Below are 47,885 nucleotides of genomic sequence, written 5' to 3' on the forward strand. Positions count from 1 at the left end.
CGGGCCCCCCCCCCCGCCAGCCGGCCCCGGTGCCGGCCGGCAGGCGGGCCAGCCGGGAGAGCGGGGCGGTGGCCATCGCCCGGGCGGCCAGCAGCTCGAGGTCCGGGACCCCGCCCAGCAGCCGGTCGGTCGCCCGGGCCTCGCGCAGCCAGCCCAGCCGCCAGGGCAGCCAGCGCAGCAGCAGCCAGCCCACCGGCAGCAGCACCAGCACGACGGCGAGCACGGTGGCCAGGGTGTGCACGGCGTCCGAGGCGTCCTGCCCGGCGCCGGTCACCGAGCCCCCGGCCTCGCTGAGCGCGCCGAAGGGGGCCGCGAGCTCGTCGCCGACCAGGGGCATCCCGTCGGTGACGCCGGCCGCCGTCCCCATCGAGTCCGAGATCGACCGGCCGAGGTCTGCCACCGCCAGGCCGGGCTCGGCCAGCACCAGCACCGCACCGTGCACCGCCCGGGCGACCAGCACCCACAGCACCGCCCAGGCCACCAGCCCCAGGTCGGCGGCCAGCTGCCGGGTGCGGTGATCAGGACGGTCGGCGTACAGGCGCATCGGGCAGCTCCGGGGTGTTCGCGGCGCGGTGGGTCCCCGGGATGGTGCGTCACCGCGGCCGGGACGGCGATCCGAGCAAGAACGGTCGGGCGCGATCGCCGCGACGGCGGACAGACTCCTCCCATGACGTCGGACCAGGTGCCCACCGGGCGCGACCGGCTCCGCGAGCTGCTGGACGCCGTGCTGGACGAGGACAACCGCACGCTCACCGAGATGGCCGGGGACGCGTTCGCCTCGCCCTGGCACTTCAGCCGGCAGGTGGCCCGGGGAGCGGGGGAGTCGCCGGTCGCGCTGCGCCGACGGGTGGAGCTGGAGCGCGCGGCCTGGCAGCTGGCCGGCGGGGCGAGCGTGACGGAGGTGGCGTTCGCGGCCGGGTACGAGTCCGGGGAGGGGTTCAGCCGGGCGTTCCGCCGGGCCTACGGCCGTTCCCCGGGACAGTCGGGCACCACGCGCGCCCGTGATGGTCACTGGCTCCCGGCGCCCAACGGCGTCCACTTCCACCCGCCCACCTCGCTGTGGGTGACCGGCGAGCAGGGGCCCCGCGGCGGCGACGAGGTCACCGCGCTGCTGGTGCACCACGCCCTGGAGGACACCCGCGCGCTGCTCGGCCTCGCGAAGGGCGTGCCGGAGGACGAGTACCGGCGGTCCCGCGCGCCCGGGCTCGAGGTGCTGCGCTGGGACGGTCCGGAGGAGTCGCTGGCCGCCGTGCTGGACCACCTGGTCTGGGCCACGGAGGTGTGGCTCGCCGCGGTCGAGGGCGCCGACTCCCCGGTGCGCGGAGCCGACGACCCTGCGACGCTGCTGGCCCGGCACGACCGCGCCGCTCCCCGGTGGCTGGCGTTCGTGCGGGAGGTGTCCCGGCGTGGTGCCTGGGGCGACCGGCTGGTCGACGCGCTCTGCGAGCCGCCGGAGACCTTCGTGGTGGGCAGCGTGGTCGCCCACGTGCTCACCTTCGGCGCGCACCGCCGGCAGCTGGCCCGGCACTGGTTCCGCGCGGCCGGCGTCGAGGTGGACGCCGGCGACCCGATCGACTGGCTGAGCAGGAGGAACGCATGACCCGCACCGTCTACTACACCGCCACCTCCCTCGACGGGTTCATCGCCACCGTCGACCACTCGCTGGACTGGTTGCTCAGCCGGGAGAACGACGTCGACGGGCCGATGGGGTACGACGGCTTCATCACCGGGATCGGCGCCGTGGCCATGGGGGCGACCACCTACCTCTGGGTCCGGGAGCACGACCCCGACTGGCTGCCGGAGCAGCCCACCTGGGTCTTCACCCACCGCGAGCTCACCCCACCGCCCGGAGCCGACCTCCGGTTCACCGCCGACGACCCGGCCCGGGTGCACGCGGCGATGGCCGAGGCCGCGGGCGGCAGGGACGTCTGGGTCGTCGGCGGTGGGGACCTGGCCGGCCAGTTCGCCGACCGTGGCCTGCTGGACGAGGTGGTGGTCGCCATCGCCCCGGTGACCCTGGGCGGCGGCGCGCCGTTGCTGCCGCGGCGGGTCGAGCTGGAGGTGCGGGAGTGCGCCCGCAACGGCGAGTTCGTCTGCGTCCGGTACGGGGTGCGGCGGAGTCCGGCCGGCGGCTGACCGGCTCCTCCGGTCAGCGGCCGATCGCGTCCAGCTCGGCCAGGTCCTCGGCGGAGAGCTGGAGCCCCGCGCCGGCGACGTTCTCCCGCAGGTGCGCCGTCGACGAGGTGCCGGGGATCAGCAGGACGTTCGGCGACCGCTGCAGCAGCCAGGCGAGCGCCACCGACATCGGCGTCGCGTCCAGCCGGGTGGCGACGGCCGAGAGCGCCGAGGACTGGAGCGGGGTGAAGCCGCCCAGCGGGAAGAACGGCACGTAGGCGATGCCGTCGGTGGCCAGGGCGTCGATCAGCTCGTCGTCGGTGCGGGCGGCGAGGTTGTACATGTTCTGCACGCACACGATGGGCGCGATCGACCGGGCCTCGGCCACCTGCTCCGCCGTCGCGTTGCTCACGCCCAGGTGCCGGATCAGCCCCTGTTGCTGCAACTCGACGAGCGTCTCGAACGCCGCCGCGAGCGAGCCGGGCCGGGTGCCCGCGGCGTCGCCGAGCCGCAGGTCCACCAGGTCGAGCACCTCCAGCCCGAGGGTCTCCAGGTCCCCGTGCACCTGGCGGCGGACGTCCGCGGGCTCCCGGGCCGTCGGCCAGCCGCCCTGGGCGTCGCGGGTCGCGCCGACCTTGGTCGCGACGTGCAGCTGCTCGGGGTAGGGGTGCAGGGCCTCGCGGATCAGCTGGTTGGTGACCTGCGGCCCGTAGGCGCCACTGGTGTCGATGTGGGTGATGCCGAGGTCGACCGCCTCGCGGAGGACGGCGAGGGCGCCGTCGTGGTCGGCGGGCGGGCCCATGACCCCGGGGCCGGCGAGCTGCATGGCGCCGTAGCCGAACCGGGTGACGGTCAGGTCGCCCAGGGCCCAGCTGCCGCCGGGGAGCGTGGTGGAGAGCGTGCTCATGTCCTGCCTTCTCGGGTGAGGGGGGTGGTGCCGGACGGCTCCACCGAGCAGGCTGGCCCTCGCGCTCTCTGTCGGGTGCGGTACTCCGAGCTCTCCCGCCAGCTGGCCGGCGTCAGCCAGAAGATGCTCACCCAGACGCTCCGCTCCCTGGAGCGGGACGGCCTGCTCACCCGCACCGTGACGCCGACCGTGCCGGTCACCGTCTCCTACGAGCTGACCGATCTGGGGCTCTCGCTGTACGAGACGATCCGCGGGCTCAAGGTGTGGGCCCAGCTGCACATGGACGAGGTGCTCGCCCAGCGCGCTGCGTACGACGACCGGGTCGGGTGACCCGGCGACCGGCCGGACGTGGCCGCTGACACACCTCGGGCGCCGTCCGTGCCTACACTCCGCCCGAGGTGGGCCCCGACCGGGCCGCCCAGACGCGGTGGCACCACCGACACCCCGGTGGCCGGCTACCGAGACCGGGAGTCAGTGCAGATGCGGGTCGGAGTCGTCCGAGAGGTCAAGAACCACGAGTACCGGGTCGCGCTCACCCCGTCCGGGGTGACCGAGCTGGTCGCCGCCGGGCACGAGGTGCTCGTCGAGGCCGACGCCGGGGTCGGCTCCTCCATCCCCGACGCCGACTTCACCGCCGCCGGCGCGAAGATGCTGTCCACCGCCGACGACGTCTGGGCCGCAGCCGACCTGCTGCTGAAGGTCAAGGAGCCGATCGCCGAGGAGTTCGGCCGGATGCGCGCCGACCAGACCCTCTTCACCTACCTCCACCTGGCCGCCTCCCGGGAGTGCACCGACGCGCTGCTGGCCGCGGGCACCACGGCGATCGCCTACGAGACGGTGCAGACCGAGGGCGGTGCGCTGCCGCTGCTGGCCCCGATGTCCGAGGTCGCCGGCCGGATGGCCCCGCAGGTGGGCGCGCACACGCTGGAGCGGGCCTCCGGTGGCCGCGGCGTACTGCTCGGCGGCGTCTCCGGCGTGCACGCGGCGAAGGTCGTCGTCCTCGGCGCCGGGGTGTCCGGGATGAACGCGGCCACGATCGCCCTCGGCATGCAGGCCCAGGTCACCGTCCTCGACCGGGACCTGGAGAAGCTGCGTGCCGCCGACCGGCTGTACCGCGGGCACCTGCAGACCGTCGCCTCCAACGCCCTGGAGGTCGAGCGGGCGGTGCTGGAGGCAGACCTGGTGATCGGCGCCGTCCTGGTGCCCGGCGCCAAGGCGCCCACCCTGGTCAGCAACGAGCTGGTCTCCCGGATGAAGCCCGGCTCGGTGCTGGTCGACATCGCCGTCGACCAGGGCGGCTGCTTCGCCGACTCCCGGCCGACCACGCACGACGACCCGACCTTCGCCGTTCACGACTCGGTCTTCTACTGCGTGGCCAACATGCCCGGCGCGGTGCCGAACACCTCCACCTACGCGCTGACCAACGTCACGCTGCCGTACGTGCTGGCGCTGGCGAACTCCGGGACGGCGGCCGCGCTGGCCGCCGACCCGGCGCTGGCCGGCGGGGCGAACGTCGCCGGCGGGCAGCTGGTGCACGTTGGGGTGGCCGAGGCGCACGGCCTGCCCAGCGTCCCGTGGCAGGAGGTGCTGTCCTGACGGTCGCCACGAGTGCGGGCCCCGCCGTCGAGCGCACGGTCACCGGCTACCTCGACCACCTGACCGTCGAGCGTGGGCTGGCCCCCAACACCATCGCCTCCTACCGGCGCGACCTGCGCCGGTACGCGGAGTTCCTCGCTGCCGGCGGGGTGCGCGGGCTGGGCGAGGTGGGGGAGTCCGACGTCACGGCGTTCCTGGTCGCCCTCCGCACCGGCGACGACGACCACCCGCCGCTGTCGGCGACCTCGGCGGCCCGCGCGGTGGTCGCCGTCCGCGGGCTGCACCGGTTCGCCCTGCTCGACGGGCTGGTCAGCGACGACGTCGCCGCGGAGGTGCGCCCACCCGCCCCGGCCCGGCGGCTGCCCAAGGCGATCCCGGTGCAGGACGTCGAGGCGCTGCTGAGCGCCGCGGCGTCGGTCGAGGGGCCGCGGGGGTTGCGCGACCGGGCGCTGCTGGAGCTGCTCTACGGCACCGGCGCCCGGATCTCCGAAGCGGTCGGGCTGGCCGTCGACGACCTCGACCTGTCGTCCGCGGCGGTGCGGCTGGCCGGCAAGGGCGGCAAGGAGCGCGTCGTCCCGGTCGGCAGCTACGCGGTCACGGCGGTGCAGGACTACCTGGTGCGGGCGCGCCCGGCGCTGGCGGAGAAGGGCCGGTCCGGCGTCCGCGGGGGAGCGCTGTTCCTCAACGCCCGCGGCGGGCCGCTGTCCCGGCAGAGCGCCTGGTCGATCCTGCGGGACGCCGCCGAGCGCGCCGGGATCTCCGCCGAGCTCTCCCCGCACACGCTGCGGCACTCCTTCGCCACCCACCTGCTCGACGGCGGCGCCGACGTCCGGGTCGTGCAGGAGCTGCTCGGGCACGCCTCGGTGACGACGACGCAGGTCTACACGCTGGTCACCGTCGAGCGGCTGCGCGAGGTCTACGCCACCAGCCACCCCCGCGCGCTGCGCTGACCCACCCGCGGGGTGGTCTCGAGATCGGGCTGAGGGCTGCCTCGGCACCCCGGAGGCAGCCCGCAGCCCGATCTCGCCAGCAGGCCGCGGCCCGGTGGGGAGGGCTCGGCGACCACTTGTCGACAAGTTGCCCCGGGTGGTCACGGTCGGCGACGGGCCTGCCGAGAACAGAGCCGGGAGAACGGGCCGGCGGCTTCCCCCTGCCGGCAACGCACGTCCCCCGCCGCAGCCCCGACCGGGAGCCGTGGTCCGCACAGTCCAGGGAAGAGGCAGAAGCGATGTCGTCGAGACGAGCCGAGGCGGCGGCCTCCGCCGTCGCGCTCCCGCGCGGAGGGGCCCCGGCGGGAGACGCCGAGATGGGCATCCCGACGAGCCGCGTCGACCCCGCCAGGGCTCGGCAGCGGAAGCTGCCCGACCCCAAGCCGATCACCTCGCACGGGCCGGCGCAGATCATCGCCATGTGCAACCAGAAGGGCGGCGTCGGCAAGACGACGTCGACCATCAACCTCGGTGCCGCCCTCGTCGAGCAGGGCCGGCGGGTGCTGCTGGTCGACCTGGACCCCCAGGGCGCCCTGTCCGTGGGGCTCGGCGTCCCGGCCCAGGGGCTGGACCGCACCATCTACAACGCGCTGATGGAGCCGGCGACCACGCTCGCGGACGTCCGCGTCGCCACCGGCATCCCCGGGCTGGACCTGGTGCCCAGCAACATCGACCTGTCCGCCGCCGAGGTGCAGCTGGTCAGCGAGGTCGCCCGCGAGCAGACCCTGATGCGGGTGCTCGCCGGGGTGCGCCAGGACTACGACTACGTGCTCATCGACTGCCAGCCCTCCCTCGGGCTGCTGACGGTCAACGCGCTCACCGCCGCGCAGGGCGTGATCATCCCGCTGGAGTGCGAGTTCTTCTCCCTCCGCGGTGTGGCCCTGCTCGTCGACACGATCGACAAGGTGAAGGAGCGGCTCAACCCGTCCCTGGAGATCTCCGGGATCCTCGCCACGATGTACGACACCCGGACCGTGCACTGCCGGGAGGTCTTCAGCCGGGTGGTCGAGGCCTTCGGCGACACCGTCTTCCAGACCGTCATCTCCCGCACGGTCCGCTTCCCGGAGACCACCGTCGCCGGGCAGCCGATCACCCAGTGGGCCCCCACGTCCTCCGGCGCTGCGGCGTACCGCGACCTCGCCAAGGAGGTGCTGGCCCTGTGACGCGCAGGCCTGTGCTCCCCGGTGCCTCCGAGCTGTTCCGGATGACCGACACGTCGGCGGCGGCGCAGCCGGCGCCGGTCACCGAGCTGACGACCCTCGCCGCCACGCAGTCCTCGCCCGCACTGCGCTCCAACGGCTCGCGGGCCGACGACGGACACCCCGAGCCCGCCCCGTTGGCGCTGGTGCCCGACGTGGCCGGCGGTGCGCCCCGCATCGTGGTCGACGAGCTGGCCTCGCACCGCGCCACCATGCCGGCGGCCGCGCCGCTCCGGCCGCAGCAGACCCGGGCGCGCGTCGAGAAGGGCCGCACCCGGCACGAGGAGAAGATCACCGTCTACTGCTCGGCCGACGAGCTGCTCGCGCTGGAGACCGCCCGGCTGACCCTGCGCGGCCAGCACGGCGTGGCCACCGACCGTGGCCGCATCGTCCGGGAGGCGATCGCCGTCCTGCTGGACGACCTCGAGGTGCACGGCGAGAACTCCGTCCTCGTCCGCCGCCTCCGCAAGCACTGAGGGACGGCGCCGTTGATCATCGGCGAGTGGCTGCCCCGCCCGGCGTGTCGGGCAGCCGATCGCCGATGATCAACGCCCGGACGCGGCCGTAGGCTGGTCGGGTGACGACGGGGGAGGTCGGCGACGGGCGGTTCACCGTCCGGCTGACCAACTTCGAGGGCCCGTTCGACCTGCTGCTGCAGCTGATCGGCAAGCACAAGCTCGACGTCACCGAGATCGCGCTGTCCACCGTCAGCGACGAGTTCATCGCCCACCTGCGGGCCCTCGGCGACGAACTCGACCTGGACCAGGCCAGTGAGTTCCTGGTCGTCGCCGCCACCCTGCTGGACCTCAAGGCCGCCCGGCTGCTGCCGGCCGCCGACGTGGAGGACGAGGACGACCTCGCCGTCCTGGAGGCCCGGGACCTGTTGTTCGCCCGGCTGCTGCAGTACCGGGCCTACAAGCGGGCGGCGGAGTTCCTCCGCGGCCGGGAGGCCGAGGCGGCCCGCCGCTTCCCCCGCAACGCCGACCTGGAGCAGCGCTTCGCCGACCTGCTGCCCGAGGTGCTGCTGGGGGTGACGCCCGAGCAGTTCGCCGCCATCGCGCACCACGCGCTGGTGCCCAAGCCGCCCCCGACCGTGAGCGTCTCCCACCTGCACGCCCCCGCGGTCAGCGTCACCGAGCAGCTGCTGCTGGTCCGCAGCCGGATCGCCACCGCGAGGACGGCGACGTTCCGGACGCTGAGCAGCGACTGCGCGCACACCCTGGAGGTCGTCGCCCGGTTCCTGGCGCTGCTGGAGCTGTACCGCCAGCAGCTGGTGACCTTCGACCAGGTCGCGCCGCTGGGGGAGCTGCACGTGCGCTGGACCGGGCCGGAGCTGGTGGGCGGCCGGCTGCCGGACGAGATCGACGCGGACACCGCCGAGCACCTGGAGGAGTACGGATGAGCGACCAGCCGGAGCAGGTCCAGCCGGAGACGGTCCAGCCGGATGAGGTCCAGCCGGATGAGGCAGCGGCCACGGAGCAGGCGTCGCCGGCGCCGTTCTCCTGGGACGCCGTCGCCGCCGAGCTCGCCGCGACCCTCGAGGAGCACGACGAGGAGGCCCTCGCCGCCGGCTGGGGGCAGGTGGCCGCCCAGCTGGCCGCCGACCTCGGCACCCCCGCCGGCGCGCCGCCCGTCGACGTCCCCGATCCCGACCTCGCTCCCGACCTCGCTCCCGACCTGGCTCCCGACCCGGCCGTTCCGTTGGGCCGGGCACCGGCAGCGCCCCCGGTCGAGCTGGAGGTGGTCCCCGAGCCGGAGGCCCCGGTCGAGGAGGCCGTGGCCCCCGCCGTCGACGCGCCGGGGGACGGGGAGCTGGACCCGGCTGCGCTGCGCGGCGGGCTGGAGGCGCTGCTGTTCGTCGTCGACTCCCCGATCGACGAGGGGTCCCTGGCCGCGGCGGTGCGCTGCCCGGTCGCCCGGGTGCGGGCGGAGCTGACCGCGCTCGCCGCCGACTACGACGGCCGGCGGGCCGGCGTCACGCTGCGCCGGGTGGGGGAGGGCTGGCGGCTCTACACCCGGGACGAGCACGCGCCGGTCGTGGAGCGGCACCTGCTGGAGGGCCAGCGCAGCCGGCTCACGCAGGCGGCGCTGGAGACCCTCGCCGTCATCGCCTACCGGCAGCCGGTGACCCGGGCCCGGGTGTCGGCGATCCGCGGGGTGGGGGTGGACGCCGTCGTCCGCACGCTGGTCTCCCGCGGGCTCATCCGGGAAGCCGGATCCGACCCGGACACCGGCGGCGGCCTGTACGTGACGACGCCGCTGTTCCTCGAGCGCCTGGGGCTCACCGGGCTGGACGAGCTGCCCGAGCTGGCCCCGCTGCTGCCGGACACCGGCGCGATGGTGGACGAGCACCCCGACGCCTGAGCACCCCGACGCCCGGCCGGGGACCGGTGACGGGCGGTGTGGTCATGCGGGCCCTGCCCAGGTGGGAGACTGGTGGGGATGGACACGACTGCAGACGACACGCCCACCACCTCCGGCGGCGAGGGCTGGTCCGAGGACATGGAGCTCGCCCCGGCGCACCCCCGGGAAGCTGGGCCGACGGAGCCCGACGACGACGCCCAGGGCGAGCGGCTGCAGAAGGTCCTCGCCCGGGCCGGGGTCGGCTCCCGCCGGGTGTGCGAGGACATGATCGACCAGGGCCGGATCTCGGTGGACGGCCAGGTCGTCCGGGTCCAGGGCAAGCGGGTGGATCCGGACACCGTCGTCATCGCCGTCGACGGCCGGCGGATCGACATCCGCAACGACAAGGTCACCTACGCGATGAACAAGCCCTTCGGCGTCATCACCTCGATGAGCGACGACCGCGGGCGGCCCAGCGTCGGCGACATGATGGGCGACCTGGCCACCGGGCTGGTGCACGTCGGGCGGCTGGACCAGGACACCGAGGGCCTGCTGCTGCTCACCACCGACGGCGAGCTGGCCCACCGGCTGGCGCACCCCTCCTACGAGGTGAAGAAGACCTACCTCGCGCAGGTCAGCGGCTCGGTGTCGCGGGACGTGACCCGCCGGCTGCGCAAGGGCGTGGAGCTGGAGGACGGCCCCGTCGTCGTCGACTCGTTCCAGGTCGTGGACACCCACGCCGGGCAGTCGGTCGTGGAGGTCGTGCTGCACGAGGGCCGCAAGCACGTCGTGCGTCGGCTGCTCGACGAGGTGGGGCTGCCGGTCAACCGGCTGACCCGCACCGCCATCGGCCCGATCGAGCTGGCCCGGATGCGCAGCGGCACGATCCGCAAGCTCACCCGCACCGAGGTCGGCGCCCTGCACGAGCTCGTCGGTCTCTGAGCGAGGGCACCTGGCGACAGCGGCCGCCGACCCACTCGGGTCGGCGGCCGCTGTCGTACCGGGCGGTTACAGCTGGGTGATCTCCACCGGGGTGGTCAGCACCCGGTCGGCGCCGACGACCCGGTCGGGCCCGGTGAGCTGCAGCCGGGCCGCCAGCCGCAGGTCCTCGCTCGAGGCGCCCAGATGCAGGACGACGTCCCCGCTCTCCACGACCCGGCGCAGGTCGCGGCCGGTGAAGGACGCCCGGTCGGCGTGCACGGTGAAGGTGACCCGCGCGGCGGCACCGGCCGCCAGCTCCACCCGGGCGAAGCCGACCAGCTGGCGCACCGGGCGGGTCACCGAGGCCACCGGGTCGTGCAGGTACAGCTGGACGACGTCCGCGCCGGCCCGCTCGCCGGTGTTGCGCACGGTGCAGGAGACGGTCACCTCGCCGTCGGTCGGCCAGGCGTCGGGCGCCTCGCCGGGCTCGGCGCCGTCCACCTCCAGCTGCGACCAGTCGAAGCTGGTGTAGGACAGCCCGTGCCCGAAGGGGAAGCACGGCGTCGGGTCAGCGGCGCTGATGCCGCTCTTCGAGCCCAGCGCGGCGTGCAGGTAGGTCGCCGGTGACCCGCCCGGGGTGCGCGGCACCTGGACCGGCAGCCGGCCGGAGGGGTTGACCCGCCCGCTGAGCACGCCGGCGACCGCTCCGGCGCCCTCCTCCCCGGGGAAGAACGCCTGCACGATCGCGGCGGCCCGGTCGACGACGTCGCCGAGTGCGTACGGGCGCCCGGTCAGCAGCACGACCACGACCGGCTTCCCGGTGTCGAGCAGGGCCTCCAGCAGCTGGGCCTGGGAGCCGGGCAGCCGCAGGTCGTCGGCGTCGCAGCCCTCACCGGAGGTGCCCCGGCCGAACAGCCCGGCCCGGTCCCCGAGCACCGCGAGGCAGACGTCGGCGCCCTCGGCCGCCCGGACCGCCTCGGCGATGCCGCTGGTGTCGGGCTCCTGCACCGGGCAGCCCAGCGCGGAGGTCACCTCGGCGGTGGGGAACTCGGCCCGCACCTGGTCCAGCAGGGTCGGCAGCTCGATGCCCAGCGGCATGTCCGGGTGGGCGACCCCGACGTGGTTGGGGAACGCGTAGCAGCCCATCAGCGCCAGCACGTCGTCGGCGCACGGGCCGACCACGGCGACCGACGCCGGGCTCTGCAACGGCAGCACCTGGGCCCGGTCGGCCAGCAGGACCACCGAGCGCTCGGCCAGCGTGCGGGCGAGGGCGCGCATGTGCGGCGGGTCGAAGTCGATCTCCGCGCCGCCCCGCAGCGCCGACGGGTCGGGGTCCCAGCCGGCGTCCAGGAGGCCCAACTGGCCCTTCTGCAGCAGCACCCGCTCCAGCGCCCGGTCGATGACCTCCATCGACAGCGCGCCGGAGCGCACCAGGTCCAGCAGCGGCTCGCCGTAGCAGCGGACCGTGGGCAGCTCCACGTCGATGCCTGCGGTGAGCGCCAGCGCGGCGGCCTCGGCCGGGGAGCCGGCGACGCCCTGGGTGGTCTCCAGCATGGACACGGAGAAGTAGTCGGCGACGACGACACCGTCGAAGCCGAGCTGGTCGCGCAGCAGGTCGGTGAGCAGGGCGGGGTCCGCACCGGCGGGCACGCCGTCGACCGCGGCGTAGGAGTTCATCACCGAGCGGGCACCCCCCTCGCGCAGTGCCATCTCGAACGGCGGGAGGACGACGTCGGCGAACTCCCGCGGGCCCATCGTCACCGGCGCGTGGTTGCGGCCGGCGGCGGAGGCCGAGTAGCCCGCGAAGTGCTTGAGCGTGGCGACGATGCCCGTGCTCTCCAGCCCGCGGGTGTAGGCCGAGCCGAGGACGGCGACCAGGTACGGGTCCTCGCCGATGGTCTCCTCGGTGCGCCCCCAGCGGTGGTCGAAGCTCACGTCCAGGACGGGGGAGAGGCCCTGGTGCACACCGACGGAGCGCATGAGGTCGCCGATCCCGGCCGACATGGCCTCCACCGTGGCGGCGTCGAAGGAGGCGCCCCAGGCCAGCGGGGTCGGGAAGACCGTGGCCCCCCAGGCGGTGAAGCCGGTCAGGCACTCCTCGTGGGCGATCGCCGGGATGCCCAGCCGGGAGCCGTCGACGATGCCGCGCTGGGTCTGGGCGAGCACCTTGGCGCCGGTCGCCGGTTCGACGGGGCCGGTGCCGAACACCCGGGTCAGCTGACCGAGGCCGGGCCGGGTCAGCTCCTCCCAGGGCGGGAGCGGCTCGGAGAACTCGTGCTGGTTCGGCGCCACCTCCTCGCCCTCGGAGATCGCCGTCCAGACGCCGTAGAGCTGGGCGACCTTCTCCTCGAGGGTCATCTCCTCCATCAGCGCACGGACCCGGGCCGGCAGCGGGCGGGAAGGGTCCTGCCACGGCGCGGGGGCAGGCGTCCCCAGGTCGGGGACGGGCAGGGACTGGGGCTCGATCACGGTGCGGGCTCCTGGGTCGGTTCGGCACGCCGGCGGCGGCGCGGTGGTCCAGCGGTGGGGAAGCCGGGGGCGGGGCCCGGCGCCGGGGGCGGTCGCTGCGGTCAGCGACGAGGGGCGGCGGTGGACGCTCGGGTGACCAGGTGGGTGGCCAGCTCCACGCGCTGGCTGGACAGCTCCCCGCCGTCGATCAGCTCGTGCAGCATGCGGCCGGCGAGCCGCCCCATGTCGGCCAGCGGCTGGCAGACGGTGGTCAGTGGCGGGGACGACCAGCGGGCCATCGGCAGGTCGTCGAAGCCGACCACGCTCAGGTCGCCCGGCACCGAGAGCCCGGCCTGGCGGGCGGCCTCCATGACCCCGAAGGCCTGCTCGTCGCTGCCGGCGAAGACCGCGGTCGGCGGTTCCGGCAGCGCGAGCAGCGCGCGGGTCTGGTCGTAGCCGCCCTGGTGGCGGAAGGTGCCGTGCCGGACCAGCTCCGGGTCGACGGCGATGCCAGCCCGCTCCAGCGCGGCCCGGTAGCCGTCGATCCGCGCCCGGCTGCACAGGTAGTCCTGCGGGCCGCCGATCACGGCGATCCGCCGGTGCCCCAGCTCGACCAGGTGCTCGGTGGCGGCCAGGCCGCCGGCCCAGTTGGTGGCGCCGACGCTGGGGACGTCCTGCCCCGGCATGTCGACCGGGTCGATGACGACCACCGGGAGCCGCGAGCGGCCCAGCCGGCGCTGGTCGGCGGCGGTGAGCCGGGAGGTGACCACGAGGGCGCCCCGTCGGCCGCCGGCGATGAGCGCACCGACCCAGTCGGTGTCCGAGGAGCGCGACTGGGAGGAGACCACCACGTCGAGGCCGCTCTCGGTGACCCCACGCAGGATCTCCACGGCCCAGGGGCTGTCCAGCGCGGTGAAGACGACGTCGACCAGGAGGTCCTCGGGTGCCTTGCGGGCCACCGGGACGTAGTTGTGCTCCTCGAGCAACTGCTGGACGTGCGCCCGGGTGGCCGGGGCCACGTCGGTCTTGCCGTTGACCACCTTGGAGACGGTGGGCAGGGAGACGCCGGCCGCCGCGGCGATGCTCGCCAGCGTCGGTCGGCCCAGCTGTTGCGGTGGCACTCGCGGCCCTCCCGGTCCTCGTTGGGTGCCGGTGCGACCCCGGAGGCGCCCGTCCACCGGGGGGAGCGGTCCGGCCGGCGTCGCTGTCGGCGTGCCCGGGACGTTATCGAAAGTTTCGGTGAATGCATAGTCACCGAGCGGGTGGCTCGGCCGCCCAGCGCAGATGAGGTAACGGTGCTGCAACAGCCTGCCGGGCTGCTGACAGGGTCGTTGACACCCGCCGGTGACGTGGCTTACGTTCCAGCAACTGCCCGAAACTTTCGGTTTTCAACGACGAAACAGGAAAGGTGGCGTGGGATGACTTCCCAGCGTCTGACCCGTGTTGGCGTGTCCGCCAGCACCCTCGTCCTGCTCGCCTCGGTCGCTGCATGTGGGTCCTCGGGCCCCAGCGGCGGCAGTGGCGGCGGTGGGGGTGAGGGCGGCACCGGACAGGTGTGGGCCCTCCAGGACACGACCCTCAACCCCATCGAGGAAGCCTCGATCGAGCGCTTCAACGAGCAGTCGGAGGCCGGCGACTTCGAGCTGGCGACCTTCGGCAACGACCCGTACAAGCAGCGGCTGCGCACCGCGATCGGCTCCCCGCAGGCCCCCGACCTCTTCTTCAACTGGGGCGGCGGCAACCTCAAGGAGTACGTCGACGCCGGCACGGTCGAGGACCTGACCCCGCTGCTGGACGAGAACCCCGAGCTGCGGGACGCCTTCCTGCCCAGCGTCCTCGCCGGTGCGGAGCTGGACGGCAAGAACTACGGCCTGCCGATGCGCGGCATGCAGCCGGTCGTCCTCTTCTACAACAAGTCGGTGCTCGAGTCCGCCGGCGTCGAGGTCCCCGAGACCTGGGACGACCTGCTGACCGCGGTCGACCAGCTCAAGGCCGCCAACGTCACCCCGATCGCCCTGGCGGGCAACCAGGCGTGGACCGAGCTGATGTGGGCCGAGTACCTGCTCGACCGCGTCGGTGGCCCCGAGGTGTTCCAGAACATCCGCGACGGCGTGGAGGGCGACTGGAGCCAGCCCGCGGTGCTCGAGGCGATGACCATGCTCAAGGAGCTCATCGACCGCGGCGGCTTCGGCACCGAGTTCGCGTCGGTCGGCTACGACGTCGGCGGCGCCTCGACGATCCTCGCCCAGGGCGACGCCGGCTTCCACCTGATGGGCTCCTGGGAGTTCGTCAACCAGCTCGGCCAGAGCCCGGACTTCGTCGAGGCCGGCGACCTCGGCTGGGCGCCCTTCCCGGCCGTGACCGGTGGCGAGGGTGACCCGTCCAACCTCGTGGGCAACGTGTCGAACTTCTACTCGCTGACCACCGACTCCGAGAACAAGGAGGCGGCGGAGGAGTTCCTCTCCACCGCGCTGACCGACGAGACCTACATCGACGACCTCATCGCCGCCGGTGACGTCCCGCCGGTGACCGGCGTGCGGGAGAAGCTGGAGGAGGCCGAGAACTCGGAGTACACCACCTTCATCTACGACCAGACGGTGGACGCGGAGAACTTCCAGCTCTCCTGGGACCAGGACCTGGCCGCCGACGAGGCGACCGAGATGCTCGAGCAGCTCTCGCTGTTCTTCCTCGGCGAGCAGACCCCGCAGGGCTTCGTCGACGCCCTGGCCGGCTGAGCCAGGGTCGGCTGAGTCAGCACCCCAACGAGGACGAGAAGGTCATGAGCTCACGAGGGTCATCAACGCAGACGGGGCAGCAGCGTCCGTCCGCGTGGTACGCGGCACCGGCAGTCCTGTTCTTCGGGCTGTTCGCAGTGGTGCCGATGCTGCTGGTCGTCTACCTCAGCTTCACCGACTGGGACGGCTTCGGGTTCCCGCAGCCCTCCGGGGCGGGGAACTGGAGCCGCCTGGCCGGAGACGGCGAGGCGCGCGACGCCCTGGTGCTCACCCTCGTGTTCATGGTCCTGTCCTGGCTGGTCCAGACCCCGGTCGCGCTCCTGATCGGGGTCTGGGCAGCCGGCAGGCAGCGCAACCGGGCGATCCTGAGCTCGCTGTTCTTCCTGCCGCTGCTGCTGTCCACCGCCGCCATCGCGCTGCTGTGGCGCTCGGTGCTCGACCCGAACTTCGGCGTCACCCAGTCGCTGCCCTTGCTGGGCGAGTTCAACTTCCTGGGCGACACCAGCATCGTCATCTACACGGTGATCTTCGTGATCACCTGGCAGTACGTGCCGTTCCACACGCTGCTCTACCAAGCCGCGGCGCGGACCATCCCGGCCAGCCTGTACGAGGCGGCCACGATCGACGGCGCCGGTCGGTACAAGCAGTTCTTCCAGATCACCCTGCCGCTGCTGCGGTACACGATCATCACCTCGACGGTGCTGATGCTGGTCGGTTCGTTCACGACGTTCGACACCGTGCTGATCCTCACCGGCGGTGGGCCCGGGACGGCGACCCGCATCGCGCCCTTGTACATGTACATCACCGGGTTCAGCGGCTTCGAGTTCGGCTACGCCAGCGCCGTCGCGGTGCTGCTGCTCGCGCTCGGTGCCGGCCTGTCGCTCGTGGTCACCAAGGCCACCGGCTTCCGCGACATGAACAGCCAGCAGGAAGGGGCGTGACCGTGGCGCAGACCGCGACTCTCCCGGAGGCCCCCACCGGTGCCACCGCCGCACCGCCCGTCCGTCGTCGCCGGGGCGGCAGCCCCGGCGGACGGCGGGAGCGGCCGAACTGGCTGGCCGGCGTCCTGGCGACGATCTGGCTCGTCATCGTCGCCGTCCCGCTGTACTACCTGGTCGCGGCGAGCTTCCGGACCCGGCAGGACTACCTGTCGACCAGCCCGCTGAAGCCCCCGACGGACCCGACGATCGACAACTACGTGACCGTCTTCGAGGGCGGCTTCCTCACGTACCTGATCAACAACGTCATCGTGACCGTCGCCACCGTGGCCATCGTGGTCGCGGTGACCGTGCCGGCCGCCTACGCGGTGGCCCGCAACGCCGGCCCGCTGGTGCAGCGGTTCTTCTCGATCATGCTGATCGGCCTGGCCATCCCGGCCCAGGCCACGATCATCCCGGTGTACCTGCTGATCACCCAGCTGCGGCTGTACGACACCCTGCTGGCGATCATCCTGCCCACGGCCGCCTTCGCGCTGCCGGTGGCGCTGCTGGTGATGACCAACAGCCTGCGGGACATCCCGAAGGAGCTGTACGAGGCACAGACGCTCGACGGCGCCGGCCCGTTCGGCGTGCTGCGCAACCTCGTGCTGCCGCTGGCGAAGCCGGCGATCACGACGATCTCGGTGTTCACCGCGCTGAACGCCTGGAACGGCTTCCTCTTCCCGCTGGTGCTCACCCAGTCCGAGAGCACCCGCGTGCTCACCCTCGGGCTGTGGGACTTCCAGGGCCAGTTCGGCACCAACGTCCCGGGTCTGCTCGCGGCGGTCACGCTGTCGGTCGTCCCGATCTTCGTGCTGTACCTGGTCGGCCGCCGCTACCTGCTCAGCGGGCTCACCGCCGGCTTCGGGAAGTAGCGGGCCGGTCGTGCGTCAGCTCCCCGGGCGATCCGCCCGACCGGTGCACCGGGTCGGCTCGGCCCGACCGGTGCGCCGGGTCGGCTCAGCCCAGCCGGTGCGCCGGGTCGGCGAGGACGCCGTCCAGGGCGCGCAGTGCCGCACCGGTCGCCCCGGCGGCGAGCGGGCCCCGGGCGCTCAGGATCCGGGGCGCGCGCCAGCGGGCGGACAGCACCCGGCGGGCCAGGTGTCCCTCCAGCGCGGGGCGCAGCAGGTCGGCCAGCTCGGCCAGGTGTCCGCCCAGGACGACGGTCGGGATGCCGACCACGTTGACCACGCCGGCCAGGGCCACGCCCAGTGCCCAGGCGCCCGTCTCGACGGCGGCCGCGCCGGCCGGGTCCCCGTCCCGGGCGAGCCGGGCCAGGTCGCCGGAGGACGCGTCCAGTGGCAGCCCGGCGGCGCGAAGCAGTGCGTGCCGGCCGGCGTAGAGCTCCAGGCACCCGGTGGAGCCGCAGCTGCAGGCCGGCCCGTCGGGCTGGACGCACACGTGCCCCACCTCGCCGGCCCAGCCGGAGCTCCCGGTGACGACCCGACCGTCGAGCACGACGGCGCCGCCGATGCCGATCTGCCCGGACAGGTAGAGGAAGTCACGGTGCGGTCCGGCACGGCCGGGTGCCTCCTGGGCGACCGTGCGGGCCGCGAGGTCGGCCTCGTTGCCCAGGTCGACCGTCAGCCCCGCCGGCAGGACGTCGCCGAGGAGGCCGGCGGTGGGGAGGTCGGACCAGCCGAGGTTGGGTGCGCGCAGCAGTACGCCGGTCAGTTCGTCCACGACGCCGGGCAGCGCGAGTCCGCCGCCGACGAGGCGCAGCCCGGTCGGCGCACCGGCCAGCAGCTCCTCGGTCAGCACGCCCAGCCGGGCGAAGGTGGCAGCGGGCTCGCTGCCGCGGAGGTCGGCCTGCTCGACGCGCTCGGCGACGACCCGGCCGCGCAGGTCCACCACCCGCGCCGCCAGCAGACCGGCGTCCACCTGCAGCCCGAGGGCGGCGAACGCGGCGCCGGGCAGCAGTGGCGTCGCCGGCCGGCCGCGCCGGGGGAGGGGGTCGCGCTCGCCCTCGTCGAGCAGCCCGCCGGCCAGCAGTTCGTCGACCAGACGGGCGGCCGTGGCCCGGGTCATGCCGGTGGTCGCGGCGACGTCCGAGCGCGACGTGGGGCGGTCCGACGCGCACACCGTGCGCAGCACCAGGCCCAGGTTCGTGGTCCGCAGCGTCGACTGCCGGGCCCCGCTCGGCACGTCGGCCAGTCGCTGCGTCACGGGTTGAGGTTAGCCACCTCCTGCCTTATGTTTCGAGGCGAAACAAAAGAACGTCACCCGCAGGGAGCGGGCACCCCGGTGCCGCCCCGCAGCCTCCCGTCCTGCACCCACCTGCGCCACCCAGTGAGAGGAACTCCCCGATGAGCACCCTGCAGCCGACCCCCGAGCACAAGTTCACCTTCGGCCTGTGGACGGTCGGCTGGCCGGCCGCCGACCCGTTCGGCACCGCCACCCGGGCCCCGGTGGACGTGGTGGAGTCGGTGCACCGGCTCGCCGAGATGGGCGCCTACGGCGTGACCTTCCACGACGACGACGTGATCCCCTTCGGCAGCGACACCGCCGCACGGGACGCCCACATCAAGCGCTTCCGCGCCGCGCTGGACGAGACCGGCCTGGTCGTCCCGATGGTGACCACCAACCTGTTCACCCACCCGGTGTTCAAGGAGGGCGGGCTCACCGCCAACGACCGCGAGGTGCGTCGCTACGCGCTGCGCAAGGTCATGCGGAACATGGACCTGGCCGCCGAGCTGGGCGCCCAGACCTACGTCCTGTGGGGCGGTCGTGAGGGCGCCGAGGTCGACATGGCCAAGGACCTCATCGCCGCGCTGGACCGCTACGCCGAGTCCATCGACACCCTGGCCGCCTACTCCGAGTCGCGCGGCTACGGCCTGAAGTTCGCCCTGGAGCCCAAGCCGAACGAGCCGCGCGGTGACATCTTCCTGCCGACCATCGGGCACGCGCTGGGCTTCATCGCCAAGCTCGAGCACTCGCACCTGGTCGGGCTCAACCCGGAGACCGGGCACGAGCAGATGGCGAACCTCAACTTCACCCACGGCATCGCCGAGGCGCTGTGGGCCGGCAAGCTCTTCCACATCGACCTGAACGGCCAGCACGGCCCGAAGTTCGACCAGGACCTGGTCTTCGGGCACGGCGACCTGCTCCAGGCCTTCTCCACCGTCGACCTGCTGGAGAACGGTGGCGTCGACGGCGCCCTGGCCTACGACGGTCCGCGGCACTTCGACTACAAGCCGCTGCGCACCGAGGACATGGACGGCGTGTGGCGCTCGGCCGCCGCCAACATGCGCACCTACCTGCTGCTCAAGGAGCGGGCCGCGGCCTTCCGGGCCGACCCGGAGGTGCAGGAGGCCCTGGCCGCCGCACGGGTGCCCGAGCTGCGTCAGCCCACCCTCGGCGAGGGCGAGACCATCGAGGACCTGCTCGCCGACCGGTCGGCGTTCGAGGACTTCGACGCCGACACGGTGGCCAAGCGCGGCGCCGGCGTCGTCCGGGTCGACCAGCTGATGCTCGAGCACCTGCTCGGCGCCCGCTGACATGACACTGGTGGCCGGGGTCGACTCGTCGACCCAGTCGTGCAAGGTCGTGGTGCGGGACGCCGAGAGCGGTCGCCTGGTCCGAGAGGGCCGGGCGCCGCACCCCGACGGCACCGAGGTCGACCCGGCCGCCTGGGAGGCGGCGCTGCAGACGGCGATCGACGAGGCCGGCGGCCTCGCCGACGTCGCTGCGGTCGCCGTCGGCGGACAGCAGCACGGCATGGTCTGCCTGGACTCCGACGGCGAGGTCGTCCGCCCGGCGCTGCTGTGGAACGACACCCGGTCCGCCCAGGCCGCGACCGACCTCACCGCCGAACTCGGTGGTGGGCAGGCCTGGGCCGACGCCGTCGGCCTCGTGCCGGTCGCCTCGTTCACCGTGACCAAGCTGCGCTGGCTGGCCGAGCACGAGCCGGGGAACGCGGCGCGGACGGCGGCGGTCTGCCTCCCGCACGACTGGCTCACCTGGCGGCTGGCCGGTTCACCCGGCCTGGACGCCCTGGTCACCGACCGGGGGGACGCCAGCGGGACCGGCTACTGGTCACCGGCCCAGGAGGCCTACCGGCTCGACCTGCTCGAGCGCGCCTTCGGCAGCACCCCGGTGCTGCCGAGGGTGCTGGGGCCGGCCGAGCGGGCCGGTGCGGTGGCCGACGGCGCCCTGGGCGCGGCCGGCGGTGCGCTGCTCGGCCCGGGCACCGGGGACAACGCCGCGGCCGCGCTGGGCATCAACGCCGAGCCCGGTGACGTCGTCCTCTCCGTCGGGACGTCGGGGGTGGTGTCGACCGTGTCGAGCACCCCGAGCGCCGACCCGACCGGCACCGTCGCCGGGTTCGCCGACGCCACCGGCAACTTCCTGCCGCTGGTGGTCACGCTGAACGCGGCCCGGGTGCTGGACGCCACGGCGCGGCTGCTCGGGGTCGACCACGACGAGCTGTCCCGGCTGGCGCTCACCGCACCCGCCGGCTCCGGTGGACTCGTCGTCGTCCCCTACCTGGAGGGCGAGCGGACGCCGGACCGGCCGCACTCGACCGGGGCCGTGCACGGGCTCACCCTCTCCACCGCCGACCCCGCGCACCTGGCGCGGGCGGCGATCGAGGGCCTGCTCTGCGGGCTGGCCGACGGGCTGGACGCGATCGCCGCCCAGGGCAACCCGGTCCGCCGGGTCTTCCTGGTCGGTGGGGGTGCCCGGTCCGAGGCGGTCCGCCGGCTGGCTCCCGCCGTCCTCGGCGTGCCGGTGCTCGTTCCGCCGGCAGGGGAGTACGTCGCCGACGGCGCTGCTCGGCAGGCCGCCTGGGTGCTGGCCGGTGGCAGCACCGCACCGGTGTGGCCGGCCACCAGCACAGAGACGCACGAGGCGGACCCGGTGCCGCACGTGCGCGAGCGGTACGCCGAGGTGCGGGAGATGACCGCCACCCGGGTGTGACCCGCAGTACACAGCACGTCCGCGAGACCGCATGATCAGCACAGCACCCCCGTGACCCCACCCACTCGGATCGTCCGGCACGTTCCTGCCGGTAGGAGGACCACACCATGGCGTCTGTCACCTACGACTCCGCAACCCGCCTGTACGCCGGGTCCGAGCGCCCCGCCGTGGACGCGCTCGACCTCGAGATCGAGGACGGTGAGTTCCTGGTCCTGGTCGGCCCGTCCGGCTGCGGCAAGTCGACCTCGCTGCGGATGCTCGCCGGCCTGGAGGACATCGACGGCGGGCGGATCCTCATCGGCGGTAAGGACGTCACCGACGTCGCCGCGAAGGAGCGGGACATCGCGATGGTGTTCCAGAACTACGCCCTGTACCCGCACATGACCGTGGCGGACAACATGGGCTTCGCGCTCAAGATGGCCGGCATCGGCAAGGAGGAGCGCCGCTCGCGGGTCGAGGACGCCGCCAAGCTGCTGGACCTGGAGCCCTACCTGGACCGCAAGCCCAAGGCGCTGTCGGGTGGTCAGCGGCAGCGGGTCGCGATGGGCCGGGCTATCGTCCGCTCCCCGCAGGTGTTCCTGATGGACGAGCCGCTGTCGAACCTCGACGCCAAGCTGCGCGTGCAGACCCGCACCCAGATCGCCTCCCTGCAGCGGCGCCTCGGCGTCACCACCGTCTACGTCACCCACGACCAGGTCGAGGCCATGACCATGGGCGACCGCGTGGCGGTGCTCAAGGACGGGCTGCTCATGCAGGTCGGCAAGCCGCGTGAGCTCTACGACTTCCCGGCCAACGTGTTCGTCGCCGGGTTCATCGGCTCGCCCGCGATGAACCTGTTCGAGCTGCCCCAGGTCGACGGCGGGGTCGCGTTCGGCGACACCGTGTACCCGGTGGGCCGGGACGTGCTCGGCCACGCCGCCGGCAGCCAGATCACCGTCGGCGTCCGCCCGGAGGACCTCGAGGTCTCCGCGAACGGGCTGCCCATCGACGTCGACGTGGTGGAGGAGCTCGGCGCCGACGCCTACGTGTACGGCCGGACCAAGGTCGGCGACGGCGAGCACGAGATCATCGCCCGGGTCGACGGCCGGCGCCCCCCGGCCAAGGGCGAGGTCATCCACGTGACCCCGCGGCAGGGCCACGTGCACCTGTTCGACGTCGTCAGCGGCGAGCGCCTCGGATGACGGTGCTGCCCACCGGCGAGCAGTACGTGCTGCGCTGCGCCGACGCGGAGGCGGTCGTCGTCGAGGTCGGCGGCGGTCTGCGCAGCTACCGGTCGGGTGGCCGGGACGTGGTCGACGGCTACGGCGAGCGGGAGATGGCCGGCAACGCGCGTGGCCACGTCCTGGCGCCGTGGCCCAATCGGCTGCGCGACGGCCGCTACACCTGGGACGGCGAGGAGCACTCCACGCCGGTGTCGGAGCACGAGACCGGCAACGCGATCCACGGCCTCGTCCGCTTCCTGCCCTGGCGGGCGGTCGACCGGACCAGTGACTCGGTACGGCTGGAGCTCCTGCTCCACCCGCAGCCGGGCTACCCGTGGACGCTGCGGCTGCAGGTCGGCTACGAACTGACGCCGGCCGGGCTCAGCGTGCAGACCACCGCCACCAACGAGGGCGACGTCGCGCTGCCCTACGGCGAGGGCCACCACCCCTACCTCGCCGCCGGCGCCGGGCTGCGCGTCGACGACTGCACGCTGGTCGCTCCCGGGGCCACCCGGCTGGAGACCGACGAGCGCGCGCTGCCCACCGGCGCGAAGGAGGTCGACGGCACGCCCTACGACCTGCGTGCGGGCCGGCTGATCGGGGAGCTGCGCATCGACCACTGCTTCACCGACCTCGAGCGGGACGCCGACGGGCTGGCCTGGGTGCGGTTCACCGGCCCCGACGGGCGCGGTGCCGCGGTCTGGCTGGACACGGCCTACAGCCACCTGCAGCTGTTCACCGGCGACGTCGTGCCCGAACCGCGCCGCCGGCAGGGGCTGGCGGTCGAGCCGATGACCTGTCCGCCGAACGCCTTCGCCACCGGGGAGTCGGTGATCCGCCTGCAGCCGGGCGAGTCGACCACCGCGACCTGGGGCCTCACGCCCCTGGGCTGAGCCGACCGACCACCTCTCCCGCCGTCCGGCGGGAGAGGTGGCGCGGGCTCCGTAGACTCGATCGAGGTGCACGGCGACCCGTGCACCGCATCGATCGAGGAGAGTGCTGTGGCCGTCCGAGCCATCCGCGGTGCGACCCAGGTGGCCGCCGACGACCGGGACGAGGTCCTGGAGGCCACCCGGGAGCTGGTGAGCACGGTCCTGACGCGCAACGAGCTGGACCCCGCTGACCTGATCAGCATCCTGTTCACCGCCACCCCCGACCTGGTGTCGGAGTTCCCGGCGCTGGCCGCGCGGGAGCTGGGGCTGGGCGACGTGCCGCTGATGTGCGCCACCGAGATCGCGGTACCGCACGCCCTGCCGCGGGTGCTGCGGCTGATGGCGCACGTCGAGACCGACCGGGACCGGTCCGCCGTCCAGCACGTCTACCTGCGCGGGGCCGTGGCGCTCCGCCGGGACATCGCGCAGTGAGTGAGCAGGGGAGTGCAGCAGTGAGCGGGTTCCTCGGTCAGGTGACCCTGGACGGGCCGTCGGGGACCGGGAAGTCCAGCGTCGCCCGCGACGTCGCCGCCCGCCTGGGGGCGGCCTATCTGGACACCGGCGCCATGTACCGGGCGGCGACCGTCGCGGTGCTCGACGCCGGGGTCGACCTGACCGACACCGACGCCGTCACCCGCGCCGTCGCCTCCGCCGACATCCAGGTGGGGACGTCGGCCGGCGCCGAGCTGGTGCTGGTCGACGGCGTGGACGTGGCAGCCCGGATCCGGGGGGCAGAGGTGACCCGCACGGTGTCGCCGGTCTCCGCCGTCCCGGCCGTGCGACGGATGCTGGTCGACCGGCAGCGCGCGCTGGTCGCCGAGGCCGAAGCGGTCGTCGTCGAGGGCCGGGACATCGGCACCGTCGTCCTGCCCGACGCCACCCTGAAGGTCTACCTGACCGCCGCACCCGAGGCCCGCGCCCAGCGGCGGGCCGGTCAGCTGGGGGTCACCGACCCCGCCAAGATCGCCGAGATCGCCGCGGACCTGCGGCGTCGCGACGAGTACGACAGCAGCCGGGCCGACAGCCCGCTGCGCCCAGCTGTCGACGCCGTGGTCGTCGACAGCACCGGGCTGGACCGTGATGCCGTGGTCGAGCGTGTGCTCGACCTGGCGCGCACTGCAGTGGGAGCAGCATGAGCACCGACACCGACACCGACGTCCCCGGCGGCGACGAGCCCACCGGCCCGCTCCCGGTGGTGGCCATCGTGGGGCGGCCGAACGTCGGCAAGTCGACCCTGGTCAACCGATTCCTGGGCCGCCGCGCCGCCGTCGTCCAGGACATCCCGGGCGTCACCCGGGACCGCATCCCGTACCAGGCGCTGTGGAACGGCAAGAACTTCACCGTCGTCGACACCGGCGGTTGGGAGCCGAAGGCGACCGGCATGGCCGCCTCCATCGCCCGGCAGGCCGAGTACGCGATGAAGACCGCCGACGTCATCGTGCTGGTCGTGGACGCCGCGGTCGGGGTGACCGAGACCGACCTGGCCGCCGCCCGGGTGCTGCGGCGCAGCACCACGCCGGTGATCCTGGTGGCCAACAAGGTGGACGACGAGCGGGGCGAGTCGAACGCGGCCGAGCTCTGGTCGCTGGGCCTGGGAGAGCCGTTCTCGGTCAGTGCACTGCACGGCCGGGGGAGCGGTGACCTGCTCGACCTGGTGCTGGATGCGATGCCGGAGGCGCCCCGCGAGCAGGACGACGTGGGCGGTCCCCGCCGAGTGGCCCTCGTCGGCCGGCCGAACGTGGGCAAGTCCAGCCTGATCAACCGGCTGTCCAAGGAGGAGCGCTCGGTCGTCGACTCGGTGGCCGGCACCACGGTCGACCCGGTCGACTCCCTGGTGACCCTCGGCGGTGAGCAGTGGCGGTTCGTGGACACGGCGGGGTTGCGCCGCAAGGTCAACACCGCCAGCGGCACCGAGTACTACGCCAGCCTGCGCACCGAGGCGGCGATCGAGGCCGCCGAGGTCGCGGTCGTGCTGCTGGCCGCCGACGAGGTGATCAGCGAGCAGGACCAGCGGGTGATCACCCAGGTGATCGAGGCCGGCCGGGCGCTGGTCATCGCCTTCAACAAGTGGGACACCCTGGACGAGGACCGGCACGCCCAGCTGGAGCGGGAGATCGACCGCGACCTCGCCCGGATCCAGTGGGCCAGTCGGGTGAACATCTCGGCGGTGACCGGGCGGGGGGTCAACAAGCTGGCCGACCACCTGAAGACGGCGCTGGCCGGCTGGGAGACCCGGGTGCCCACCGCGGAGCTCAACACGTTCATCCGGGCGCTGGTGCAGGAGACGCCGCCGCCAGCTCGTGGTGGCCGTGCCCCGAAGATCAAGTACGTGACGCAGGCCGACGTCCGGCCGCCCCGGTTCGTGGTCTTCTCCACCGGCTTCCTGGAGGCCGGGTACCGGCGGTTCCTGGAGCGCAAGCTGCGCGAGCAGTTCGGCTTCCACGGCACCCCGATCGACGTCTCGGTCAAGGTGCGCGAGACCAAGGCGCGCGAGCGCAAGGGCTGACCCGGCCCACGGGGCAGCGGACCGGGTGCGGTAACCTTCTCGGGCAGCGTCCGGGGCCGAGAGGCCCTTGGGGCTCGGGCTGTAGCGCAGCTTGGTAGCGCACCTGACTGGGGGTCAGGGGGTCGCAGGTTCAAATCCTGTCAGCCCGACAGGGAAGCCGCAGGTCAGAGGCCGTTTCCGGGAGACCGGGAACGGCCTCTTCTGTTGTCCGGTCGGGTTTGACCACCATTCTGACCACCATTAGCCGACCCAGAGTTGGTCAGGACGGTGCCCAGGGTGGTGACGGCGTCCCGCGAGACGGCGGGGGAGACGTGGCCGTAGACGTCGCCGGTGATGGCGATCGAGGAGTGGCCGAGGATGTCCGAGACCACCTTGAGGGGGACGCCGCGGGTGAGCATCACGCTGGCGGCTGAGTGGCACAGCGTGTGGAGGCCGGCGTCGGTCAGGCCGGCTTGTGCGGCTGCGACCTTGAACGCCCGCACGGCGTTGCGTGGGTCGCAGGGCTCTCCGAACTCGGTGGTGAACACGTAGCCGGTCTCCCGCCATACCGAACCTGAGTGCAGCCGCTCCGCGGCCTGCGCGCGCTGCACGTCGCGCAGGAGATGTTCGGCGGGCGCGGAGATCGGCACCAACCAGTTGGACTTGGCCGTCTTGGGCTCGGTGACGACCAGGACGCCGTCGATGCGCGCCAGGGTTCCCCGCACGCGCAGCGTCCCTCGGTCCAGGTCGACGTCAACCCATCGAAGCGCGAGCGCTTCGCCACGGCGCAGCCCGGTGTGGACGAGCAGTTCGAACAGGGGCGCGTACCGGGAGCTCCGAGCCGCATCGAGCAGTTCGGCGACCTGGGCCGGTGTCAGGTGAGTGGCCTCCTTGCTGGTCACCTTGGGCCGTCTGATCGCCGCCGAGGGATTGACGGCGATCGCACCGTCCCGGACTGCCGTGTCCAGGATTGCCTGCAGCACCGTGTACGCCGTCCGGATGGTCGACTCGGCCAGACCTTTGCGCGAAGCTGGACGACCCAACCTTCGACGTGGGAAGGCCGGACCTTGTCCAGGGTGCGGCGGTCAAGGGAGCTGCCGAGGACGTGCGACCGAGCAACGCCGGCGTACAGGGCCTGCGTGGTGTGCTTCCGCTCTGATGCCTGCAGAGTCACGATCGACCTCACCGGAACAGGCGGTGTCGTGCACGGCAACGGCGATGGCGGCGAGGCCCTGCGGCTGAAGGGACCACTGGGGGCCGACCGTCGCTCGCCGGCCCTGCGCACAGCGAACCGGGCCGCCCGTGCTGCACCGGCGTTCTGATGCTGCCGCGAGGACGTGGCAGCTGCCGGAGCTGTGCCGGCCAGGGGCGGGGACGTGTCGGTCCCGGTCGCCCGGGTACTCGCGGCGCATGAGTTTGACCAAGGGCAGTGGGCCGTTCGGGGAGCATCCGGCAGGAAGGTTCAACTTCGATCCTCACGCCCCCGAGCAGGTGCTGTACCTGGAGGAGAGCTCGCCGCGGCGGGTCCGGGTCATCCTGGGCGGGACGGCGGTCGCCGACAGCACCGACGTGCACCTCCTGCATCCGCCGGGCCGGACGCCGACGTACCTGTTCCCGCGCGAGGACGTGCGCACGGACCTGTTCGAGCCGAGCGAGCGGCGGCGGTCCGACCCCGGGATGGGGGACGGCAGGTACTGGACGGTGCAGGTGGGCCAGCGGCGGGCGGTGAACGCGGCCTACTCGTGGGAGCACCCGCCGCCCACCGCGGCGGGGATCACCGGCCTGATCGCCTTCGACTGGGACTCGATGGACGGGGTGTTCGAGGAGGACGAGGAGGTCTTCGTCCACCCCCGAGACCCCTACACCCGTATCGACGTCCTGCGCAGCTCCCGTCGGGTCCGGGTGAGCGTCGACGGCACCATCGTCGCTGACTCCACCGCGCCGCGGATGCTCTGCGAGAGCGGCCTGCCCGTGCGGTGGTACCTGCCGCGCGAGGACGTGCGCACTGACCTGCTCGAGCCCAGCTACACCACCACCCGCTGCCCCTACAAGGGGATCGCGCACTACTGGTCGCTCCGCCTGGGGAAGAGGTCCGAGAAGGACCTGGCGTGGACCTATCCCGACCCCTTCCACGACGCCGAGGCCGTCCGCGGGCTGTTGTGTTTCCCCGGCGAGCGGGTGGAAGTCGAGGTGGAGGACGTGGAGGGCGGTTGAGGCTCCTGCGGGCGGGTAGCTGGTCGCCATGTCCCTCCTCAACCGTTCAACCAAGCGCCCGTCTCTGGCGGCGAACGTCGGTCGCGGCGTGCTGGCCGGTGTGGCCGGCAGCCTCGTGATGACCGCGTGGCAGAAGCTGGTCGAGATGCCCATCTCCGAGCGTGGGGACAGCTACGGCCCGGCGGACCTTACCGAGAGACTGCTGCCAGTGAAGCCCCGCAGCGATGCGGGGAGGAAACGGCTCAACTACGCCACCCACACCTCGCTGGGCGCGTTGTGGGGTGCCGCCTACGGGGTGGCGGCCCACTTGGGCCTGCGCGGCGCGCGGGGCGCGGGGGCGACGTTCGGCGCCATCTACACCCAGGACCTAGTCATGATCACAGCCCTCGGGCTGGGCAAGCCGTGGACGTGGTCGCGCAAGGATTGGACCATTGACGTCCTGGACAAGGCCGTGAACATCGCCGCCACCAGCGCGATCTTCGACCGCGCCCTCGACCCTCGCGTGAGGCCATAGCGCCTGGCTCGTCACAGCGCGCCGCCGGGGCAGCCGTGCAGCCGACGGGAAGTTCGTCAGCACGGTGAACTCCTTGGCCACTACGCCCGTGGGGTGGCACGGAGCCACTCGACGGGATCACGACGGCGTGACCACGTCGAGTGGCTCCGGAAGTACACCCGATGCGTGGGCCTTGCACGTCCTGCTCATCGCCCCGGGTGCAGGCGAGTCGAGCGCCGAACTGGCGCCGCTGCTGACTGCCCTCAAGCAGCAGCCCTCGCGCAGCGCGGTGGCTGTGGTGGTGGCCAACGCACCCGCCCGAGCCGACGACGTCCGATGGCAGCTGACCATCGACGACGCCGGCGTTCTCCGCATCCCCGCGCTCGATCTCGAGCTCCGTGCCCACCAGCTCCCGGCCGAGGAGGCCGCCTCACTGGCGCAGATGCTCGTGCTGGCCGCCGTCACCGAGGACCGTCCCGTCCCGCCAGCCCATGGGGACGAGCCCTGGGACCGGCACTCAGACGCCTGCGGCGGTCTTCGGGTCGACGCGGCGGAGCCGTCGCGGCAGCCCCTACTCGGACCCGATGTAGCCGACGACGAGCCGGCGGCACGCCTGGCCCATCCATCCACGGAGACGGCCGACTCGGTCCTGCCGTTGCCTGCGCCGTCATACCTGGATCGCGCCGCGACCACCGAGCCCGACTTGCGCGCGTTGGCCCCTGCCACCGACGAGCGGGTCCGTCGCGAGGTCGAGAGCGCCGATCCCGACCTGGACAGCGACCTGGCGGAGTGGGCCGATCCCTCGTCACCGCGGCCGAAGCTGACGTTGCTTGGTCCGGTCGAGGTCCGGGCCCAGGGCTCGCTGCCCGAACGCAATCCGCGTCGGCAGTTCTACACCGAGATCGTCGCCTACCTGGCGACCCGGCCGGGCGGCGTGACCAGCGAGCGCTACGCCACTGCGCTCTGGCCCGACGAACCGGACGTCGTCGGCGAGACCAAGGTGCGCCAGTCCATCTCGGTCGTCCGTGCCTGGCTGGGCACCGATCCGGCGACCGGGGCTGACTACCTGCCCTCGGGACTCACCGCCGCGGTGTGCGAGGGAGAGTTGGACACCGCGAAGTGGGAGTTGTCCCACCGACTCCTCCCGCTGGGGCAGCGGAGCGTGGGATCGCGTCCCGTGCCGTGAATAGTCAGTTCTCGACTCATGGGTTGCCCGTTCTAAGGGGTCTCGCGGGGCGGGCGCTTTCGCCCCCGCCCCGCGGACCGCAGCACGTCCAACTGTGGAGGAAGTCGCCCGACCTCCCCTCGTTCGAGGCGGCCCGGGGTAGGGCCTTGGGGTCCTAGAGGAACGGAGCCGGCGGCAGGTCCAAGTCGGTCTGCACCAGGTGGTTGAAGTAGTTGGTGAAGAGGTTCAGTGCGACGTGGACCGACGTCTCGGTGAGCTCGGCGTCGGTCCAGCCGGCATCGAGCGCTGCCTGCCAGGTGCTGTCCTGGACGGAGCCGATGCCGCCGGTCTGCTCGCGGACCAGAGTGAGGAGCGCACTCAGCTTCGGGTTCTCGACCTGTCCGCGGCGGATGTCGATCGTCTCCTGCTCGCTGAGCCCGGCCGCCTTCCCCCCGGCGGTGTGTGCGGCCTGGCAGTAGGAGCACTCGTCGACGTTCGCCACCGCCAATGCGATGGCCTCACGGGTCCGGCCGTCGAACGTGCCGGTGTCCTGCATGACCTGTTGGATCGCGACGTAGGTCTGCAGGACGGCGGGGGAGTGTGCCATCGCGCCGTGGATGTTGAGGACCTTGCCGAACTTGGCCTCGAGCGCCTTGAGGGCGTCGCGGCTGCCCTCCGGGGCGGAGTCGACGGTGTGGACGGGGATGCGGGTCATTGGCGTTCCTTTCATCGGGGTGGACGACGAGCAACCGTCGGTCAGGCCAGCGTCGCGGGGTGCGTGGCTGTGCCCGGATGGCCACCTGGGTTGCCGTGTCCGGGGCTGGAGCGTCAGGCGGCGAGTGCCTGCACCGTCTCCTCGGTGGTCAGGACGGCGCCGGCGATGTACCGGAAGTTGGTCAGCGCGGCGGCGTATCCGTCGCCCATCTCAGGGTGCTGGGCGGCAGCGGTGGCGTCGGAGACGACGGCTACCTCGAACCCCTGCTCCAGCAGTTCGCGCAGGTGGCTCTCGATGCACAGGTTCGCCGACATGCCGGCGAGGACGACCTTGGTGATGCCGCGCTTGCGCAGTTGCAGCACGAGATCGTTCTGCTCGGGTCCGTACACCTTGTGCGGGCTGCAGACGACGGTCTTCCCGTCCTCCAGGAAGGGCTTGTACTGCTCGAGCCAGTCGGCGCCCGAGCCGGTGAAGCCCTGCATCTGCAGCGGGCCGGGGCGGTCGAACATGCCGATCTCGTGCATCTTCTGCTCCAGCGTGCCGCCGAACTCCCACTTGTGGTCATGGGGGAAGTAGTAGTGCGGGCTGACGAAGACCGGCGTGCCGGCCTGCTGTGCGGCGATGAGCAGCTGTTCGATGTGCTCTACGGTGCCGTTCTCCTCGACGTTCTTGCCGACCAGCTCCCACGTGACGCCTTCGGGGCTGAGGAAGTCGTTCTGTGGATCGGTCAGAACCAGTGCGGTGTCACCGGCGGTGAGCTGCATGGGGGCCTCCAGGTCGGATCAGGGTGGAACTCCGGTGCCGGGGCCATGCCCGGAGGCGAGATGTTGAGGCGTCAACTGTCATCCCGGATGCCAAGTCGACTGACGGTGAGTCCCCCCGCGACTGGCTCGCCGCAAACCTGTCTCAGCCCGCATCCCCGGGACCATGCGGTCACCGGTCGGCTGACGCCGCAGCCTGCGCGGCGGCTGCGTCTCCGCGGACGGGGGGAGCGGGTGGCCGTGCTCACTGCCCGGACATGGGGAGGAACCACGCGGCGAAGGCCAGAGCCCAGACCATGTGGGCCACCGCCAATGACAGGGGGGAGCTGTTCCGGTTCATCACCGGTGCCAGCCACGGCATGATCAGGTACTGGTAGGAGGCCCAGTGCACGACGGCGTATCCGAGGATGAGCAGGATCTGGAGCAGGGCCGGCCACTGGTCGACGTGTTCGGCGATGGCCACCCCGTACAGCCAGCCCATGAAGGCCGAGGCGAGCGCATGCAGGGCCATACCGACGAGGAAGCCGCCGAGCAGGAACCGCCCGGTGTCGACTCGCGGCCCCAGCAGCATGGAGGCGATGAGATTCGGTGGTCGCCAGAAGCCCTTGCCCCTCAGTGCTGCCTCGAGCATCTTCTCGATGCTCATGACAGCGCCGGCGACGAGCCCGGCGATCGTGGCTGTCAGGACCATGGCGCGTGGGGCCATAGGGACGTCGCTCGGCAGGGGGTGGGCTCGCTCATCGGGACACCAGGCTCTCCACGGCCCGTGCCGTGCGCGCCTGTGGCGTGCGCAGGGACGGTCGCTGCCGGACGAGCAACCGACCGGTCCGGACCTGTGCGCGCCACTTGGTGCGGTCGCCGTGGCGCCAGACATGTAGGTCGACCGTGGCGTCGCCGATGCGCAGCCGCCGGAGGTTGAGTTCTGGGAGCCAGTCGGGCAGTCGGGGGTCGAGCAGCAGCAGGTGTGCCGGGGCCACCGGCCGGACCCCGAGCAGCGCCTGGATCATGAGCACGGTTCCGCTGGCCGACCAGGACTGCGGAGCGTTGGCCTGGGGATAGACGCCCGGGTGGGGATGGTCGTCGTCCCGGGTGAGCCCGCCGACGGCCTCGGGGATCCGGTTGGCGGTGAAGAGCTCGGCCGTGTCGAACAGTCCCCGTGCCAGTCCGTGGAGCTGCTCCCAGCAGCCGTAGCGACCGAAGCCGGCGGCGATGGTGCCCTGTTCGACGGCCCAGACGCTACCGAGGTGGTAACTGAACGGGTTGTAGGCGGGGTTGTCGGTGGACAAGGTGCGGATGCCCCAGCCGGAGAACATGTCGGGCTGCATGAGCCGGGCAGCCACCCGCTGTCCCTGTTCCGGGGTGGCGACGCCGGTGAGGAGCATGTGCCCGGCGTTGCTCGTCACGGGAGTCAGCGGCCGGCCGTCGGAGTCGAGGCCCAGTGCATAGATGCCGGCGTCCTCCAGCCAGAGCCGGTCGTTGATCCGCTGACGCAGCCGGGCGGCCTGCGCCAGCAGCCGGCGGGCGTACAACCGGTCCCCGGCCGCCACCAGGACGGGAACGATGTTGCGCAGCGCGGAGTACCAGTAGCCCTGGAGCTCGCAGGTGATCAGCGGGTCGGACTGCACCTGCCCTTCGGCGTCGACGATGGCGTTGGGTGCGTCCTTCCAGCCCTGGTTGCGCACCCCCTTCGGCGAGCGGCGGCGGTACTCCAGCAGGCCGTCGCGGTCGAGGTCGCCGTAGCGGTCGAGCCAGGTCAGGACTCGGCGGGCGGCCGGCAGCAGTTGGAGGGCTGTGTCGCGGTCGCCGGTCCAGGCGTAGTACTGGCCGAGCATGGCGACGTAGTCGACCGGGGTGGCGTAGTCGCCGTAGTACCGGTCGAAGGGGTTGTCGCCTCGCGCGGAGGCGGGGGCGTCGCCGGCCTGGTGGATCATGGCGCCGGGTTCCTCGTCGCGCCAGTCGTCGATGCGCTCGCCCTGCAGGGCGGCGTTGACCCGGAGGGCGTCGCGCAGCGGGCTGCGCAGCGCCAGCAGCGCCTGCCAGCCGGTGGTGAGGGTGTCGCGGCCGAAGAACTGGTCGTAGAGCGGAACCCCGGCGATGAGCGCGTTCGGCCCCTCCTCGAGACCGAGCGGCAGGCTGGCCAGGTCGGCCACCGCGGTGTCCCAGGTGCGCTGGACCGTGGCATCGGACGCCTCCAGGAGCGGGGGTTCCTCGCCGAGGCGCCGGCTGACCAGGGCGGCGGTGGACCCGACGGTGAAGGCGCCCGCGCCCGGTCGGTGTTCGCGGCCGTCGACGACCGGGCAGACGGCCACCTCGATGCGGCGCCTGCCGCGGGCCGGCACGGACAGCGGGATGGTCAGGCGGCCGTCGTTCCAGCCTGCGTCCGTCTCGTCGAGGACCTGGACACGCACCGCGCGGTCGAGCTGGTCACTGTCCAGTCGGAGCTCCAGCCGGCGCCGCTCGGGATCCCACGACGCGAGCGCTGGACCGGTGGGGTCGGGTGTGCCGGCGTCGGCCTCGGCAGTGCCGCTGAAGTCCGCCGCCAGGTGCAGACCGAGGACCAGGTGCCGGTCCTGATGGGTGTAGTTGGCGATCTCGGCGCGCAGGCGAAGGCCGTCGCCGACGAAGGCCGAGAGCTCCAGGTGCGCGCCGGTGACCTCGCTGAACACCTCGGTCTCCTGCAGTTCCTGTGACTCGGGCACTTCGGCGTAGCCGAGCAACGCGGCGTGGGACACGTCGCTCCAGGCGAACGGAGTCACCTGCTGGCCGTCGATGCTCCAGCTCAGCCGGGAGAGCATCCGGGTGTTGTGGAAGTAGAAGCCTTCCGCGCCTTCTCCGGTGCACAGGCCGAGCGGGCTGGTGACCAGCAGCGAGCGGTCCCGGTAGGCGAACCGCTGGTGCGGTCGGGTGCGCAGCTCCACCGGTCACCGCCTCCCGCGGCGCAGGGCCGTGACGGTGAGGAGGGCGCCTGCGGCGAGGAGGGCCCGGATGCGCTGCGGATGCTGTTCCAGCACGGTGGTGTAGACGCTGGTGGACTTGGCGCGCTGCCCGAAGCTGCCCTCCACCGCACCCGGTCCGCTGCTGGCGGTGAAGAGGTTGTCGGTGCCGACGTCGGGCCGGTCCGTCTTCTGCTTCTGCACGGTCTTGCCGACCCGCAGCACCAAGGTCGGGGCGGACCGGGGCGCGATCCGGTGCACCATCTCCAGCATCTTGCCGCCCCCGCCGACCACCATCCGCGGCTGCGGGTGGGAGATCGCGTGCAGCACGGCGTCGGCGACGACCCGGGGCTGGTAGATCGGCGGGACCGGCTGGGGGAGGACCCCCATCTTCGACCGGGCGTGCTCGAACAACGGCGTGTTGATCGACGAGGGCAACAGCGTGCTGACCGTGATCGGGCTGCGCTCGTGCTCCAGTTCCATCCGCAGCGACTCGGCGAACCGAGGATGCCGTGCTTGGCCGCGACGTAGGGCGCCTGCAGCGGGACGGCCTGGACGGCGAGTGCGCTGGCGACGTTGACGATGCCGCCTTGGCTTTGGGGGCGCATCTGGTCCAGGGCGGCCTTCATCCCGTGGATCTGGCCGAGGAGGATCACCTGGATGGCCCGGGTGATCTCTTCGGCGCTCAGCTGGTGGACCTCGCCGTAGACCGCGGTGGCCGCGCAGTTGACCCAGGTGTCGATGCGCCCGAACCGCTCGGCGGTCTCGCGGGCCAGCCCTTGGACCTCCGGCCACTCCGCCACATCGGTGGGGCGGACGAACGCCGGGCCGCCGAGCCGGGTCACTTCGGCTTCCAGCGTGCGTAGTGCTTCCTCGTTGCGGGCGGCGAGCACGACGGTGGCGCCGTGTTCGGCAAGGAGAAGCGCGGTCTCGCGGCCGACGCCGGAGGAGGCGCCGGTGACCACGACGACCTGGTCATGTAGCGGGCGGGGCATCGTCCGGCCTTTCAGCGGGAGAGATGGACGAGGGAGGCGGCGGGCCGGCTCAAGAGGCCAGCAGCGCGTAGACCAGGCCGAGGACCAGCCCGTACACGACGTGTCCCATGACCAGTCCTGGCGGCGTGGCGGCCCCGTAGTTCTTGGCGAAGAGCCCCGGCGGCTCCAGCTCGACCGGGGAGCCGGCCGCGGCCGGAGTGGTGGTGGCTCCGGCGTGCATCCGCGGGTGCATGGCCGGCAGCATCGCCATCGCCATCCCGGCGATCAGGCCGTGCACGACTCCGATGACAGCGCCGACCCACCAGGCGTTGCCCGAGTCCACGTCGAGCCAGGCGAACAGCAACCCGTAGATCGAGCCGATCACCAGGGCGCTCATGACGACCAGGTGCATCATCAGACCGATCGCCTTGGCCTTGCCCCGGTCGCCGGTGAACATCGATCCCTCGACCAGGGCCATGTCCATCTCGGTCTTGCCGGCTTTCTGCATCGTGGTCATCATCGCGGTCATCACCAGTCCGCCGGCCAGGCCGGCGAGCACGGCAGGCCAGAACTCGAATCCCATTGGCCCTCCTGAAAGTTCGGGTGGTCACACGGTCGGCTAGCGCGAGGCGCGGGCCTCGATCAGCTCCTTGAGGTTGTGCAGGGAGTGCTCGAGTTCGCGCTCGTTGCGCCGCTCGGCGTAGGCCGAGTCGAACAACTCACCGACGAGTCCGCCGGGCAGTTCGTAGTCCAGCTCGACGACAACCCGGCTCCCGCCGTCGGCCTCCTCGACGGTCTGCACCATGCGCAGCATCCCGCCGCCAGGCGCTTCGGAGGAGTACGAGACTCGCTGTGGCCGCTGAAGCTGGGTGACTCCCCATGTGCTCTCCAGGTTCCGACCGAGCACCCGAAGGGTCTGGACGAACGTGTCGCCCTCCTCGATCGGCTTACGGGGGGTCCCGTGGGTCTCCACGGTGATTGTCGACCAGACGGGCAGCAGGTCGAGGTCGGTGAGCGCCTCGAACACCTGCTCCCGGGAAGCGTTGACCTCGATGCTCGTGTCGATCTTCGCCATTCCGCCACCTCCGCAGCCGCACCCCGCCACTCCCGATGAACGACGGCATCGCGGCCCCTCTGTGGTGGTCGGCGTGCCCCTGCTCGGCCCACCGGAACGCAGAATGCGCCCTAGGTGACGTTCATCGGGATGCTTAGGGGAGAAGGTCTCCGCCGAGGAGCGCCTCGAGCCCCGGGACGTCCAGCAGCTCGACCTGCCCGTAGCCGCTCCTGATCAGCCCCATGCTGGTCAGAGTGCGCGTGACCCGGCTCACCGATTGGCGCCGTGCGCCGACCAGGTCGGCGATCACTTCGTGGGTGAGTCGGACGACGAGCTTGCCGGACTCCTGCTCCTGCTGCTCCAGCAGGATGAAGGCCACCTGAGCTTCCAGACGGCGAGTCATCATCACGGCGAGCCGGCGACGGTCCGCGTCCAGGCGGCGGGCGATGGAGGCCATCCAGCGCAGGCAGAGCGCGGGGAACTGCTGCAGCAGGCGCATCCACTCCTCGTCGGTGATCTCGATGATCCACGTGCCTCGTGAGGCGACGGCGTCGAAGGGCATCGGCGAACCGAGCAGCACGGGAATGTCGGCGATGACGCCGCCGCGGCGCACCAGTGCCATGACCACCCGCCCGCCGCCGGGAAGTCGGGCCAGCAGCTCCAGTTCGCCGTCGAGGACCACGAGGACGCGGTCAGTGCTCTGGCCGGCCGCGGCGAGCAGCTGTCCGGCGGGCACTCCTCGGGGGGTACCAGCTCGGCGGAGATGAGCGAGCATCTCTCCTTCCAGGAGCGTCAGGTCGTGGCGGGCGGACACTCCGCTGATCCAGCGACCGGGTGGACTGACCGGCATGTGCCCTCCTTCCGTCTGCGCTGATCCTGATCCTGCACGGGCCAGCCGGTCGACGCTTCTCGTGCCGACCGGCCGCCGTGGGCCGATGCAGAGATCGGCGGGCGCATGAACGTCGGGACTGTCACCTGGAGTGCAGTGACCGTTTCGCGGGACGTCTGTCGCACATCACCCTGCTGAGTCCGCTTGGCCGCGGCTGGTGCCGGGCCGGTGCCATCCGCTGAACCGAGGAGGGGCGATGGAAACACGAGAGCTGGTCACCGACGCTGCGCTGGTCGGAGTCGCCGGCTACGGGGCCGCCAAGGTCATGGGCAAGGCGACGACGTTCATGTACGAGCAGCAGACCGATGAGGCCAAGCAGCAGGAGAAGGACGAGAGCTACGGCGTCGCCTACGACGTCGCGGCCAAGAAGACGGCCGCACTTGCCGGCAAGAAACTGTCCGAGGACCAGGCGAGCACGGCCGGCATGGCCATCCACTACGCCCTCGCCTTCGGCTGGGTGCCCGTGTACATGGTCGCCCGACGACGCTTTGGCATGACGCCCTTCGGCGCCGGCACGGCAACCGGGCTTTCCATGGCGGTCCTCGTCGACGAGATCGGCAACCCGCTCTTCGGGTTCACACCACCGCCTCAAAAGTACCCGCTCGTCAGCCACCTGCGTGGGCTGGCCGGGCACCTGGTCTACGGGCTCGCCGTGGCTGCCATCGTGGAAGCCGGCTGGAAATTGACGGGGCGTCGCTGATGTTCATGAAGCGCTCGCGGCGCCGACTCGGACGGGCGACTGCGTTCTCGGGCGGCTGGTCGCCGCCGATGCGGCGACTGCGCACCCAGCTGGCCGTCATCACCACGGCGTCGACAGCCCTGCTGTGGCTGGACAACCTCAGCGAGCACTACCGCGGCGGGTTCGAGCGCGAGCTCATGTACGTCCCCATCCTCGCCAACCCCGTCGTCGCCGCCGCCGGTGCGGTCACGGCCGTGACCGGTGGCCGGCGCGGCGGCCGGCTCTTCGGCCTCCTGTCGGCAGCGCAAACGGCCATCGCCGTCGTCGGCTTCGTCGAGCACCAGCGCGGCATCCTGAAGAAGCCCGGCGGCAACCAGCCGCGGCAACTGCTGTTCAACGCCTGGTACGGCCCCCCGGTCGCCGCGCCCCTGCAGTACCTGGGCCTGGGGCTGATGGGCGTGATGGCCACGGTGCCGCAGTCGGCCGCCGCCCCTCTCCTTGCGCGCATCCCCGTCGATCGGCTGATGCGGGCGTTCACCGCGCTGAACCTGCCGCCGCTGTGGGCCGAGATCGGCTACCTGCACGCCCGCGGCTCCTTTCAGAACCGGGCGCAGTGGCTGCCGGTCGTCACGCTTCCCCTCGCCGGAGCGATGTCCGCGCTCGCCGCGACGTCGGACAGCCGCACCGCCCGCACCGCGGCACAGGCCGCCTCTGGCTGGACTGCCCTGCTCGGCGCGGCGGGCACCGGTTTCCACCTGTACGGGCTGCACCGGCGCTACGGCGGCTACCGGCGTGGCTCCTTCCTGTTCAACTGGCTCAACGGGCCGCCCGCGCCCGCCCCACTGCAGATGATCGGCCTCGGCCTGGCCGGCCTGGCCGCCGAACGGGCGGTGACCCGACGATGAAACCGTCTCCGTACCCAGGCTTCGATCCGATGCGGGAGTCGGAGGGCTGGGAGGACCGCGACCGGTCCCTGGTGCTGTCCCGGCTCCACGACATCCCGGCGTTGCGCTTCTTCTCACCGGCGGAGGCAGAGCTCCTGGACGCCGTCGTGGAGCGCCTGATCCCGCAGCCTGATCGAGCACCGGATCACCGCGTCATCATCACGCCCTTCCTGGACCAGCTGCTGTTCGACGACGACACCGACGGCTTCCGCAAGGACGGCATGCCGTGGGACCAGGAGGTGTGGCGGCAGGCGGTGGTCGGCATCGACCAGACCAGCGTGGCCCGGCACGGACGGGGGTTCGTCGCGCTGGACGCCAGAGAGCAGGACGACGTCCTCTCCGAGGTCCAGAGCGGCGAGGCCCAGGGAGCCGTGTGGCAGGAGCTCTCGTCTGCCGCCGTGTTCGACAAGGTCGTGCAGGAGGTGGTGTCGGTGTACTACGCCCATCCCTCGGCCTGGGCGGAGATCGGCTGGCCCGGCCCGGCCAGCCGACGCGGCTACATGCGCACCGGATACGGCCAGCTCGACCCGTGGCAGCCCCGCGAGAGCGGATCGGCGTCCTCGGTCGAGCTGGTGGAGATCAGCGAGGGCGGCGGGAGCCCCTCCGGCTCGGTAGGGGGCACCCATTGACCACCCATGACGAGGTGGATGCGGTCGTCGTCGGCGTCGGAGCCGCCGGCGCCGTCCTGGTCCGCAAGCTCACCGACGCCGGGTGGCGCGTCGTCGGCCTGGACGCCGGGCCCCACTGGGACCCACAAACCGACTTCCTCTCCGACGAACGCGCCATGTCCAAGCTGTTCTGGCGCGACCGGCGGGTGACCGGCGGGGAGGATCCCATCGAGCTCGCCGGCAACGTCACCGGCAAGGGCGTCGGCGGCAGCACCGTGCACTACTCCATGTACGCACTGCGGCTGCACCGGTCGGACTTCCAGACCCACACCCGGGACGGCGTCGGCTCGGACTGGCCGCTGAGCTACGACGACCTCGAGCCCTACTACGACGAGGTCGAGCACGAGCTGGGCATCGCCGGCCCCGTCGACTGGCCCTGGGACGCGCCGCGACGCCACCGCTATCCCTACCGGCCGCATCAGCTCAACGGAGTGGGCGAGGTCATGGCGCGGGGATGCGACGCCCTGGGCATCACCTGGCGCCCGGGCGCCATCGCGACGCTGTCGGCACCGAAGGGCGACCGGCCGCCGTGCGTCTATCGCGGATGGTGCCTGTCGGGCTGCACCACCAACGCCAAGTCCAGCACGCTGGTCACCTACGCGAAGGAGGCGGTGCGCGCCGGCGCCGAGATCCGCCCGGACTGCATGGTGCACCGGGTCGACACCGACGCGACCGGCCGCGCGATCGGGGTGACCTATGTCCGGCGCTCCGCCGACGGCACGGTGCACGAGGAGCAGCAACGTGCCCGCGTCGTCATCGTCAGCGCCTACTCGATCGAGACCCCGCGCCTGCTGCTCATGTCGGCGTCCTCCGGGCATCCCGACGGGCTGGCCAACAGCAGCGGCCTTGTCGGCAAGGGGCTGATGATCCACGGCTCCGACGTCGTCTTCGGACGCTTCCCGGAACCCGTCTCCCAGTTCAAGGCCCCGCCGCCGAACACGATCACCCAGGACTTCTACGAGACGAACTCTGCCCACGACTTCGTCCGCGGCTACAGCATTGAGACCGTCGGGCCGCTGCCGGGAAAGTTCGCCCAGCTCGCGGCGTCGACCCTGGGACTGTGGGGCGAGTCGCTGCGTGAGTTCATGTACGACTACAGCCACTACGCCGGGCTGGGCCTGGTCGGTGAGACCCAGGCGCAGGACAGCAACGGCGTGCGGCTGTCGCGCGACGAGACCGACACCTTCGGGCTGCCCATCCCGGTCGTCACCTTCTCCTACGCCGAGAACGACAGACGCATCCTCGAGGCGGGCACCGACACCCAGCGCCGGATCCTGGAGGCAGCCGGTGCCCAGACCACGTTCCGGGTCAGCGACACCGCGCACCTGATGGGCGCCTGCCGGATGGGCGATGACCCGGCGACCTCGGTCGTCGACCGGAACTGCCGCACCTGGGACGTCCCGGGCCTCTACGTCTGCGACGGCAGCGTCTTCGTCACCTCCGGTGCCTCCAACCCGAGCCTGACCATCCAGGCGATCGCCGCCCGCACCGCCGACCAGTTGATCGCCGCCGGCCGACGGGACCAGCTCTAGCGCCCCATCCCTCCAACGGAAGGCATGACATGAGCAGCACCACCGTCGCAGACGTCCTGGTCCAGCGACTCCAGCACTGGGGAGTCGAGCGGGTCTTCGGCTTCGCCGGGGACGGCATCAACGGCATTCTCGGCGCTCTGAACCGCGCCGGTGACAAGCCGCGGTTCATCCAGTCCCGGCACGAGGAGATGTCGGCCTTCGAGGCCGTTGGCTACGCCAAGTACGGCGACCGGGTCGGGATCTGTCTGGCGACCTCGGGCCCTGGAGCCGTGCACCTGCTCAACGGCCTCTACGACGCCAAGCTCGATCACGTGCCCGTCGTCGCGATCGTCGGACAGCAGCCGCGCCACGCCCTCGGCGGGCACGCCCAGCAGGAGATCGACCTGCAGTCGCTGTTCAAGGACGTCGCCCACGAGTACGTCCACACCGCCATGGCCCCGGAGCAGTTCCCCGGGCTGCTCGACCGGGCCATCCGCATCGCGCTCGCCGAACGCACACCTACCTGCATCATCGTCCCGGCCGATCTCCAGGAAGCCGACTACAGCCCACCGCCGCACGCGCTGAAGTCGCTGCCCACCTCGTCGGACTACCGACCGCCCCGCATCATGCCCGAGGCCGAGGACCTGGCCCGGGCGGCTGAGGTCATCAACGCCGGCGAGCGGGTCGCGATCCTCATCGGGTCAGGAGCGCGCCAGGCCCGCGAACAGGTCGTCGAGCTGGCCGAGGTCACCGGAGCCGGCGTCGCCAAGGCGCTGCTCGGCAAGGACGTGCTGGCCGACGACCTGCCCTACGTCACCGGCGCCATCGGGCTGCTGGGCACCAAGCCCAGCTATGACCTGATGATGGAGTGCGACACGCTGATCATGGTCGGCACCGGCTTCCCCTACCCGCGGTTCCTTCCCGAGTTCGACCAGGCCCGGGCGGTGCAGATCGACATCGACCCCAAGATGCTGGGCCTGCGCTACCCCACCGAGGTGAACCTCGCCGGCGACGCCACGGCGACCCTGCAGGCGCTGCTGCCCCTGCTGGACCGCAAGACTGATCGGTCCTGGCGGCAGACCATCGAGGGCAACGTCGCCGACTGGTGGCGCGTCGTGGAAGCACGTGCCATGAACGACGCCGACCCGGTCAATCCCCAGCGGGTTTTCTGGGAGCTGTCCTCCCGACTCCCCGACAACGCGATGATCGCCGCGGACTCCGGATCAGGCACCAACTGGTATGCCCGTGACGTGAAGCTCCGCGAGGGCATGCGCGCCTCGCTGTCCGGCACGCTGGCCACCATGGGCCCCGGCGTGCCCTACGTCATCGGGGCGAAGTTCGCCCATCCCGACCGGCCCGCGATCGCCCTCGTCGGGGACGGGGCCATGCAGATGAACGGCATCAACGAACTGATCACCATCGGCAAGTACTGGCAGGAGTGGGCAGACCCCCGACTGGTCGTCATGGTGCTGCACAACCAGGACCTCGCGCAGGTGACCTGGGAGATGCGCGGAATGGAGGGCGACCCCAAGTACGACGCGTCCCAGGACATCCCGTCCTTCCCCTACGCCCAATACGGCCAGATGCTGGGCCTGCACGGGATCCGGGTCGACCACCCGGACCAGCTCGGGAACGCCTGGGAGCAGGCGCTGTCGGCCGACCGCCCGGTGGTGCTCGAGGTCATCGCCGACGCCAACGTGCCGCCCATCCCGCCGCACATCGAGCTCTCCCAGGTCAAGGCGTACACGACATCGGTCCTGCGCGGCGACACCAACCGGGTCGAGATGGTCAAGCAGGGCATCAAGGGCAAGCTCGCCGAGTTCACCTCATGACCGAGGAACCGATCGACCTTGGCCGGGTCGACAGTGTCAGCTCCTCGACCTACACCGTCCGCACCGACCGGCCGGAGTCCGACGGGACGCTGCGTTGGGACTCCACCACGATCGTCGTCGTCGAGGCCCGCGGAGGCGGCAGGGCCGGCCTCGGTTACTCCTACACCGACGCCGCAGCCGCTCACCTCATCGACGGCGTCCTCGCGCCGGTGGTCACCGGACGACCGATCGACGGCACGGGAAGCTCGTGGGCGGCCATGGTCGATGCGCTGCGCAACATCGGTCGGCCCGGCCTCGGGTCAGCGGCGCTCTCGGCCGTCGACATCGCGCTGTGGGACCTCAAGGCGCGTCTGCTCCACGTCCCGGTCGCGACCCTGACGCCCGCCTTCCACGACACCGTCCCCGTCTACGGCAGCGGCGGGTTCACCTCCTACTCCGACGCCGAGCTGCAGGAGCAACTCAGCGGCTGGGTGGAGCAGGGCATCGGCAGCGTCAAGATGAAGGTGGGCCGCGAACCCGACCGGGACGAGGCCCGGGTCCGCACCGCCCGAGCCGCCATCGGCAACGCCGGCCTGTTCGTCGACGCCAACGGCGCGTGGACGCGGAAGCAGGCTCTCTCCTTCGCCGAGCGCTTCGCCGAGTACGGGGTGACCTGGCTGGAGGAGCCGGTCACCTCTGACGACCTCGACGGACTGCGGTTGCTCCGCGACCGCAGTCCGGCGTGCATGGACGTGTCGGCCGGCGAGTACGGCTACGACCTGCCGCACTTCCGCCGGATGCTCGCGGCGGGAGCGGTCGACTGCCTGCAGGCCGACGTCACCCGGTGCGGCGGCATCACCGGCTTCCTCGCCGTCGGAGCACTCTGCGACTCCCACACCCTCGACCTGTCCTCCCACACCGCCCCCTCCGTCAGCGCGCACGCGTGCGCAGGTGTGTGGCACCTGCGTCACCTCGAGTACTTCCACGACCACGTGCGCCTGGAGCACCTGCTCTTCGATGGTGCGCTCACCGCCGTGTCCGGGCGCATCAACCCCGGCGACGGCGGCCCGGGACTCGGCCTGCAATTCAAGACCCAGGACGCGGAGGCCTACCGTGTCGCCTGACCGGGGGGGCGCAGCCCCCGCTGCCGATGACACCGAGGGGCCGCCCCTCGCCGACTACGGATTCCTGTCCGACTGCGCCTCCGCCGCACTGATCAGTTCCGGTGGCTCGGTGGACTGGTGGTGCCTGCCCCGGTTCGACTCGCCGTCGGTGTTCGGCCGGCTGCTGGATCCCGCCGCCGGGCATTGGCTGCTGGCGCCGAAGGATGAGTACACGGCCGAGCGTGACTACGTCGAGGACACCCTGGTCCTCCGGACGGTGTTCCGGACGGAGTCGGGCGCTGTCGCGATCACGGATGCGCTGAGCCTGCAGCCGGGCGCGCGGGGGCACGACATCGGGCTTCGCTCGCCGCACGCACTGCTCCGCCGGGTGGAGGGGCTCGAGGGCGCGGTCACCCTGCAGACGACAGTCTCGCCTCGCTTCGAGTACGGGTTGACCGTGCCTCGCTGGTCGGGCGACCGGGGCTCCTGGTCCGCCCACGTCGGACCGGTGGCGCTGCGGCTCACCACGCCTGTCGATCTGCACGCTCACGGCGGTGACCTGCGCGGTGGGTTCCGGGTGGGCGCGGGGGAGCGGGTCGGCTTCCGCCTCGCGTTCACGCCGCCCTACGAGGACGACGGCGGTCCAGGAGCGGAACCAGCGGACGCGATCGAGGACACCGTGGCGGGCTGGCGGTCCTGGTCGGAGTTGCACCGCGGATACCAGGGACGACATGTCACCCAGGTGCGCCGCAGTGCGCTGGTGCTCCAGGGATTGACCTATCAGCGGACCGGTGCAGTGGTGGCGGCCGCGACCACATCACTCCCCGAGGAGCTGGGCGGCAGCCTCAACTGGGATTACCGCTTCGCCTGGCTGCGTGACGTCAGCCTGACCCTGCAGGCGCTGTGGGTAGCCGCCTGCCCGCACGAGGCCAACCGGTTCTTCGACTGGCTGACCGCCGCGGTGGGGCAGGTGGGCGATGCGCCGCTGCAGATCATGTACGGGGTGGAGGGGGAACGCGACCTCACCGAACACACCCTCGACCACCTCGCGGGCTACCGGGACAGCCGGCCGGTACGGGTGGGCAACGACGCCTGGAAGCAGCGGCAGCTGGACGTGCTCGGGGAGATCCTCTTCGCCGCGCACCTGCTGCGGGAACAGGTGACGCCCTTCAGTGAGGCGACTCAGGACCTGTTGGTCACCCTGGCCGACCAGGCCGCCCGGGACTGGCAGCAGCCCGACGCCGGGATGTGGGAGTCCCGCGACCAGCCTCGCGACTACACCTCCTCCAAGGTGATGTGCTGGGTGGCGCTCGACCGCGCCATCGCGCTTGCCGACGACCTCGGCGACCGTGCTCGGCCCGACGAATGGAAGCGCGCCCGCGGCGAAGTCCGCGAGACGGTGCTGGAGCAAGCTTGGAGCGAGTCGGCGGGCGCCTACGCAGGAGCTTTTGGCTCGGACTCGCTGGACGCCTCGGTCCTGATGATGCCGCTCGTCGGCTTCCTGCCGGCCGACGATCCTCGGATGCTGTCCACCATCGAGGCCGTCCGTGACCGGTTGACCGACGGATGGCTGGTGCGCCGCTGGGACGGAGACATCGCCGGCTTCCTCATCTGCAGCTTCTGGCTGGTCGAGTGCCTCGCCCTGGCCGGCAAGGTCGACGAGGCCGAGACCTGGTTCGACCACCTGCTCGACCTGGGAAACGACCTCGGTCTGTTCGCTGAGGAGGTCGACCCGGCCAGCGGGGAGCAGCTGGGCAACTATCCGCAGGCGTTTTCCCACGTCGGTCTGGTCAACGCCGCCTGGCGGCTGACCCAGTGCACATCGGGGCAGGACCTCGATGACGTCCAGTGAACCCGGCCGCGGACTGACGGCGACGTGCTGCTGGTGCCCGGCCCCTACAAGAGGAGAAGCATGACCCGCTCAGATCGTTCCGAACCACGAGTGGTCGTGGTCACCGGGGCCAGCGCAGGCCTGGGCCGAGCCATCGCCCACGCCTTCGCCGCCCGTGGTGACCGCGTGGCCCTGCTTGCCCGGAACCGGGCGGGATTGGACGCAGCCGCGGAGGAGGTCCGCGCACGCGGCGGTACCGCACTCGTGGTGGAGGTCGATGTGGCCGACGACGGCCAGGTCGAGTCAGCCGCGCAACAGGTGGAGCAGGAACTCGGCCCGATCGACGTGTGGGTCAACAACGCCATGGCAGCCGTCTTCTCCCCGTTCCTCGAAGTCAGTCCCGAGGAGTACCGGCGAGGTGTGGAGGTCACCTTCCTCGGCTCGGTCAACGGAGCCCGCGCTGCGCTGCGCCGGATGACCGAGCGCGACACCGGCCACCTGATCCAGATCGGCTCGTCCCTGGCGTTCCGCGGCATCCCACTGCAGTCGGTGTACTGCGCATCCAAACACGCGCTCAACGGCCTGTACGACTCCTTGCGGGCTGAACTGCTGCACGACGGCAGTCGGGTCCAGATCACCTCGGTCCACATGCCGGCGATGAACACCCCGCAGTTCCGGCTGGGGCTGGCCAAGATGCCGCACAAGGCCCAGCCGGTGCCACCGATCTACCAGCCGGAGGTCGCCGCGCGTGCCGTGGTCTGGGCGAGCGAGCACCGACGCCGGGAGGTCTGGGTCGGCGCCTCCACCGTCGCCACCATCCTCGGCAGTCGAGTGGCCGGCGGGCTGTTGGACCACTACCTGGGCCGCACCGGCTACTCCTCCCAGCAGACCGACGAGCCCGCCGACCCCGACGCGCCGAACTACCTGTTCTCCCCGGTGCACGGCGACCACGGCACCCACGGCCCGTTCGACGACCAAGCGCACACCCGCAGCGTCCAGCTACCGGTGAGCCTGCACCGTGGTGCCGTCATCACCGGCCTGACAGCCCTCGGCGCGGCCGCCGTCGGCCTCGCACGCCGGCACCGGTAGCCAGCAAGGTCGCCATCCGTCGGCCGAGACCTCCCCCTCACGCCACCCGGTCACAACACCGCGCCAACCAGCGGGAGGTGAGGACACCTACCTGGGAGGAGACGAATGCTGAGCTACTCCGGCTTCACCGCGAGGCCGGGCATGACAGCGTTCAATGGGCCCGGCGCTCGCGCCGCCGATCGGACGCGGCCGGTCCGGGACGTTCCCGCGCTGGACGCCGACCCGATACGGGAGGTGGACTGGCTCATGGTCGGCGAGCTGCACAGGTGAGCGACCAGAGCGCTCCGCCAGACGAGGGACCCGCCGCGCCGGGGCGGGCACTTCGGCCCGTCGATCGGAGAAGCGCCCGCTTCGCGTGGGGCCGGCTCATCGTGCTCGCGGCCATCGTCCTGGTGGCCGCCGTGGTAGCAGGGCTGATCGGATCACCGGACCCGGAGCAGTTGGCCGCTGACGTCACCGCGATGGGGCCGGCCGCTCCGGCGGCCTTCGTCCTGCTCTACGCGGTGGTGACGCTGGCCCCTCTGCCGAAGAACGTGCTCACGGTGATCGCCGGTCTGCTCTTCGGGCTGGTCGAGGGAACCGTCCTCGTCCTGGTGGGCGCGCTGCTCGGTGCGGTGGCCGCCTTCGGCCTGGGGCGAGTGTTGGGCCGCGACGCCGTCGACCGGATCACCGGCCACCGGGTCACCCGCATCGACGCGCTGCTGAGACGTCACGGGTTCCTGGCGGTCCTCGGGGTCAGGCTGGTGCCCGTGTTGCCGTTCACCGCGATCAACTACGCGGCCGGGCTCACCGCGGTGCGCAACCGCGACTACTTCATCGGTACCGCGCTGGGGATCATCCCCGGCACGATCGCCTACGCATCCCTGGGCGCCTACGGCACGACACCGGGGTCATGGCCCTTCGCCGTCGCCGTCCTCGCGCTCGTCGCGCTCACCGTCGGCGGCGCGGCCACCGCTCACCGGTACCGGCGCAGGAGCGACCCGGCCGCCGGCCGGGACGGACAGCCCTGACTGGGGACGCCGCCCGATCCCGTCTCGCAGGGGCGATCTCGCACAACCGGTCCCGGGGCAACGGGGTCGGCTGGAGTCGCTGGCCGTGCGGGGACGATGGTGACCGGATCAGAGTCGCCGGACGTCGACCTCGACGGCCTCGAAGGCCTTGCGGGCCGCGATGAGCACCGGGTCCCACACCGGCGCGAACGGCGGCGCGTAGGCAAGGTCCAGGGACAGGATCTGGTCGACGGTCATCTCGTTCCAGATGCAGATGGCCAGGGCGTCGATGCGCT

46 protein-coding genes, 1 tRNA gene and 1 pseudogene are annotated in these 47,885 nt (G+C 72.1%); 33 read left to right on the top strand and 15 right to left on the bottom strand.

All coding sequences use genetic code 11. The features are described from left to right. Positions 1 to 544, bottom strand: a 544-nt coding sequence (locus IN07_RS17145) for a hypothetical protein (protein WP_036337779.1), incomplete at its 3' end; no start/stop codon positions are given. A 123-nt stretch (positions 545 to 667) separates the two neighbouring features. On the opposite strand from IN07_RS17145, the gene IN07_RS17150 reads away from it, so the two are divergent. Both IN07_RS17150 and IN07_RS17155 read left to right on the top strand, forming a co-directional pair. Further along, complete coding sequence (locus tag IN07_RS17150) at positions 668 to 1,600, top strand: helix-turn-helix domain-containing protein (protein ID WP_036337781.1); 933 nt, start codon at positions 668 to 670, stop codon at positions 1,598 to 1,600. Further along, a complete protein-coding gene (locus IN07_RS17155; protein WP_036337783.1) occupies positions 1,597 to 2,136 on the top strand; it encodes a dihydrofolate reductase family protein in 540 nt (179 codons plus the stop codon). The genes IN07_RS17150 and IN07_RS17155 overlap by 4 nt, the downstream gene beginning before the upstream one ends. A gap of 13 nt (positions 2,137 to 2,149) precedes the next feature. Here the strand turns inward: IN07_RS17155 and IN07_RS17160 are convergent, their stop codons facing one another. Continuing rightward, positions 2,150 to 3,022 (bottom strand): aldo/keto reductase family oxidoreductase, encoded by an 873-nt coding sequence (locus tag IN07_RS17160; RefSeq protein WP_036337786.1) that lies wholly within the window; start codon positions 3,020 to 3,022, stop codon positions 2,150 to 2,152. A gap of 75 nt (positions 3,023 to 3,097) precedes the next feature. Here IN07_RS17160 and IN07_RS17165 point away from each other — a divergent pair, with 75 nt between their 5' ends. The 8 genes from IN07_RS17165 to IN07_RS17200 all read left to right on the top strand — a co-directional run bounded on the left by IN07_RS17165 (position 3,098) and on the right by IN07_RS17200 (position 10,091). Continuing rightward, on the top strand, positions 3,098 to 3,352 hold the full coding sequence (locus IN07_RS17165) for a winged helix-turn-helix transcriptional regulator (protein ID WP_231558439.1): 255 nt from the start codon (positions 3,098 to 3,100) through the stop codon (positions 3,350 to 3,352). Between the two features lie 150 nt (positions 3,353 to 3,502). Beyond that, on the top strand, positions 3,503 to 4,618 hold the full coding sequence (gene ald, locus IN07_RS17170; RefSeq protein ID WP_036337970.1) for an alanine dehydrogenase: 1,116 nt from the start codon (positions 3,503 to 3,505) through the stop codon (positions 4,616 to 4,618). After that, positions 4,597 to 5,568, top strand: a complete 972-nt coding sequence (gene xerD, locus IN07_RS17175) for a site-specific tyrosine recombinase XerD (protein ID WP_231558440.1) — start codon at positions 4,597 to 4,599, stop codon at positions 5,566 to 5,568. Before ald ends, xerD begins: the two co-directional genes overlap by 22 nt. Before the next feature lie 278 nt (positions 5,569 to 5,846). Next, positions 5,847 to 6,770 carry a ParA family protein gene (locus IN07_RS17180; protein WP_036337788.1) on the top strand — a complete coding sequence of 308 codons (924 nt, stop codon included), beginning with the start codon at positions 5,847 to 5,849 and terminating at the stop codon, positions 6,768 to 6,770. Next, complete coding sequence (locus IN07_RS17185; RefSeq protein ID WP_036337791.1) at positions 6,767 to 7,282, top strand: hypothetical protein; 516 nt, start codon at positions 6,767 to 6,769, stop codon at positions 7,280 to 7,282. The genes IN07_RS17180 and IN07_RS17185 overlap by 4 nt, the downstream gene beginning before the upstream one ends. A gap of 101 nt (positions 7,283 to 7,383) precedes the next feature. Continuing rightward, on the top strand, positions 7,384 to 8,208 hold the full coding sequence (locus tag IN07_RS17190) for a segregation and condensation protein A (protein ID WP_036337793.1): 825 nt from the start codon (positions 7,384 to 7,386) through the stop codon (positions 8,206 to 8,208). Continuing rightward, positions 8,205 to 9,170, top strand: a complete 966-nt coding sequence (scpB, locus tag IN07_RS17195; protein ID WP_036337795.1) for an SMC-Scp complex subunit ScpB — start codon at positions 8,205 to 8,207, stop codon at positions 9,168 to 9,170. Before IN07_RS17190 ends, scpB begins: the two co-directional genes overlap by 4 nt. Positions 9,171 to 9,248: 78 nt before the next feature. Then, complete coding sequence (locus IN07_RS17200; protein ID WP_063124222.1) at positions 9,249 to 10,091, top strand: pseudouridine synthase; 843 nt, start codon at positions 9,249 to 9,251, stop codon at positions 10,089 to 10,091. Positions 10,092 to 10,157: 66 nt separating this feature from the next. Here IN07_RS17200 and IN07_RS17205 read toward each other — a convergent pair whose 3' ends face one another. Then, the gene (locus IN07_RS17205) at positions 10,158 to 12,539 is read right to left on the bottom strand and encodes a beta-xylosidase/alpha-l-arabinosidase (RefSeq protein WP_052091407.1); all 2,382 of its coding nucleotides are present in this window, start codon (positions 12,537 to 12,539) and stop codon (positions 10,158 to 10,160) included. 101 nt (positions 12,540 to 12,640) lie between these two features. Further along, positions 12,641 to 13,639: a LacI family DNA-binding transcriptional regulator gene (locus IN07_RS17210; protein WP_036337797.1), complete on the bottom strand. Its 999-nt coding sequence runs from the start codon at positions 13,637 to 13,639 to the stop codon at positions 12,641 to 12,643. 327 nt (positions 13,640 to 13,966) lie between these two features. Here IN07_RS17210 and IN07_RS17215 point away from each other — a divergent pair, with 327 nt between their 5' ends. Genes IN07_RS17215 through IN07_RS17225 form a run of 3 tightly spaced genes read left to right on the top strand, consistent with a single transcriptional unit; the run spans position 13,967 to position 17,105 of the window. Beyond that, positions 13,967 to 15,253: an ABC transporter substrate-binding protein gene (locus IN07_RS17215; RefSeq protein WP_231558441.1), complete on the top strand. Its 1,287-nt coding sequence runs from the start codon at positions 13,967 to 13,969 to the stop codon at positions 15,251 to 15,253. Between the two features lie 44 nt (positions 15,254 to 15,297). Next, positions 15,298 to 16,194 carry a carbohydrate ABC transporter permease gene (locus IN07_RS17220; protein ID WP_036337802.1) on the top strand — a complete coding sequence of 299 codons (897 nt, stop codon included), beginning with the start codon at positions 15,298 to 15,300 and terminating at the stop codon, positions 16,192 to 16,194. Then, entirely contained in the window at positions 16,191 to 17,105 is a 915-nt protein-coding gene (locus IN07_RS17225; RefSeq protein ID WP_036337803.1) for a carbohydrate ABC transporter permease, read from the top strand. The genes IN07_RS17220 and IN07_RS17225 overlap by 4 nt, the downstream gene beginning before the upstream one ends. An 85-nt stretch (positions 17,106 to 17,190) precedes the next feature. Here the strand turns inward: IN07_RS17225 and IN07_RS17230 are convergent, their stop codons facing one another. Further along, positions 17,191 to 18,396, bottom strand: coding sequence for an ROK family protein (locus tag IN07_RS17230; protein ID WP_081975491.1), 1,206 nt, complete (start codon positions 18,394 to 18,396; stop codon positions 17,191 to 17,193). A 140-nt stretch (positions 18,397 to 18,536) separates the two neighbouring features. On the opposite strand from IN07_RS17230, the gene xylA reads away from it, so the two are divergent. From xylA to IN07_RS17270, 8 genes are all read left to right on the top strand, one after another. Beyond that, positions 18,537 to 19,727, top strand: a complete 1,191-nt coding sequence (gene xylA, locus IN07_RS17235) for a xylose isomerase (RefSeq protein ID WP_036337806.1) — start codon at positions 18,537 to 18,539, stop codon at positions 19,725 to 19,727. A 1-nt stretch (position 19,728) separates the two neighbouring features. Further along, positions 19,729 to 21,147, top strand: coding sequence for a xylulokinase (gene xylB / locus IN07_RS17240; RefSeq protein WP_036337809.1), 1,419 nt, complete (start codon positions 19,729 to 19,731; stop codon positions 21,145 to 21,147). Between the two features lie 107 nt (positions 21,148 to 21,254). Continuing rightward, positions 21,255 to 22,328: an ABC transporter ATP-binding protein gene (locus IN07_RS17245; RefSeq protein ID WP_036337812.1), complete on the top strand. Its 1,074-nt coding sequence runs from the start codon at positions 21,255 to 21,257 to the stop codon at positions 22,326 to 22,328. After that, positions 22,325 to 23,242 (top strand): aldose 1-epimerase family protein, encoded by a 918-nt coding sequence (locus tag IN07_RS17250; RefSeq protein WP_036337815.1) that lies wholly within the window; start codon positions 22,325 to 22,327, stop codon positions 23,240 to 23,242. The genes IN07_RS17245 and IN07_RS17250 overlap by 4 nt, the downstream gene beginning before the upstream one ends. A gap of 108 nt (positions 23,243 to 23,350) precedes the next feature. Next, complete coding sequence (aroH, locus tag IN07_RS17255; RefSeq protein WP_036337818.1) at positions 23,351 to 23,713, top strand: chorismate mutase; 363 nt, start codon at positions 23,351 to 23,353, stop codon at positions 23,711 to 23,713. 20 nt (positions 23,714 to 23,733) lie between these two features. After that, positions 23,734 to 24,417 (top strand): (d)CMP kinase, encoded by a 684-nt coding sequence (gene cmk / locus IN07_RS17260; RefSeq protein WP_036337821.1) that lies wholly within the window; start codon positions 23,734 to 23,736, stop codon positions 24,415 to 24,417. Continuing rightward, complete coding sequence (der, locus tag IN07_RS17265; protein WP_036337828.1) at positions 24,414 to 25,787, top strand: ribosome biogenesis GTPase Der; 1,374 nt, start codon at positions 24,414 to 24,416, stop codon at positions 25,785 to 25,787. Before cmk ends, der begins: the two co-directional genes overlap by 4 nt. A gap of 75 nt (positions 25,788 to 25,862) precedes the next feature. Further along, positions 25,863 to 25,936, top strand: a tRNA-Pro gene (locus IN07_RS17270). Between the two features lie 15 nt (positions 25,937 to 25,951). Here the strand turns inward: IN07_RS17270 and IN07_RS17275 are convergent. Continuing rightward, entirely contained in the window at positions 25,952 to 26,749 is a 798-nt protein-coding gene (locus IN07_RS17275) for a tyrosine-type recombinase/integrase (protein WP_052091408.1), read from the bottom strand. A 427-nt stretch (positions 26,750 to 27,176) separates the two neighbouring features. Between IN07_RS17275 and IN07_RS17280 the strand changes: the two genes are divergently transcribed. The 3 genes from IN07_RS17280 (at position 27,177) to IN07_RS17290 (ending at position 29,659) form a co-directional block, all read left to right on the top strand. After that, positions 27,177 to 27,980 carry a DUF427 domain-containing protein gene (locus tag IN07_RS17280; protein WP_052091409.1) on the top strand — a complete coding sequence of 268 codons (804 nt, stop codon included), beginning with the start codon at positions 27,177 to 27,179 and terminating at the stop codon, positions 27,978 to 27,980. A gap of 28 nt (positions 27,981 to 28,008) precedes the next feature. After that, complete coding sequence (locus tag IN07_RS17285) at positions 28,009 to 28,494, top strand: hypothetical protein (protein ID WP_036337863.1); 486 nt, start codon at positions 28,009 to 28,011, stop codon at positions 28,492 to 28,494. Positions 28,495 to 28,915: 421 nt separating this feature from the next. After that, positions 28,916 to 29,659, top strand: a complete 744-nt coding sequence (locus tag IN07_RS17290) for a hypothetical protein (RefSeq protein ID WP_231558442.1) — start codon at positions 28,916 to 28,918, stop codon at positions 29,657 to 29,659. A gap of 154 nt (positions 29,660 to 29,813) precedes the next feature. Here IN07_RS17290 and IN07_RS17295 read toward each other — a convergent pair whose 3' ends face one another. From IN07_RS17295 to IN07_RS24145, 9 genes and pseudogenes are all read right to left on the bottom strand, one after another. Next, entirely contained in the window at positions 29,814 to 30,353 is a 540-nt protein-coding gene (locus IN07_RS17295) for a carboxymuconolactone decarboxylase family protein (protein ID WP_036337877.1), read from the bottom strand. A gap of 113 nt (positions 30,354 to 30,466) precedes the next feature. Then, positions 30,467 to 31,117 carry a cysteine hydrolase gene (locus tag IN07_RS17300; RefSeq protein ID WP_036337880.1) on the bottom strand — a complete coding sequence of 217 codons (651 nt, stop codon included), beginning with the start codon at positions 31,115 to 31,117 and terminating at the stop codon, positions 30,467 to 30,469. Positions 31,118 to 31,358: 241 nt separating this feature from the next. Beyond that, positions 31,359 to 31,805, bottom strand: coding sequence for a hypothetical protein (locus IN07_RS24125; RefSeq protein WP_156119254.1), 447 nt, complete (start codon positions 31,803 to 31,805; stop codon positions 31,359 to 31,361). A gap of 46 nt (positions 31,806 to 31,851) precedes the next feature. Continuing rightward, complete coding sequence (locus tag IN07_RS24130) at positions 31,852 to 34,032, bottom strand: glycogen debranching N-terminal domain-containing protein (RefSeq protein ID WP_052091411.1); 2,181 nt, start codon at positions 34,030 to 34,032, stop codon at positions 31,852 to 31,854. A gap of 3 nt (positions 34,033 to 34,035) precedes the next feature. After that, positions 34,036 to 34,530 carry a hypothetical protein gene (locus IN07_RS26975; protein WP_052091412.1) on the bottom strand — a complete coding sequence of 165 codons (495 nt, stop codon included), beginning with the start codon at positions 34,528 to 34,530 and terminating at the stop codon, positions 34,036 to 34,038. Positions 34,531 to 34,604: 74 nt separating this feature from the next. After that, positions 34,605 to 35,042: pseudogene (locus tag IN07_RS26980) on the bottom strand (SDR family NAD(P)-dependent oxidoreductase); the annotation flags it as partial. A 49-nt stretch (positions 35,043 to 35,091) separates the two neighbouring features. Then, positions 35,092 to 35,604: a hypothetical protein gene (locus tag IN07_RS17320; RefSeq protein WP_036337883.1), complete on the bottom strand. Its 513-nt coding sequence runs from the start codon at positions 35,602 to 35,604 to the stop codon at positions 35,092 to 35,094. A 36-nt stretch (positions 35,605 to 35,640) separates the two neighbouring features. Then, positions 35,641 to 36,096, bottom strand: a complete 456-nt coding sequence (locus IN07_RS17325) for an SRPBCC family protein (RefSeq protein WP_036337886.1) — start codon at positions 36,094 to 36,096, stop codon at positions 35,641 to 35,643. 133 nt (positions 36,097 to 36,229) lie between these two features. Further along, entirely contained in the window at positions 36,230 to 36,811 is a 582-nt protein-coding gene (locus IN07_RS24145; RefSeq protein ID WP_052091414.1) for a Crp/Fnr family transcriptional regulator, read from the bottom strand. A gap of 349 nt (positions 36,812 to 37,160) precedes the next feature. On the opposite strand from IN07_RS24145, the gene IN07_RS17335 reads away from it, so the two are divergent. The 9 genes from IN07_RS17335 to IN07_RS17375 all read left to right on the top strand — a co-directional run bounded on the left by IN07_RS17335 (position 37,161) and on the right by IN07_RS17375 (position 47,610). Continuing rightward, positions 37,161 to 37,664 carry a DUF1440 domain-containing protein gene (locus tag IN07_RS17335; protein ID WP_036337889.1) on the top strand — a complete coding sequence of 168 codons (504 nt, stop codon included), beginning with the start codon at positions 37,161 to 37,163 and terminating at the stop codon, positions 37,662 to 37,664. A 68-nt stretch (positions 37,665 to 37,732) separates the two neighbouring features. Further along, a complete protein-coding gene (locus IN07_RS24150; protein WP_052091415.1) occupies positions 37,733 to 38,548 on the top strand; it encodes a hypothetical protein in 816 nt (271 codons plus the stop codon). 29 nt (positions 38,549 to 38,577) lie between these two features. Beyond that, positions 38,578 to 39,216, top strand: coding sequence for a gluconate 2-dehydrogenase subunit 3 family protein (locus IN07_RS17345; RefSeq protein ID WP_052091416.1), 639 nt, complete (start codon positions 38,578 to 38,580; stop codon positions 39,214 to 39,216). Further along, positions 39,213 to 40,787 (top strand): GMC family oxidoreductase, encoded by a 1,575-nt coding sequence (locus IN07_RS17350; RefSeq protein ID WP_052091417.1) that lies wholly within the window; start codon positions 39,213 to 39,215, stop codon positions 40,785 to 40,787. The genes IN07_RS17345 and IN07_RS17350 overlap by 4 nt, the downstream gene beginning before the upstream one ends. A 29-nt stretch (positions 40,788 to 40,816) precedes the next feature. Beyond that, positions 40,817 to 42,598: a thiamine pyrophosphate-requiring protein gene (locus IN07_RS17355; protein ID WP_036337892.1), complete on the top strand. Its 1,782-nt coding sequence runs from the start codon at positions 40,817 to 40,819 to the stop codon at positions 42,596 to 42,598. After that, positions 42,595 to 43,701 (top strand): enolase C-terminal domain-like protein, encoded by a 1,107-nt coding sequence (locus IN07_RS17360; protein WP_036337895.1) that lies wholly within the window; start codon positions 42,595 to 42,597, stop codon positions 43,699 to 43,701. Before IN07_RS17355 ends, IN07_RS17360 begins: the two co-directional genes overlap by 4 nt. Next, the gene (locus IN07_RS17365; RefSeq protein ID WP_052091418.1) at positions 43,691 to 45,532 is read left to right on the top strand and encodes a glycoside hydrolase family 15 protein; all 1,842 of its coding nucleotides are present in this window, start codon (positions 43,691 to 43,693) and stop codon (positions 45,530 to 45,532) included. Before IN07_RS17360 ends, IN07_RS17365 begins: the two co-directional genes overlap by 11 nt. A gap of 60 nt (positions 45,533 to 45,592) precedes the next feature. Further along, entirely contained in the window at positions 45,593 to 46,600 is a 1,008-nt protein-coding gene (locus tag IN07_RS17370; protein ID WP_036337898.1) for an SDR family oxidoreductase, read from the top strand. A 371-nt stretch (positions 46,601 to 46,971) separates the two neighbouring features. Beyond that, entirely contained in the window at positions 46,972 to 47,610 is a 639-nt protein-coding gene (locus tag IN07_RS17375) for a TVP38/TMEM64 family protein (protein ID WP_081975496.1), read from the top strand. Positions 47,611 to 47,885: the final 275 nt, after the last annotated feature.

Origin of the sequence: Modestobacter caceresii, from assembly GCF_000761485.1 — a bacterium.
In the GTDB taxonomy this organism is placed as follows: Bacteria; Actinomycetota; Actinomycetes; order Mycobacteriales; family Geodermatophilaceae; genus Modestobacter; species Modestobacter caceresii.

What these genes read in the sequence shown, in the direction of transcription:
- IN07_RS17335 (WP_036337889.1), top strand. Translation starts at nt 37,161, where the DNA reads ATGGAAACACGAGAGCTGGTCACCGACGCTGCGCTGGTCGGAGTCGCC.
- IN07_RS17355 (WP_036337892.1), top strand. Translation starts at nt 40,817, where the DNA reads ATGAGCAGCACCACCGTCGCAGACGTCCTGGTCCAGCGACTCCAGCAC.
- der (WP_036337828.1), top strand. Translation starts at nt 24,414, where the DNA reads ATGAGCACCGACACCGACACCGACGTCCCCGGCGGCGACGAGCCCACC.
- IN07_RS17345 (WP_052091416.1), top strand. Translation starts at nt 38,578, where the DNA reads ATGCGGGAGTCGGAGGGCTGGGAGGACCGCGACCGGTCCCTGGTGCTG.
- scpB (WP_036337795.1), top strand. Translation starts at nt 8,205, where the DNA reads ATGAGCGACCAGCCGGAGCAGGTCCAGCCGGAGACGGTCCAGCCGGAT.
- IN07_RS24125 (WP_156119254.1), bottom strand. Translation starts at nt 31,805, where the DNA reads ATGGTCCTGACAGCCACGATCGCCGGGCTCGTCGCCGGCGCTGTCATG.
- xylA (WP_036337806.1), top strand. Translation starts at nt 18,537, where the DNA reads ATGAGCACCCTGCAGCCGACCCCCGAGCACAAGTTCACCTTCGGCCTG.
- IN07_RS17285 (WP_036337863.1), top strand. Translation starts at nt 28,009, where the DNA reads ATGTCCCTCCTCAACCGTTCAACCAAGCGCCCGTCTCTGGCGGCGAAC.
- IN07_RS24150 (WP_052091415.1), top strand. Translation starts at nt 37,733, where the DNA reads ATGCGGCGACTGCGCACCCAGCTGGCCGTCATCACCACGGCGTCGACA.
- IN07_RS17325 (WP_036337886.1), bottom strand. Translation starts at nt 36,096, where the DNA reads ATGGCGAAGATCGACACGAGCATCGAGGTCAACGCTTCCCGGGAGCAG.
- xylB (WP_036337809.1), top strand. Translation starts at nt 19,729, where the DNA reads ATGACACTGGTGGCCGGGGTCGACTCGTCGACCCAGTCGTGCAAGGTC.
- IN07_RS17320 (WP_036337883.1), bottom strand. Translation starts at nt 35,604, where the DNA reads ATGGGATTCGAGTTCTGGCCTGCCGTGCTCGCCGGCCTGGCCGGCGGA.
- IN07_RS17155 (WP_036337783.1), top strand. Translation starts at nt 1,597, where the DNA reads ATGACCCGCACCGTCTACTACACCGCCACCTCCCTCGACGGGTTCATC.
- IN07_RS26975 (WP_052091412.1), bottom strand. Translation starts at nt 34,530, where the DNA reads ATGGAACTGGAGCACGAGCGCAGCCCGATCACGGTCAGCACGCTGTTG.
- IN07_RS17370 (WP_036337898.1), top strand. Translation starts at nt 45,593, where the DNA reads ATGACCCGCTCAGATCGTTCCGAACCACGAGTGGTCGTGGTCACCGGG.
- IN07_RS17280 (WP_052091409.1), top strand. Translation starts at nt 27,177, where the DNA reads ATGAGTTTGACCAAGGGCAGTGGGCCGTTCGGGGAGCATCCGGCAGGA.
- IN07_RS17160 (WP_036337786.1), bottom strand. Translation starts at nt 3,022, where the DNA reads ATGAGCACGCTCTCCACCACGCTCCCCGGCGGCAGCTGGGCCCTGGGC.
- IN07_RS17220 (WP_036337802.1), top strand. Translation starts at nt 15,298, where the DNA reads ATGAGCTCACGAGGGTCATCAACGCAGACGGGGCAGCAGCGTCCGTCC.
- IN07_RS17245 (WP_036337812.1), top strand. Translation starts at nt 21,255, where the DNA reads ATGGCGTCTGTCACCTACGACTCCGCAACCCGCCTGTACGCCGGGTCC.
- IN07_RS17295 (WP_036337877.1), bottom strand. Translation starts at nt 30,353, where the DNA reads ATGACCCGCATCCCCGTCCACACCGTCGACTCCGCCCCGGAGGGCAGC.
- IN07_RS17250 (WP_036337815.1), top strand. Translation starts at nt 22,325, where the DNA reads ATGACGGTGCTGCCCACCGGCGAGCAGTACGTGCTGCGCTGCGCCGAC.
- IN07_RS17200 (WP_063124222.1), top strand. Translation starts at nt 9,249, where the DNA reads ATGGACACGACTGCAGACGACACGCCCACCACCTCCGGCGGCGAGGGC.
- IN07_RS17150 (WP_036337781.1), top strand. Translation starts at nt 668, where the DNA reads ATGACGTCGGACCAGGTGCCCACCGGGCGCGACCGGCTCCGCGAGCTG.
- ald (WP_036337970.1), top strand. Translation starts at nt 3,503, where the DNA reads ATGCGGGTCGGAGTCGTCCGAGAGGTCAAGAACCACGAGTACCGGGTC.
- IN07_RS17300 (WP_036337880.1), bottom strand. Translation starts at nt 31,117, where the DNA reads ATGCAGCTCACCGCCGGTGACACCGCACTGGTTCTGACCGATCCACAG.
- IN07_RS17360 (WP_036337895.1), top strand. Translation starts at nt 42,595, where the DNA reads ATGACCGAGGAACCGATCGACCTTGGCCGGGTCGACAGTGTCAGCTCC.
- IN07_RS17290 (WP_231558442.1), top strand. Translation starts at nt 28,916, where the DNA reads ATGCTCGTGCTGGCCGCCGTCACCGAGGACCGTCCCGTCCCGCCAGCC.
- IN07_RS17180 (WP_036337788.1), top strand. Translation starts at nt 5,847, where the DNA reads ATGTCGTCGAGACGAGCCGAGGCGGCGGCCTCCGCCGTCGCGCTCCCG.